This is a genomic window from Streptacidiphilus jeojiensis (genome assembly GCF_042510965.1).
GTDB classification, from domain to species: Bacteria; Actinomycetota; Actinomycetes; order Streptomycetales; family Streptomycetaceae; genus Streptacidiphilus; species Streptacidiphilus jeojiensis.
This window is the reverse complement of sequence record NZ_JBEUKS010000016.1, coordinates 113,395-169,850: the sequence shown is the minus strand read 5'-3', so window position 1 is coordinate 169,850 and position 56,456 is coordinate 113,395. Positions and strand designations below refer to the sequence as shown.

Below are 56,456 nucleotides of genomic sequence, written 5' to 3'. Positions count from 1 at the left end.
CTCATCCTCGACATCGGCCTCCGTGGCTTCCTGCCGGCCTCGCTGGTCGAGATGCGTCGGGTCCGCGACCTCCAGCCCTACGTGGGCAAGGAGCTCGAGGCGAAGATCATCGAGCTGGACAAGAACCGCAACAACGTGGTCCTGTCCCGCCGTGCCTGGCTGGAGCAGACCCAGAGCGAGGTCCGTCAGACCTTCCTCACCACCCTGCAGAAGGGTCAGGTGCGCTCCGGCGTCGTCTCCTCCATCGTCAACTTCGGTGCCTTCGTGGACCTGGGCGGCGTCGACGGCCTGGTGCACGTCTCCGAGCTGTCCTGGAAGCACATCGACCACCCGTCCGAGGTCGTCGAGGTCGGCCAGGAGGTCACCGTCGAGGTCCTCGACGTGGACATGGACCGCGAGCGCGTCTCCCTGTCGCTGAAGGCGACCCAGGAGGACCCGTGGCAGCAGTTCGCGCGGACCCACCAGATCGGCCAGGTCGTCCCGGGCAAGGTCACCAAGCTGGTTCCGTTCGGTGCGTTCGTCCGCGTGGACGAGGGGATCGAGGGCCTGGTCCACATCTCCGAGCTGGCCGAGCGCCACGTGGAGATCCCGGAGCAGGTCGTCCAGGTCGGCGACGAGATCTTCGTCAAGGTCATCGACATCGACCTCGAGCGTCGCCGCATCAGCCTCTCGCTGAAGCAGGCCAACGAGTCCCTCGGTGCCGACCCGGCCTCGGTCGAGTTCGACCCGACCCTGTACGGCATGGCTGCCTCGTACGACGACGCCGGCAACTACATCTACCCGGAGGGCTTCGACCCCGAGGCGAACGACTGGCTGCCGGGCTTCGAGAAGCAGCGTGAGGAGTGGGAGCGCCAGTACGCCGAGGCGCAGACCCGCTTCGAGCAGCACCAGGCCCAGGTCATCAAGAGCCGCGAGGCCGACGCCGAGGCCGCTGCCGCTGGTGAGGGCGCTGCCCCCGAGGCCGCTGCCGCCGGTGCCGGTGCGGTCTCCGGTGGCTCGTACTCCTCGAGCAGCGACGAGACCTCGGGCGCCCTGGCGACCGACGAGGCCCTCGCCGCCCTGCGCGAGAAGCTCGCGGGCGGCCAGAGCTGAGGCTCTGACCTGCTGCGGTAGGCAGTGAGCAGGACCTGAACAGTGGCCCCACCCGGTTCGTCCGGGTGGGGCCACTGTCGCGTTCATGGCCGCGTTACCCCATCGGTATGCCGTTGCAATATACAAACATCAACATCCTTGGAGCGCAGGCGAACTGATCTTCGCAGAGGCGAGTCCGAAGGGATGATGGATGACGCAGCAGTTGGAGGCAGGCGGGTTCAGCCGCAGGGGGTTCCTGCGGGCGGTGGGGGTCAGCGGCGGGGCCGGGACGATGTTCGCGGCCATGGGCGCCCTGGGCCTGGCGCCCACCGCGACGGCGGCGATGCCGGCGTTCTCGGCGCCGAGCGCCTCGGACTTCCACCTCACCGGCCGCAAGGCGGCCAAGGTCGTGATCCTCGGCGGCGGTGTGGCCGGCCTGGTGTCGGCGTACGAGCTGGGCAAGGCGGGGTACGACTGCACGATCCTCGAACCGCGCAGCCGCACCGGCGGCCGGAACTTCACCGCACGCGCCGGAACCGAGCAGACCGACCTGTTCGGCAACAGCCAGACCGCGCGGTTCGCCGAGGGCCAGTACATGAACTGCGGCCCGGCGCGGCTGGCCCAGTGGATGGTGACGCTGGACTACTGCCGTGAACTCGGGGTCCCCATCGAGGTGTTCACCAACACCAACGCCGACGCCTACATCTACAACGAGAGCTCCGGGATGACGCCCGGGAACCCGGTGCGCTACCGCACGGCCAAGGCCGACACCTACGGCTACGTCAGCGAACTGCTGGCCAAGGCCACCGACAAGGGAGCGCTCGACCAGCAGCTGACCGCGGCCGACCAGGAGCGGCTGCTGGCCTTCCTGGAGGACTGGGGCTCCATCGGCGCCAAGGCGGACGGCTTCGGCTACACCGGCAGCAGCAACCGCGGCTTCAGCACCTACCCCGGCGCGGCCGGGACGCCGGGCACCGAACTGGCGCCGGTGCCGGACGTCTCCTCGGTCTTCGCCTCCGGGGTGGGCCGCTACTTCTCCTTCGAGTTCGAGTTCGACCAGGCGATGCTGATGTTCCAGCCGGTCGGCGGGATGGATCAGATACCGAAGGCGCTGACCCGCGCCGTCGGCGCGCAGAAGGTCAAGCTCGGCTGCCAGGCCACCGGCATCACCGAGACTGGCAGCGGGGTCGAGGTCGCCTACACCGACGCGGCCGGGCGCAGCCGGGCGGTCACCGCGGACTACTGCATCGCGGCGATGCCCCCGCACCTGCTGGCCAAGCTGCCGCACAACCTGGGCAGCGCGGTCCAGGCCGGGCTGGCCTCGATCACCCCGGCCTCGGCCAGCAAGATCGGCCTGGAGTACCGCAGCCGCTGGTGGGAGACCGACCACCGGATCTACGGCGGCATCACCGAGACCGACCTGGACCTCACCCACATCTGGCACCCGTCCTACGGCTTCCACGGCGAACGCGGCGTCATGATCGGCTACTACAACTACGACACCGACGCCGACCGGTACGGCAGGATGACGCCGGCCCAGCGCGAGGCCCGGGCGGTGTCGCTGGGGGAGCGGATCTACGGCTCCAAGTACCGCACCGAACTGGCCTCCTCCTTCTCGCAGTCCTGGCGCTTCATCCCGCACCTCGAGGGCGCCTGGCACAACCTGCCCGACAACAGCCCCGACGCGGCGGTGCTCAAGCCGCTGGTGGAGCCGGCCGGGCGGGTGCTGTTCGCCGGGGACTGGCTCTCCTACATGGACGCCTGGCAGCACGGGGCGATCCTGTCCGCGCGCAAGGCGGTGACCGCGCTGCACAGCCGGGCGCTCAAGAGCTGAGCATGAGCGCGCACTGAGGATCGAGCTGCGCGGGGACTCCGTCCGGGCGGTCGGGCGAAGTCCCCGCGCAGCTCACGGCAGGTGGGGGCGGCGGGGGCAGATGAAGGGGATCAAAAGGGATATCAGGGTGTTCTCACCGTGATTCTGGCCATAGTCTGAGTTACTTCCTATTCAGCTGGATATGGGCGAAAGTTCCAGGAACCCCTCTTCCTGACGCAAGGCGCCCTCTCCATGCACGCACCCTTCTCCCGTGTCGGCGGACCCTTCGCCGCCGTGGGGCGCTTCAGTCATCGGCGCCGGCGCTGGGTGCTGCTCGCCTGGGCGCTGCTGATCGCGGTCGGTCTGCTGTTCGGCACCAAGGTCTTCGACACCGCCGCGCCGACCGCTGCCGCCGCCGGGTCCGAGTCCGCGACCGGGACCGCGCTGCTGGCCTCGGCCAGCTCGTCGGACCTCAGCATCACCGCCCTGGTGGACGGGAAGTCGGTGGACGACTCCGCGGTACGGGCGGCGGTGACCGCCGCGGCCGTCGACCTCTCGCACATCGCCGGGGTCACCGGGGTCACCGACGCCTACAACGGCGGCGGTACGGCGCTGAGGTCGAGCGACGGCACCGCGAGCCTGGTCGAGGTCCAGCTCGACACCGCCGGCAAGAGCACGGTGGCCGCGGTCTCCCAGCGCCTGGAGGCGATCGGGTCCGCCTCGGGGACCACGGTCGACCTCGGCGGCACCCAGGTCCTCAACGCGCAGGTGCAGCAGCAGACCCAGAAGGACACCGAACTGGGCGAGCTGGTGACCCTGCCGCTGACCCTGCTGGTGATGGTGCTGATCTTCGGCGGCTTCCTGGCCGCGGGGCTGCCGCTGATCGGGGCGGTCGGTTCGATAGCCGGGGCGTTCCTCGCCCTGCTGGGCTTCAGCCGGATCATGCCGATGGACACCAGCGTGCTACCCATCGCCACGGTGCTGGGGCTCGGACTGTCGATCGACTACGCGCTGCTCATGGTCAACCGCTTCCGGGAGGAGCGCGGCCACGGCGCCGACGTGGCGGCCGCGGTGGAGCGCAGCTGTGCGACCGCCGGACGCACCATCACCTTCTCGGCGGTGACCGTGGCCGCCGCCCTGTCCGGGCTGTTCGTCTTCGTCAGCCCGATCTTCCGCGCCGTTGCGGCGGCCGGGGTCAGCGTGGTGGTGATCACGGTCCTGTCCGGGCTGACCCTGGTCCCGGCCCTGCTGGGGTTCGTCGGCGGGCGGATCAAACCGCTGCCGGCCGGCCGGAACCCCGACGACGGGGTCTTCGCCCGGACCGTGCGCCGGGTGCAGCGCCGTCCGCTGCCGGTGGCGATCGGGGTCACCGTGCTGCTGCTGGCGCTGGCGGCGCCGTTCGCGACCGCGCATGCGCAGAGCGCCGGGGCGGACGTGCTGCCGAAGTCCTTCAGCAGCCGGGTGGTCGCGGACGCGCTGGAGAGCCGCTTCCCGGCGCAGCAGCAGGCGGCGGTCACCGTCGCGGTCCAGGGCTCGACGGCGCAGGTCGAGAGCTATGCGGCCGAGGTACGCACGCTGCCGGGCGTCACCGGTGCGACGGTGGCGTCCGTCGGCGACGGGCTGGTGAGCGTCGCGGTGAGCGTGGACGGCGGCACCCAGGGCAGCACGGCGCAGCGGGTGGTCGGCGAGCTGCGGGCCGACCGCGGCGGGCTGACCACCTGGGTGACCGGCGACGCCGCGACGGTGGTCGACTTCAAGCACGAGGTGTCGACCCGCGGGCCGTGGGCGCTGGGACTGGTGGTGGGCGCGACGTTCCTGCTGCTGTTCCTGATGACCGGCTCGCTGCTGGTGCCGCTGAAGGCGCTGCTGACCAACCTGCTGTCGCTGGGGGCCTCGCTCGGGGCGATGACCCTGGTCTTCCAGGACGGCTGGTTCAGCGGGCTGCTGGGGTTCACCCCGACCGGCGGGTTGGAGGCGTGGATCCCGGTCCTGGTGTTCGCGTTCGCCTTCGGCCTGTCCATGGACTACGAGGTGTTCCTGCTGGCACGGATCAAGGAACTGCACGAGGAGGGCCATCGCTGCCGCAAGGCGGTGGAGCTCGGGGTGCAGCGCAGCGGACGGATCATCACCTCGGCCGCGCTGCTGATGGTGGTGGTCTTCGCCGGGTTCTCCACCGGGAGCATGCTGGACATCAAGGAGATCGGCCTGGCGCTGGCGGTCGCTGTGCTGGTGGACGCCACGCTGGTGCGGATGCTGCTGGTGCCGGCCACGATGACGCTGCTGGGCCGGGCGAACTGGTGGGCGCCGGGCTGGCTGCAGCGGTTCCACGCCAGGATCGGGCTGCGCGAGGGACAGACCCTGCCGCCGCTGCGGGCCGGCTGGGGGACGCTGGGCAAGGCACTGCTGCCGCCGCAGAGACCGCCGCAGCGGGTGTCCGAGCCGATGCGGGGCGGCTCGGTCTAAGCTGCCCGCATGCTGAAGGTGGGACTGACGGGCGGGATCGGTGCGGGCAAGAGCGAGGTGTCGCGGCTGCTGGCCTCCTACGGGGCGGTGCTGGTCGACGCCGATCTGATCGCCCGTGAGGTGGTGGCGCCGGGGACGCCCGGGCTGGCGCGTGTCGTCGCCGAGTTCGGGCCGGAGGTGCTGCTGCCGGACGGCGGGCTGGACCGGCCGAAGCTGGGGTCGATCGTGTTCGCGGACCCGGCGCGGCTGGCGGCGCTGAACGCCATCGTGCATCCGCTGGTGCGGGACCGCTCCGCAGAGCTGGAGCGGCGGGCCGGGCCCGGCGACGTGCTGGTGAACGACGTTCCGCTGCTCGCGGAGAACGGGCTGGCTAAGGTGTTCGACCTGGTGGTGGTGGTCGACGCGGCGGAGGGGACCCGGCTGGACCGGCTGGTGCGGCTGCGCGGGATGCCCGAGAAGGAGGCGCGGGCCAGGATGGCGGCGCAGTCCTCGCGCGAGGACCGGCTGGCGATCGCCGACCTGGTGATCGACAACGACGGCCCGCTGGAGGCGCTGGAGCCGCAGGTCCGCGAGGTGTGGGCAGAGCTGCGGCGTCGGGCGCAGCGGTCGTAGGAAGGTCCAAAAGGGTAAACAATCTGTTGACGCTGCATGTGGATGGTTCTACGTTTCGTTGAAACGCCGTCACGGATCGCCGTTCGGACGACCGTTCGACCCATCCTGCCCGCAGGCCGTCCCCTGCCTCAGGTCCTCCCTTTCTGTGGACTCACCTACCTGGAGGCATCAACGTGGATACCTCGCGCCCGGACGCGGCACCTGCACCAGCCGTCCATCCCGTGGACGAACTCCTGCCCGCACCCAAGCTGATCGCCTATGCGCTGCAGCACATCGCCGCGATGTACGCCGGGGTGGTCGCGCCGCCGCTGATCGTGGGGGCCGCGGTGGGGCTGTCGGCCACCGAGCTGACCGTGCTGATCGGCGCCGCACTGCTCACCTCGGGGCTGGCCACCCTGCTGCAGACGCTGGGGGTGTGGAAGGTCGGCTCGCGGATGCCGTTCGTCAACGGCATCAGCTTCGCCGGGGTCGCCCCGATGCTGGCGATCGCCAGGACGACCGACCACGGGCATGCGCTGCCGGTGATCTACGGCTCGATCCTGGTCGGGGGTGCGGCGATCTTCGTGGCCGCGCCGTTCTTCGGCAAGCTGGGCCGGTTCTTCCCGCCGGTGGTGAGCGGGACGGTGATCTGTCTGATCGGTCTCTCGCTCTTCCCGGTCGCCTTCGGCTGGGTGACCGGCAGCGACCCGGCGGCCAAGGACTACGCCTCGGTGTCGCGGGTGCTGCTGGGCGGCACCACGCTGGTGGTGGTGCTGGTGCTGAACCGGTTCCTGACCGGGTTCCTGCGCAGCATCGCGGTCCTGCTGGGGCTGGTCGTCGGCACGCTGCTGGCCATCCCGTTCGGGCTCTTCGACGCCTCGGCGCTGAGCGGCACGCCGGTGTTCGCGGTGCCTTCGCCGTTCCACTTCGGGGCGCCGGAGTTCCAGGCCGGCGCGATCGTCTCGATGCTGATCGTGATGGTGGTCTCGATGACCGAGAGCACGGCGGACATGCTGGCGCTGGGCGAGGTCGTCGAGATGCCGGTCACCGAGGACACCATCGCGGCCGGGCTCCGCGCGGACGGGGCGGCGACGTTCGTCGCTTCGGTGCTGAACGGGTTCGCGGTGTCGGCGTTCGCCCAGAACATCGGGCTGATCGCGCTCACCCGGGTGCGGAGCCGGTACGTGGTCGCGGTGGGCGGGGTCGTGCTGATCCTGCTGGGACTGTTCCCGGTCGCCGGGGCGATCGTCTCGATCGTGCCGCAGCCGGTGCTGGGGGGCGCGGGGTTCGCGCTGTTCGGGACGGTGGCGGCCAGCGGGATCAAGACGCTGGCGCGGGCCGGGCTGGGGGACAGCAACAATCTGCTGATCGTGGCGGTGGCGCTGGGGTTCGGGGTGCTGCCGATCGCGTCGCCGAACTTCTGGGTGCGGTTTCCGGAGGTGGTGCAGACGGTGATGGGGTCGGGGATCAGTGCAGGATGCCTGGCCGCTATCGCTCTGAATCTGTTCTTCAACCATCTGGGGCGGCGGGACGTTGAGGTTGTGCCGGAGGAGCGGGAGATGGGGGCGGAGCCGACGTTGGTGCACTGACGGTTTGGTGGCGGGTGCGGGTTGTTGCATGGTTGGTCGCGCAGTTCCCCGCGCCCCTGACGGGGCTGCAACTGATCCACAGCGGTTCAGTTGCAGCACCCCAGGGGCGCGGCCAGCCTGCTACGGCCTGTGGTCGATCGCCCTGCCGATCCACGCCGAGTGCGGTGGCAGGGTGATTGACGGTCCATCAGGGATGCTGGCGGGGAAGGCGGCCAGGGTCTCCACCGACGGGGTGTCCAGCGGGACGGTACGGGGTTCGTGGGAGAGGTTCACCGCTGTGCGGTAGCGGCCGCGGTGGAGGACCAGCCAGCGGTCGGTCTCGTCGAAGGTGACCTGGACCGTCGAGAGGTCGGGGTCGGTGAACTCCGGGTGGGCCCGGCGCAGGGCCAGCAGGGTGCGGTACCAGGCCAGTAGTTCGGCGTGGGGCTTGCGGTGCGGTTCGGTCCAGTCGAGCTTGGAGCCGAGGAAGGTCGCCGCGGCCTGCGGGTCGGGGACCTCCTCGGGGCGCCATCCGTGCCCGGCGAACTCGCGGCGGCGGCCGTTGCGTACCGCCTCGGCCAGGTCCGGGTCCTGATGGTCGGTGAAGAACTGCCAGGGGGTGCGCGCGCCCCACTCCTCGCCCATGAAGAGCATCGGGGTGTAGGGGGAGGTGAGCACCAGGGCCGCACCCGCCGCCAGCAGGCCGGGATCGAGCTCGGCGGAGAGGCGGTCGCCGAGGGCGCGGTTGCCGATCTGGTCGTGGGTCTGCAGGTAACCCAGCAGCCGGTGCGCCGGGATGCGGTGCACCGGCAGCGGCCGGCCGTGGCTGCGCTCCCGGAACGAGGACCAGGTGCCGTCGTGGAACCAGCCCCGGGTCAGGGTCTTGGCGAGACCGGCGATCGGACGGGCGGCGAAGTCGGCGTAGTAGCCCCGGGCCTCGCCGGTGAGTGCGGCGTGCAGGCTGTGGTGGAAGTCGTCGCTCCACTGGGCGGCCAGGCCCAGGCCGCCGGCCTCGCGGGCGGTGATCAGGCGCGGATCGTTGAGGTCCGACTCGCCGATCAGGAACAGCGGCCGTCCGGTCGCGGCGGCCAGCGCGTCCACCGCGGTGGACAGTTGCTCCAGGAAGTGCACGGCCCGGCTGTCGACCAGGGCGTGCACGGCGTCCAGGCGCAGCCCGTCGATGCGGTAGTCGCGCAGCCAGGCCAGGGCGCTGTCGACGAGGTAGCGGCGGACCTCGTCCGAGCCGGGCGCGTCCAGGTTCACCGCCGAGCCCCAGGGCGTGTGGTGACGGTCCGTGAAGTACGGGCCGAAGCGCGGGAGGTAGTTCCCGGACGGCCCGAGGTGGTTGTGGACCACGTCCAGGACGACGCCGAGGCCGCGGCGGTGGGCGGCGTCGACGAAGCGCTTCAGGCCCTCCGGGCCGCCGTAGGGCTCGTGCACGGCCCACAGGGAGACGCCGTCGTAGCCCCAGCCGTGGTTCCCCGGGAAGGGGCACACCGGCATCAACTCGACCAGGTCGACGCCGAGTTCGACCAGGTGGTCCAGGCGGGCCGCGGCCGCGTCGAAGGTGCCCTCCGGGGTGAAGGTGCCGATGTGCAGCTCGTAGATGGTGCTGCCGGGCAGCGCGCGGCCCTGCCAGGGGGTGGCCGACCAGGAGAAGGCGGAGTGGTCGGTGAGCTGGGAGGGGCCGTCCGGGCCGTCCGGTTGGCGGGGCGAGCGCGGGTCGGGGAGCAGGGTGGCGTCGCCGTCCAGCCGGAAGCCGTAGCGGGAGCGGGACGGGTCGGCCGGGGCGGTGGCCTCCCACCAGCCGGGGCGGGCCCGGTTCCGGGCCATGGCGGTGGTGCTGCCGTCGACCTCTACCTCGACGCGGTGGGCTGTGGGGGCCCAGAGCTCAAAGCGGTGCGGCATGGGTCAGGGCTCCTGGGGGGTGCGGACCAGCAGGGCGACGGGCAGGTGTGCCAGCAGGGAGGCGAGGGGGACCTCGCCGGTGCGGGTGGGGCCTTCGGTCAGGGCGTCGGTCCATTCTCCCGGTGGGAGGGGGAGGGTGGCGCCGTTCCAGCCGGTCTGTTCCAGGCGGGAGGGCAGGCGGGTCGCCAGGGCCAGGACGTTGTCCCCGCGGAGGTAGGCGATGGCGTTGTCGTGGGTGGGGATGGGGGTGTAGGAGCTGGTGAAGGACTCGGGGTGGGTGCGGCGGAGGTGTAGGGCCGTGGTGGTGACGTGGAGTTTTTCTGGTGCGGGGGGTGCTTGGTTGCTGTTCGCGCAGTTCCCCGCGCCCCTGGAGGAAAAAGCGACCGGGTGGCGGTTGTCGGGGTCCACCAGGGTGTGCAGGGGGTGTTCGCTGCCCTGGTAGAGGTCGGGGACGCCGGGCATGGTGAGGTGCAGCAGTGTGGCGGAGAGGGTGTTGCTGCGTTCGTAGGGGGCCAGGCGGGCGGTGAAGGCGGCGATGCGGGCGGCGAGTTCCGGAGTGCCGGGGACGGCTCGGGCGAAGTCCTCGACGGCGCGCTCGTAGTCAGCGTCCTGGGTGGTCCAGCTGGTGCGCAGCTTGGCCTCGCGGACGGACTTGAGGGCGGTGGCGGCCAGCCGGTCGGCGTCGATCGGCCAGGCGGCCAGGGCGGTCTGCAGGATCAGGTAGGCGGCGTTGGCGTCGCCGTCGGGGGGCGGCAGCAGCTTGGTCCAGGCTGCCAGTTCGGTGCGCCACTCGTCGGGCAGCTCGGCCAGTACGGCCAGGCGGGCCCGGGCGTCGGCGCTGCGCTTGGTGTCATGGGTGGAGAGCACCGTCATCGCGGCCGGGCGGTCGCGCTGCATCCGGGCGCAGTAGGCGTGGAACTCGGTGGGCGTGAGGCCGGGACTGCCGGGGTCGCCGCCGACCTCGTTGAGCGAGAGCAGCGGGTAGCGGCGGTAGAAGGCGGTGTCCTCGACGCCCTTGGCAGCGACCACGGAGGCGGTCTGGGCCAGCCGGATCCGGAACTCGTCCTTGACCGGGCTGCGGCCGTAGCGGCCCAGGGCCAGGTCCCTGACCAGGTCGGCGGTGGCGGCGTGGTGGGCCGGCAGCAGGGTGCGGGCGGTGGCGGCGGCGCCGGTGAGCCGTTCGATGTCGGCGGGGGTGTCCGGCTCGCCGGGGACCGGGTAGGGCCGGTAGACCGGGTAGGCGGCCAGGGTCGCGGCTATCGCCTGGCGCAGCGCCCAGACCGGATGGTCCCGCAGTTCGGGGGCGTCGTCCGCGCATATCGCCGTGGCCAGCCGGGTGAGCCGGCTCACCTCGGCGGCCAGCGCGCCCTCCGGGGCCGTCATCTCGCTGCGGCCGCGCCGCGCGGCGGCGGTGGCGCTGTCGACCGGGGTGCCCAGGTGGTCGGCGTAGACGGCGGTGAGGGCCGCTGTGCCGGGGCCGTCGGTGAGCACGCCGTCGATGCGGCGCAGCGCGTCGTAGCCGGTGGTGCCGGCGCAGGGCCAGTCGTGCGGGAGCTCCTCGTCACCGGTGAGGATCTTCTCGACCGCGACGTACGCCCCGCCGGTGGCCTCGGCCAGCCTGGCCAGGTAGCCGCGCGGGTCGGCCAGGCCGTCCGGGTGGTCGATGCGGAAGCCCTCGACGACGCCCTCGGCGTGCAGCCGCAGCAGCACCTTGTGGGTGGCCCGGAACACCTCGGGGTGCTCGACCCGGACGCCGACCAGGTCCGAGACGGTGAAGAAGCGCCGGTAGTTCAGCTGGGTGCGGGCCATCCGCCACCAGGCCAGCCGGTAGAACTGCTGGTCGAGCAGGTCGGCGAGCGGGAGCTGCTCGGTGCCCGGTCGCAGCGGGAAGGCGTGGTCGTAGTAGCGCAGCACCGGCTCGCCGTTCCAGCTGTCGGTCTTGAGGTGCGGCAGTTCGGCGCCGAGGCGGTCGGCGAGGACGGGCAGCAGGATCCGGCCGGCCCCGGCCGCCCAGTCGACGTCGAACCAGGACGCGGTCGGGGACTGCGGGCCCTCGCGGAGCAGCTGCCACCAGGCCGGATTGCGGTGGGCCGGGACCGGGGCGGCCATGTGGTTCGGCACGGCGTCCACGATCAGGCCCAGTCCGTGGGCGCGGGCGGTGACGGACAGGGCACGCAGCCCCTGCTCGCCGCCGATCTCCTCGCGGACCCGGCTGTGGTCCACCACGTCGTAGCCGTGGGTGGAGCCCGTCACGGCCTCCAGGACCGGGGAGAGGTGCAGGTGGGACACGCCCAGCCGGGCCAGGTAGGGGACTGCCCGCCCGGCCTCGGCGAAGCCGAAGCCGGGTTGGAGCTGCAGTCGGTAGGTGGCCGTCGGGGGCGGCTGGGGGCTCGGGAGGTCGCCCCCCGGGAGGTGGGGCACCTGTGCGGCGGTCATGCCCCACGCTTACCCCGTTCGGGGCCGTCGCACGACCCCGAAGGGCCCACCCGGGGGAAAAGCGGCTGGTTCAGGCCGGTCGTTGGAGCACCATCATTGACCGGTCCGCCAGGTGCAGGCCGTCCCCGGCGCGGACCTTCTGGCCGGTGCCGGGGGCGATCACCCAGGGCAGCGCGGTGTCGACGACGACCTGCCACTCCCGGCCGTGGTTGATCGGGACGGTGAAGTCGATGCCCTTGTCGCCGGCGTTGAAGAGCAGCAGGAAGGAGTCGTCGGTGATCTTGCCGCCGCGCCGGTCCGGCTCGGAGATGGCGTAGCCGTTGAGGAAGACGGTCAGCGACTTGGCGTAGGAGGCGGACCAGTCCTTGTCGGTCATCTCCTCGCCGCCGGGGGTGAACCAGGCGATGTCGGTGAGGTCGTCGTGGGTGCCGGAGACCGGGCGGCCGTGGAAGAAGCGGCGCCGGCGGAAGACCGGGTGGTCCCGGCGCAGCCAGACCATGTGCCGGGTGAACTCCAGCAGCTGGGCCGAGGTGTCCTCAAAGGACGGGGTCTCCTCGCCCGGCGGCTCCTCCTCGGGGGAGGTCGGCATCCGGCTGGGGCCGATGGCGGCCTCGGGCCACTGCACCCAGGAGATCTCGCTGTCCTGGCAGTAGGCGTTGTTGTTGCCGCCCTGGGTGCGTCCGAACTCGTCGCCGTGCGAGAGCATCGGCACGCCCTGGGAGAGCATCAGGGTGGCGATGAAGTTGCGCTGCTGACGGCCTCTCAGCGCGAGCACCCCGGCGTCGTCGGTCTCGCCCTCGGCGCCGCAGTTCCAGGAGCGGTTGAAGCTCTCGCCGTCCCGGTTGTCCTCGTGGTTGGCCTCGTTGTGCTTGTTGTTGTAGGAGACCAGGTCGCGCAGGGTGAAGCCGTCGTGGCAGGTGACGAAGTTGATGGAGGCGATGGGGCGGCGGCCGTCGTCCTGGTAGAGGTCGGAGGAGCCGGTCAGCCGGGAGGCGAACTCGGCCAGCGCCGCGTTCTCCCCGCGCCACAGGTCCCGGACGGTGTCGCGGTACTGGCCGTTCCACTCGGTCCACAGCGGCGGGAAGTTGCCGACCTGGTAGCCGCCCTCGCCGATGTCCCAGGGCTCGGCGATCAGCTTGGCCTGGGAGACGATCGGGTCCTGCTGGACCAGGTCGAAGAACGAGGAAAGCCGGTCCACCTCGTGGAACTGTCGGGCCAGGGTCGCCGCGAGGTCGAAGCGGAAGCCGTCGACGTGCATCTCGGTGACCCAGTAGCGCAGCGAGTCCATGATCAGCTGGAGCACGTGCGGATGCCGCATCAGCAGGCTGTTGCCGGTGCCGGTGGTGTCCTCGTAGTAGCGGCGGTCCTCGGCGAGCCGGTAGTAGGCGGCGTTGTCCAGACCGCGGAAGGCCAGGGTCGGGCCCAGGTGGTTGCCCTCGGCGGTGTGGTTGTAGACCACGTCCAGGATGACCTCGATGCCGGCCGCGTGCAGGGCCTTCACCATGGACTTGAACTCCTGCACCTGCTGGCCGCGGTCCCCGAGCGAGGAGTAGGCGCCCTGCGGGGCGAAGAAGCCGATGGTGTTGTAGCCCCAGTAGTTGGCCAGCCCCAGGTCCACCAGCCGGTGGTCGTGGACGAACTGGTGCACCGGCATCAGTTCGATGGCGGTGATGCCCAGCTTCACCAGGTGCTCCACCACGGCCGGATGCGCTATTCCGGCGTAGGTGCCCCTGATCTCCTCGGGGATGCCGGGGTGCAGGAAGGTCAGGCCCTTGACGTGGGCCTCGTAGATGACGGTGCGGTGGTAGTCGGTGCGCGGCGGCCGGTCGTTGCCCCAGTCGAAGAACGGGTTCACCACCACCGAGGCCATGGTGTGCGGGGCGGAGTCCAGGTCGTTGCGCTGCTCCGGCGAGCCGAAGTGGTAGCCGTAGACCGACTCGTCCCAGTCGACCCGGCCGCTCATCGCCTTGGCGTAGGGGTCCAGCAACAGCTTGGAGCCGTTGCAGCGGTCCCCGTTGCGCGGTTCGTAGGGTCCGTGCACCCGGAAGCCGTAGCGCTGCCCTGGCTGGACGCCGGGGAGGTAGGCGTGCCGGACGAAGGCGTCGGTCTCCCGCAGCTCGACCGAGGTCTCCGAGCCGTCGTCCCCCAGCAGGCACAGCTCGACCCGCTCGGCGACCTCGGAGAACACGGCGAAGTTGGTCCCGGCGCCGTCGTAGGTGGCACCCAGGGGGTACGGATGTCCCGGCCAGACCTGCATCGTCGTCAACAACTCCCACTAGTGCCCGCGCCGACCCCGGCAGAGAAGATCGGCAACCGTCAGGTGCCCTATGCCCAGGGAAGGGCTCCGTCATGTCCACTCGCATCGTGTCGCAGCGCGTGCCCGCTCATGGCGGTTTCCCGGGTACTTCGCCCGAACGGGTGTCCCAGTGGCCCACGGTGACGGTGTGGCAGCAGTGTCGAAGTGGGCGCTGAATCCGGGTCGGCCACAGTACCCTTGATCGTCCGGAGTCACCCGGACGGGCTACTGCGGGCGCTCCGGCGCGGTACGTTGTCGGCGACGGTTCGGCGACTGCCCGGCAGCGCTGCGGTTGACGTCGTGTGCCCGCTGCGTTCAGCGGGGTCGAAAGGAACGGTGAGGTCCGGGATGGTCGTCCCCGACGGGGGTGCCGCAGGAGGCACGGCGCGGGGAGAGGCCCCGACCACGGTCGTCCGAGGCGGCCCGGGGCGGACCGTACCGCACCAGCCGGGGCCGATGGAGCCGTCGCTGGCCTGGCCCGCCGCCGCCTGGGACGAGGCCAGGCTGCGGGTCCGCAGGGCCGGCCGCGCCTACGTCTGGCTGAACCTGGTCGAGCAGCGGCTGCGCTCGGTGGTCGCCGAGGTGCTGCGCCCGGTCTACGAGCCGGTGCACGGCGAGGACTGGGTGATCGCCGCCGCCGGACCGGCCGGCGAGGAGTGGGTGCAGCGGGCCGGCGCGGTCCGCGAGGTCAGCCGGCGCAAGGGCTACCTGCTGGACCCGGACGACGACAACCTTGTGGTGTTTCTCACGCTGCCGCAGCTGCGCGAGCTGATGGTGCAGCACTGGCCGTGCTTCGAGCCGTTCCTGAGCGACCGTCGGGAGGTCGAGGTCGCGCTGGACGAGCTGGAGGTCGCCCGGCACGTGGTCTCCCGCAACCGGGCGCTGTCCGAGAACGTGCTGGCCCAGGCCGAGCGGGCGGCCGCCCGGCTGCTGCAGCTGCTGGACGGCCGGGTCGACGCCACCCGGCTGCGGGCCCCGGTGGACGTGGTCGAGGAGCTGGTGGGCGACCGCTACGCCGACGTCATCGGGGTGCACCCGGACCGGGTCAGGCTGCAGCGCGACCTGCCGGTGGAGGACCTGCTGGCCGGGGCCCGCCGGCTGGACGCGGTCGGGATCTCGCTCAACCTGCTGTGCCAGAACTTCACCGGGCGGCGGCTGGTCGGCCTGGCCGACAGCGGCTGCCGGATCCGGCTGCTCTTCCTCAACCCGGCCAGCAGCGCGCTGCGCCGCCGCGAGCGGGAGCTGGGCATCGGGCGCGGCGAGTTGGGCAAGGCCGTGGAGACCAACATCATGCACGTCCGCCGGGTCCGGGCCCGGCTGCGGGACGCCGGCTCCTTCGAGATCCGGGTCTACGACGAGATGCCGCGCTTCTCCGCCTACCTGGTCGACGGGGACGGCCCGGACGGGCTCGGCGTGGTCCAGGCCTACCTGCGGCGCTCGCGCGGGATAGAGTCCCCGGCGCTGGTGCTGCGCGGCGGGACGCCGGGCCCGATCCTCTCCGGACGGCCCCCGGAACCCGGCCTGTTCCAGGTCTACCAGGAGGAGTTCGAGGGCGCCTGGAGCGACTCCCGCTCGGTGTCCTGACCCCCCGTCCTGTTGTCAGTGGTGCGCGGGATGATGGTGACGCACGCGGACGAGAGGACGACACGCCATGAGCTGGCTGCACGACACCCTGGTCGGATTCGACCTGGAGACCACCGGGACCGACCCCGCCGAGTCGCGGATCGTCACCGCCGCGCTGGTGGAGGCCGAGGGCGGCGAGGTGGTGCGCGAGCGGGACTGGCTCGCCGACCCCGGCGTCGCCATCCCGGACGAGGCCGCGGCGATCCACGGGATCGTCACCGACCGCGCCGTGGCCGAGGGCCGTCCGGCGGCCGAGGTCGCCGAGGAGGTCGCGGCCGCGCTGTGCGAGTACTGGCGGGCCGGGGTCCCGGTGGTGGTCTTCAACGCCTCGTTCGACCTCAGCCTGCTCTCCGCCGAGCTGCGCCGGTACGGACTGCCCTCGCTGGAGCAGCGGCTGGGCGGGCGGGCCCCGGGGCCGGTGCTGGACCCGCTGGCGGTGGACCGCGCGGTGGACCGCTACCGCAAGGGTTCGCGCACCCTGCAGAGCGCCTGCGCGGTCTACGGGGTGGAGCTGGCCGACGCGCACCGGGCCGGCAGCGACGCGCTGGCGGCGCTGCACGTGGCGCTGGCGCTGGGCCGGAAGTACCCGCAGGAGGTCGGCGGCCTGGACCCGGCGGAGCTGCACACCCGTCAGGTCGGCTGGTACGCGGCCTGGGCGACGGGGCTTCAGGAGTGGCTGCGGAAGAAGGACCCGCACGCGGTGGTGAACGTCGACTGGCCGACCCGCGCGGCGGTCGGCTGACCCTCTCCCCCCGTGTGGAGAGGGTCAGCCGACCGGGTAATCGGGGCGCTACCGGGGGTATACGCCCGGGCGGCGCGAACGGTTCGTCAGATCAGAAGCCGTCCTGGGTGCTGTAGACGGGAGCGGGGGCCGGTGCGGGGGCGGGGACCTCGCGGCGCGGTTCGGTCGGCTCCGCGGTCGGTTCGCCGTGGCCCAGCTCGGGCAGCCAGCCCAGCCAGCGGGGCAGCCACCAGTTGCGCTCGCCCAGCAGGCTCATCACCGAGGGCAGCAGCACCGCGCGGATCACCGTCGCGTCGATCAGGACGGCCACGGCCAGGCCGATGCCCATCTGCTTCATGGACTGCATGTCCAGGGTGCCGAAGACCGCGAACACCGCCACCATGATCGTCGCCGCGCTGGTGACCACTCCGGCCGTGGTGGTGATGCCGTGGGCGACGGCCGCCCGGGTGGACAGGCCCCGGTCGTGCGCCTCCTTGATCCTGGAGACCACGAACACGTGGTAGTCCATGCTCAGCCCGAACAGGATGACGAAGAGGAACAGCGGGACCCAGGTCTCGATCGCGCCCACGCCCGAGGTGCCCAGCAGCGAGGCGCCCACTCCGTGCTGGAAGACCAGCGTCAGCGCCCCGTAGGAGGCGGCGACCGAGAGCAGGTTGAGCGCCAGCGCGGTCAGCGCCACGGTGACCGAGCGGAAGGAGAGCAGCATCAGCAGGAAGGCGAAGCCCATCACGAAGGCGAACACGGGCAGCAGGCTGCCGGTCATCTGCGCGTTGAAGTCCTCGGAGCCGGCCGTCTGACCGGTGACCGCGGCCTCGGTGCCGGCGACCTTGCCGAAGGTGTCCGGGACCAGCGTGCCGCGCAGTGCGGCGAGGGCGTCGCTGCTGGTCCTGTCGTTGCCGCTGCCGGCCATCGGCACGTCGACGGTCTCGATCCCCTGGGCCGGGTGGCGGGTGACCGTGATCGGGTCGTGCAGCAGTCCGGTGGCCACGGCGCGGGACTTGAAGTCGGCCAGGGCGGTGGCCATCGCGGGCGAGTCCAGCCGGTCGGACTTGATCACCACGGTGGCCTGGTTGGGGTTGCCGGGGAAGGCGGCGGCGATCTTCTGCTGGGTGGCCACCAGCGGGTTGCCCTTGGGCAGTTGCTGGGCGAAGGTCAGGTTGGCGGTGTGCATGGTGAGCAGCGGCACGGCCAGGGCCAGCAGGAAGGCGGTGGCCAGGCCGGCCGAGACCAGCGGGCGGCGCAGCACCCGGCCGAGCACGGCCCGCCAGAAGGCGCTGCCAGCCTCGGCGCCGGCGCCGGCGGTGGAGCGCATCATCCGACGGCCCAGGAACGGCACCCGTCCCTTCATCACCCGGTCACCCAGCATCGACAGCAGCGCCGGGAGGACGGTGACCGAACCCAGCACCGCGGTGATCACGACCAGGATGGTGGCCATGCCCATGGCCTGGAAGTCGGCGATGCCGGTGAGGAACATCCCGGCCATGGCGACGACCACGGTGAGCCCGGAGACCATGACGGCCCGTCCGGAGGTGGCCGCGGCGATCTTCAGCGCGGCCTCGGGGGAGTGGCCCTTGGCCCGCTCCTCGCGCTCGCGGCGCAGGTAGAAGAGGCAGTAGTCGACGCCGACGGCCAGCCCCACCAGCAGCATCACCGAGGAGGCGTCGTCGCTGGTGTGCAGCAGATGGCTGCTCAGCGCGACCAGCCCGCCGGCCGCGATGAAGGCGGTGAGGGCGAGCAGCACCGGCAGTACGGCGGCGACCAGCGCGCCGAAGGCGATCAGCAGGATGCCCAGGGCCAGCGGCACGGCCGTCCACTCGGCGCGGCTGAAGTCGTGGCTGAAGGCGTCCTGGAACCACTTGTCGGCGCTGGCGTCGCCGAACTCCTGGACGGTCAGGTCGGTGTGGCGGGCCTGGACGCCGGCGACGGCGGCCAGCACCGGGGCGACCCGGTCGGCGGCGGTGTCCGGGTCGCCGGCCATGGTGACCACGACCAGCGCCGAGTGGCCGTCGGGGGCCACGGTGCCGTTGGTGTAGGGGGACTTCACGGCCGAGGTCGCGCCGGTGGCCTTGACGGCGGCCATGGTGTCGTCGACGACGGTGCGGAAGCGCGGGTCGGTGGCGGTGAAGGAACCGCTCTGGATCAGCACGGTCTCGGTGGCCGGCGAGTGCAGCCCGGCCGCGGCGATCATCTGGTCGGCCCGGCCGGACTGGCCCAGGGCGTTGTCCTTGTCGGTGGTCTGCAGACTGCCGGCCATTCCGCCGAGGACGGTGGCCAGGACGACGAACAGCAGCCAGCCGAGGACGGCGGTCCTGCGGTGCCGGGCACTCCAGCCGCCGACGGCGGCGGCCAGTCCCAGCCGTCGGGGCGTCTGCGCCCCCGGCTTCGAATTCGTGCGGGCATGCGATGTCACGGTGGTCCCCCAGGGCCGGATGCGGACGGTACGGGCGGGTGCGGAAGCTCATCAACGAAGCTAGTGAGCGGGCTTCCGGCGGGACATCCGGCCAGCGGGCGAGCCTTCCCTGGGTCTGGCACCAGGGTCTCCCGGGGGCTAGCCCTACCCCCGCCCCCCGGTCCCCCTCAGGGTCCGTCTCCGCCCTGAGGGGGAGGGGACTCCACCCGGGGGACGAGGAAACCGCCGGTGGCGGCGGGTGAAGATAGGTCCCGGACATCTAAGGCTTCTGTGAGCTCCGCAGGACCAAGGACCCGACTTGCCGCGCGGCTAGTCGGCTTCCTATGATGCCGACACCACACTTACTTGCCGACCGGCTAGCACTGCCGAACCGATCGCGCTGCCCGTGCACTGTCGCCGGGGCGGAGTGATCCACGCCTTGGAGGCGCACCCAGATGTTTCATCGGATAGGACGCACCGTCGTGCGTCACCCGGTCTGGACGATCGTGGCGTGGATCGTCGCGGCCGTCGTGATCGCCATGACGGCGCCGACGCTGGCGTCCAACAGTGACGAGAGCAGCTTCCTGCCGAAGAGCTACGAGTCCATCCAGGCGATGACGCTCCAGCAGAAGGCCTTCCCGGCGGCCTTCACCCCGGCCGCCGAGGCGCTGTTCCAGCGCACCGACGGCCAGCAGCTGACCGCGGCCGACAAGGCCGAGATCTCCTCGATCACCACGCAGCTGAACAAGGAGACCATCAAGGACGTCCAGGGGGTCTTCCCGGGCGCCTACTCCTCCGACGGCAAGTACGGCCTCAGCCTCGTCAAGATGGACGACAAGAGCAACGGCCAGCCCTCGCAGGCGGACGCGGCCAAGGCGTTGCGCGCCGACCTGGCGACGCTGACCAAGGGCACCGACATCAACGCCAAGCTCGGCGGCTCGGCGGCGCAGGTCCTCGACCAGCAGGACGCGTCCAAGCGCGGTCAGTCGCTGATCGGCATCGGCACCTTCGTGATCATCATCGTGGCGATGATCCTGATCTTCCGTGCGCCGCTGATGGCGATCCTGCCGCTGCTGCTCATCGGCGTGGTCGCGATGGCCGCCAACGGTCTGATCGCCGACATCACCAAGCTGCTCGGGCTGGAGTCCAACTCCTCGGTGTCCGGCATCCTGATCGTGGTGCTGTTCGGTGTGGGCACCGACTACATCCTGTTCCTGATGTTCCGTTACCGAGAGCGGCTGCGGGCGGGTGACGACTCCAAGGAGGCCATGATCACGGCTGTCGGCCGGGTCGGCGAGGCCATCGCCTCCGCCGCCGGCGCGGTCATCATCGCCTTCCTGGCGCTCTCGCTCTCCTCGGTCTCCTTCCTCAAGCAGATGGGCCCGGCGCTGGCCATCTCGGTCGGCGTCACCCTGATCGCCGGTCTGACCCTGGTCCCCGCCGTCTTCTCGCTGATCCCGCCGCGGGTGCTGTTCTGGCCGTCCAAGAAGTGGCAGGTCGAGCCGCAGGGCTCGGCCTTCGCCAAGGTCGGCCGCGGCGTGCAGCGCCGCCCCGCCCTGGTGGCCATCGTCTCCGGCCTGCTGATGGTCGTCCTGGCGCTCGTCGCCACCAGCTACAAGGCCAGCTTCGACTTCGCCTCGGGCTCGATGCCCAAGACCAAGGAGTCGATGGTCGTCCAGGACACCATGACCAAGGCGTACAGCGCCGGCGCCGCCCAGCCCACCCAGATCTACCTGACCTCGGAGAGCGGCGCGCCGCTGGACAAGACCGCGGTGGCCGCCTTCGACCAGAAGATCACCACGGTCCCCGGTGTGAGCACGGTGTCCCCGGCGACCTACAACAAGGACGCCAGCACCGCCAGCATCTCGGTGATCCTCAAGTACGACCCGCAGAGCTCGGCCGCCATGAACACGGTGGACAGCATCCGCTCGGTCGCCCACGCCAACGCACCCAACGGTGACAAGGCGCTGGTCGGCGGTGTCTCGGCGATCTACAAGGACATCAACAAGGCGATCAACCACGACTACCTGGTGGTCTTCCCGGTCGCCGGCATCCTGATCATGCTGATCCTGGGCCTGATGCTGCGCAGCGTGGTCGCGCCCTGGTACCTGATGGCCTCGGTCGGCCTAGGCTTCGCGGCCACCCTGGGCGCCACCGTGCTGATCTTCCAGCACATCCAGAACCAGTCGGGGCTGATGTTCATGCTCCCGGTGTTCATGTACCTGTTCGTGGTGGCCATCGGGACGGACTACAACATCCTGATGATCTCCCGACTGCGCGAGGAGGCCCGCGAGGGCCGCGAGCCGAGGGAGGCGGCCGCGCAGGCGCTGCGCCACGCCGGTCCCACCGTGGCGGCCGCCGGCGCGATCCTGGCCGGGACCTTCGCCAGCATGATGCTGGCCGGGAACACCCTCTTCGCCGAGATGGGCTTCTCGATCAGCTTCGGCATCGTGATCGCGGCCTTCGTCATGGCGATGTTCTTCACCCCGTCGCTGACCGCGCTGATCGGGCACGCCGCCTGGTGGCCCGGCCGCGCCGACCGTCGGACCGCCGGACCCGGCGAGAGCCTCGTGGTGGCGGGCAACGTCCCGGCGTCGCTGGACGAGAGCGACGACGTGGACTCCGCCTCGCGGAGGTAGCTCCCCGGTCGGGGCGTTGGACAGCACACGCAGGTGAGGGCCGTCGTACTTCGGTACGGCGGCCCTCACCTGTTGCGGTTCGGACCCGTCCGGACATGTAGAGGTGACGCCTTCTGAGAGGACACCCATGGCGATCCGCACCGAAGCCGAGTACGAGGCGATGTACCGGGAGCACTACCCCGATGTGCTGAGGTTCGTCGCCCGCAGGGCCGAGCCCGCGCAGGCCGACGACATCGTCGGGGAGACCTTCCTGACGGCCTGGCGCAAGCGCGGCGAACTGCCGGCCGAGGTGCGGCCCTGGCTCTTCGCGACGGCCCGGAACGCGATGCTCAACGCCGGACGCGGCCGCCGCCGGCGGCAGGCACTGGCGGTGCGGATAGCCGAACGGCCGGACCCCGGCCATGATCCGGCTCCGCACGTCGACGCCCGGCTGGATCTCGCCGACGCCTGGCGCCGGCTCTCTGCGGGCGATCAGGAGGCGCTGGCCCTGGTGGTCTGGGACGGGCTGAGCGATGTCCAGGCCGCCGACGTGCTCGGCTGCTCACCCTCGGCGTTCCGGATGCGGCTGTCCCGGGCCCGGGCGCGGCTGCGGGAACTGCTGCAACTCACGGCCCCGGCCGTCCCGTTCGTCCCGGCCCAGCGCGGTGCCCGATGAGGCGCCGCAAGGACCGCAGTGCTGCCGCCGTCTCCCCTGCCGCAGTCGCCCCTGCCACCGAGAACGGAAACCCGATGACCGAGAACCTCGACCTGGACCTGCTGCTCTCCGGACACGACCCGGCCCCGGCCCGGGAGCTCACCCTGGCGGAGGCCGCCCGCTGCGAGGCGCTGCTGCAGAGCATCCGGACCGAGGGGCACGACCCCCGGACCGTTCCGGCCCCGAGGCGTCGCCGGCGGACCGGTCGGATCCTGCTGGCCACCGGTCTGGTGACGGCGGCCGCGGCCTGCGCGGCCGTGGTGGTCGCCCCCACCGCGGTCCAGCGCGTCCGCGACCTGATCTCCTACGGCAGCCCGCACGCCCCCATGTTCACCTCGGCCGAGCTGGCCTCCTGGACCAGCGACGCCGCTCCCGCGACGGCGGACGGCTCGGGGGCGAAGTGGTGCGATCGCGCCCTCCAGGACGCCCCGGGCAACGGCAGCCCGCAGACCGTGACCGTCGCCGACCTGCGCGGATCGATCGCCAGCGAGATCGTCTCACGGGCCGGGAACGTGTTCCTGTGCATGGCCGGCTCCGGCGGCCAGGGCTTCTGGGACACCCTGGACCCGGTTCCGGCGAAGCTGGCCGACCGGGCCGTCCTGATCGACACCGGCGGCGCCCACGGCGTGGGCAAGGGTAAGGCGGGATTCGGCTACAGCACCGGATTCGCAGGCAACGGCGTCCGCAGCGTGACGGTGAACTCGGGCGGTCACCGGACCACGGCGCACATCCAGAACAACCGCTGGACCGCCTGGTGGCCGGTCGCGGACATGTGGGCCACCCCGGGAGGCGACACCGTCACCGTCAGCTACACCGACGGCTCGGTCCGGACCTTCCCCGACTCGGACCTCTACGTCACCCGGTAGTGCCCTGGCCGTCGTGCCGGTCGTCCAGGATGTCCGCCATCGCGTCGGACAGCGCCTCCAGCGCGGTGACCGCCTCGGCCAGCCGTTGCGGGCCGAGGCGGTCGACCAGTTGCCGGGCCAGCTTGCCGTGGGCCGGTCCGATGGCGTGCACGGCGGAGCGGCCCGCCTCGGTGGCCAGGATCAGCTTGGCCCGGCGGTGCGCCGGGTTGGGCCGGTACTCGGCCAGGCCCTGTTCCACCAGCAGGTCCGCCAGCCGCTGGACGCTCTGCCGGGTGATGCCCATCGCCCTGGCGATGCCGGCCACGGTCAGCGGTTCCACCAGGACGGCGCCCAGCACCTGCCAGCGGGCGGCGGTGAGCCCGATCGGGCGGGACAACTGCTCCGCGGCCTCCAGGAACAGGCCGTTGGCCCGGAACGAGCCCAGCGCGGCGGCCGAGAGCAGGGCGCCGGGGGTGGGCGGTGCGGCCGGGGGCGCGAGGGTGGGCGCGACGGCGGGCGCGGTGTCGGTCATGCGGCGGAGACCAGGCCCATCAGCTCGCCGTAGGCGGCCGATTCGGAGCGGCCGAAGAGCCGGAACCAGGCGTCCAGCACGGCCGGCCGCCAGATGCCCAGCTGTGCGATGACCTCGCGGGCGAAGGCCACCGAATCGGTCGGACCGGCGGTGATCAGGCCGCGGTCGTTGACGGCGTCGGCCTCCTGGTACCGCTTGCCGCCCTGGTAGCCGGTCATCGCCAGGTACTCGGCAGCGGCCCCGGTGTGGTCGCGGTCGTCCAGCAGCCCGGCCGCCGCGAAGCCGAAGACGGCACCGCAGATCGCCGCCACCGGCACACCGGCGTCCAGGAACTGACGTCCCTTCAGCGGGAACTCGGTGTGGTCGCCGGCCTCCCAGCCACCGCCGCCGGGAACGATCAGCATGGCGCTGTCGGCGGGGGCGAGCCCGTCCAGGCCCAGGTCCGGGACGACGGTCACCCCGCCCATGGTGCGGACCGGCTCCCGGTCGACGCCGACGGTGCGGATGTCGTGGGTGGCGCCACCGATCTGGAAGGTTCCGCTCCGGATCTGCGCGACCGCGAGCGCGGCCTCCCAGTCGGCGAGGCCGTCGTAGACGGCGAGATGGACGATCGGTGCGACTGCGCGGGTCTGCTCCGCCTGATTCGTCATGACAGCATTCTGTCACTTCGACAGCATGCTGTCGATAGCTAGTGGGCCGGATGCCCCAGGTACTCCGGCGGCACGGCGTCGGTGAGCCAGACGCCGTTGGCGCTGACCCGGAATCGGTGGCCGTCGGCCGCCATCCGGGCGGCGTCGACGGTGAGGACGACCGGGCGGCCCCGGCGGGCCCCGACCCGGGTGGCGGTCTCCGCGTCGGCGGACAGGTGCACGGCGTGCCGGTTCATCGGACGCAGGCCCTCGCGCCGGATCGCGTCCAGCACCTGCGGATGGGTGCCGTGGAAGAGCCGCGCCGGCGGCTCGGCGTCCTCGTAGCCGAGGTCGACCGGGACGGAGTGGCCCTGGCTGGCCCTGATCCGGGTGCCGGTCGGGTCGAAGGCGAAGCGGCGCTTGTCGTTCTGCTCGACGACGAGGTCGAGCTGCTCCCGGGTCAGCCGGTGGTTGTGCGCCGCGAGAGCACTCAGCAGGACGTCGACCTCGACCCAGCCGGCCGGGTCCAGGGTCAGGCCGATGCGGTCGGGGTCGTGCCGCAGCACCAGCGAGAGGAACTTGGAGGTTCTCACCATTCGCTTGTCGGAAGTGGATTCGGACATGCGGCGAAGGTAGCGGGCGGCTGCGGCCCGGGTCACCTGATTATGGGTCAGGCGGCGAGCGAGGCGCGCCGGGTGGCAGTCCGCAGTGCCTCGTCGTGGCGGCGCAGCAGCAGCCGGGCCAGCTCCGGGGTCGCACCCAGCGGTGCGGCGACGGTGTCGACGCCCGCAGCCGACGCCTCGGCGGCGATGCGGTCCGGGAGCAGGCCGGGGGCCAGCAGGTAGGGGGCGACGGCGATGTCCGTCAGACCGCGGGCGCGCAGCGCGGCGACCGCGTCGGCGACCCGGGGCGGGGCGGCGGAGGCGTGCGCGACCTCGACCGCGCCCCAGCCGCGGGTCCGCTGCCAGTCGGCGGCGACCTCGCGGGTCACCGCGTTGGCGGCCGGGTCGGAGGAGCCTGCGGCGGCCAGGACGACCCCGGTCCGCGCCGAAGGACGTACCCCCGTCTCGGCCAGACGCCGGTCCAGGGCGTCCAGCAGCAGCGGCGAGGGGCCCAGCACCGCGCCCTGACGGACGGTCAGCCCGTGCTGCCGCGACGCGGCCTCGGCCAGCACGGCCGGGATGTCGCTGCGGGCGTGGAAGGCGTGGTTCAGCAGCAGCGGGATCGCGACGACCTGGTCCCGGAACCAGGCGGGTGCCGCGGGTTCACGCGGGGGTGCGACGGGTCGCCCGCCGAGCGACTCCAGCACCTGCGGGATCCGGGGCGCGCAGTGGTCGAGGTAGCCCACCTCGACCGACAGGTCGGGCCGCTGCGCCCGCACCAGCGCCGCCAGGTCGGTGACCGTGGCTGCGTGGCGCGGGTCGCGGCTGCCGTGCGCGACCAGGAGCAGGGTGGAACCGGTGGTCATCGACGGGCCACCAGCAGCCCGCGCGAACGCAGCACCCGACGCTCCATCGGGGCGAAGATCAGCAGCTCGATGCCGATGCCGACGATCAGGATCAGGAGGATGGTGGAGAGCACCCCCGGCATGTCCTGGACCTCGCGGGCGTTCTCCAGCGACTGCCCCAGGCCCAGGCCCAGCGCCGGCGAGCTGGCGATCAGCTCGGCGGCCATCAGCGAGCGCCAGGCGAACGCCCAGCCCTGCTTCAGCCCGGCCAGGTAGCCCGGCAGCGAGGCCGGGAGCAGCACGAACCAGATGCCGCGCAGCCCGGTGGCGCCCAGGGTGCGTCCGGCCCGCAGGTACAGCGGTTGGACCTGGTCCACGCCGGCGACCAGGCCGTTGGCGATGGAGGGGACGGCGCCGAGCAGCACCACGGCGTAGATGGTGGCGTTGCTGAGTCCGAACCAGATGACGGCGGCCGGGACCCAGGCGACCGACGGGATGGACTGCAGCCCGGACAGGATCGGCCCGATGGCCGCCCGGACCGGCTTCACCTTGGCGACCAGCAGGCCCAGCGGCGTGCCGATGACGACCGAGGCCAGGAAGCCCAGGGCGCCGCGGGACAGCGAGGTCCAGATGGTGCCGAGGATGGTGCCCTGCAGCCACTGGTCGTAGAGGCTGTTCCAGACGTCCAGCGGGCTGGGCAGCAGGTCGGGCCGCTTGATGTGGGCCGCGTAGGCGAGCTGCCAGACCAGCAGCACCAGGGCTATCGCGACCAGCGGCGGGACCACCTTGCTGATCAGGATGGAGCGCAGCGGGGTGCGTTCGACGGTCTGGGTCTCCAGGGCGTCGAGGCCGGCGCCCAGCGCGGCGTCGTCGGCGGCCTTGTCGGTGACGTTTCCGGTGACGTTCCCGGCGGCCTCGGGGGCCGCCTCGGTCAGCTGCTCAGTGCTGGACATGGCGGCGGATCTCCCCTCGGAGCTGGTCGGTGATCTCGACGGAGAGGTCCGCGACCGCGGCATCCTCGATACGGCGCGGCTGCGGCAGGTCGATCCGCCACTCGCGGGCGATCCGTCCGGGCCGCGAGGACAGCAGGACCACCCGCTGGGCCAGCCGGACGGCCTCGCGGACGTTGTGGGTGACGAAGACGACCGAGACGGCCGTCTCGGCCCAGATCCGGGTGAGCTCCTCGTGCAGCACGTCGCGGGTGATGGCGTCGAGGGCGGCGAAGGGCTCGTCCATCAGCAGCACCTTGGCGTCCTGGGCGAGCGCGCGGGCCAGGGCGACGCGCTGGCGCATGCCGCCGGAGAGCTCGTGCACCCGCTTGCGGTGGGCGCCGCCGAGGCGGACCAGCTCCAGCAGCCGCTCGGCCTCGGGGCGGCGCTCGGCGCGCGGCAGGCCGCGCAGCCGCAGCGCCAGCTCGATGTTCTGCCCGGCGGTCAGCCAGGGGAACAGCGCGTGCTCCTGGAACATCAGCGCGGCGCGGCCGCCGGGGACCTCGATGGTGCCGCTGCTGGGCCGGTCCAGCCCGGCGACCAGGTTGAGCAGGGTCGACTTGCCGCAGCCGGAGGCGCCCAGGAGGCAGACGAACTCGCCGGGGGCGACGCTGAGGGTGATGTCGTCGAGCACGGGGTGTTCTGCGCCGGGACGGCCGAACGACTTGCTGACGTGGTCGAGCGTCACGGCGGGCGGTTCCGTGGCGAGGGCGGGGCCGGGCAGTTGGTCGGTGACTACCGAAGCCATTCGGTCACCTCCTGGAACGGTGCGGGAAAAGGGACGTGGTGCGGACGGGGTGGGGCCGGGGCCCGTCCCGCAGGCATCGACATGGATGCGGGACGGGCCCCGGAGCGTGTCACTGCGTGCCGGTCACTGGGTGCCGAGCCCTGCCGCGGAGACGGTCGGCTGCCCCGCTGCGGTGAGGACCTTGTTGAGCAGCGTCAGGTCGTAGATGCCGGTCAGGTCGGGCTTGGCCAGCAGACCCGCGGTGACCGCGTGCTGGGCCTCGGTCTGCAGCGAGGAGGCCAGCGGGTCGTTGGTGACCGCCAGTTCGGACCAGGCGGCGTCCAGCACCGAGGTCGACAGGGCCTTCTTGGTGAGCGTCTTCAGCGCGGCGTTGGCGTCGGTCTTGGCCTCGGCCGGGTTGGCGGTGATCCAGGCGTTGGTGTCCACGGACGCCTTGAGCACGGCCTGGACCACGTCGGGGTGCGCCTTCAGGAAGGTCTGCGAGACGATCACGTTGGTGGACACGAACTTGCCGTCCGGCCACAGGCTCTTCTCGTCGACCAGGATCTTCGCGCCCTCGGCCACCAGCTTGGAGGCGGTGGGCTCGGGCACCCAGGCGCCGTCGATGGCACCGGTCTGGTAGGCGGTCGGGGTGAGCGAGTTGTCGGTGCGGACCACCGAGACGTCGCCCTTGCCGGACTTGGCGTCCACCTTGAAGCCCTTGGTGGAGAGGAAGTTGAGCAGCGCCACGTCCTGGGTGTTGGCCAGCTGCGGGGTGGCGATCTTCTTGCCCTTGAGGTCCGCGATGCTCTTGATCTTCGCGGGGTTGACCACCAGCTCCGCACCACCGGTGGTGGCACCGGAGATGATCTTCAGCGCCGCGCCGTTGGACTTCACATAGCCGTTGATGGACGGGGAGGGGCCGATCCAGGCGATGTCGATGGCGCCGGAGTTCAGTGCCTCGATCTCGGAGGGGCCGGCGTTGAAGATCTGGGTCTTGATGGTGGTCGAGCCCAGGTCCTTCTGGAACTGCCCGTTCTGGATCCCGATCAGCGGCGTCGCGTGGGTCAGGTTGGCGAAGTAGCCGATGTGGACGGTGTCCGCCGAGAGCTTGGCGCCGGTGGCGGAACCGGAGGCGGCGGCCGAGGTGGCTCCGGACGTGGAGTCCGACTTGGAACCGTAGCCGCAGGCGCTGAGCAGACCGACGACGGCCAGACCGGCGCCGGCCGCGGCGAGTGAACGTCTGGTGCGGGTGCGGGAGAGAGCAGACATGGAGGGGTCCTTAACGATGGTCGGCAGGAAGGAACAGGAGGTGTGACGGAGCGTCAACAGCCCGTGCCGCGACAGTCGGCTATGCCGCCCTGTCCCGCACCGAGCGCGCCGCTGCCGACCCGCCCGCCTTCCTTCGCCATGCGGGAGAAAGCCTCGCCGCCCATCGTGTGCTTCCCTTCCTCGGTTGTGCCGGTCAGAACGCTTCGCCGACCATGCCGGCGGTCAGCGTGGTGCCGTCGGCCTGGTCGATCAGCAGGAACGATCCGGTGTGCCGGTTCACCGCGTAGCGGTCCAGCGCCAGGGGTTCGGCGGTGCGCAGCACCACCTGGCCGATGTCGTTGACCTGGAGGCTCTCCGGCTGGGGGACCCGGTCCAGGGTGTCGATGTCGATCCGGTAGGGCAGCTCCTTGACGATCGCGCGGACCGTGCGGGTGGTGTGTTTGAGCAGCACCCGGTCGCCGACCCGCAGCGGCCGCTCGTGCAGGTGCGAGACGGTCGCCAGCACGTCCTGGGTCGGCTCGGGGGCCGCCCCGGCCGCGATCAGGTCGCCCCGGGAGACGTCGATGTCGTCGGCCAGACGGACCGTCACCGACTGCGGGGCCCAGGCGATGTCGGTCTGCTTGCCGAGCACGTCGATCCCGGCCACGGTGGTGGTCAGCCCGGACGGCAGCACCGTCACCGGGTCGCCGGCCCGGAGCACCCCGGAGGCCAGCTGGCCGGCGTAGCCGCGGTAGTCCAGGTGCTCGGCGCTCTGCGGGCGGATGACGTACTGGACCGGGAAGCGGGCCGGCTCGTCCGAGGGGTCGGAGCCGACCGGCACCGTCTCCAGGTGCTCCAGCAGGGTCGGGCCGCCGTACCAGTCCATGTGCGCGGAGGGCTCGACCACGTTGTCCCCGGCCAGCGCCGAGATCGGGATCGCGGTCACGTCCGGGACGCCGAGCGAGGCGGCGTAGGCGTTGAACTCCTCGGCGATGGCCGCGAAGACCGGCTCCGCGTAGTCGACCAGGTCCATCTTGTTGACGGCCAGCACGACGTGCGGGACCCGCAGCAGCGCGGCGACCGCGGCGTGCCGGCGGGTCTGCTGGACCACGCCGTTGCGGGCGTCGACCAGGACCACGGCCAGCTCGGCGGTGGAGGCGCCGGTGACCATGTTGCGGGTGTACTGAACGTGGCCCGGGGTGTCGGCCAGGATGAAGCGGCGCCGGGCGGTGGCGAAGTAGCGGTAGGCCACGTCGATGGTGATGCCCTGCTCGCGCTCGGCGCGCAGCCCGTCGGTCAGCAGCGCCAGGTCAGGAGCCTCCTGGCCGCGGTTCTGGGAGGCGGTGGTGACCGCCTCCAACTGGTCGGTGAGGATCGACTTGGAGTCGTGGAGCAGCCGGCCGACCAGGGTCGACTTGCCGTCGTCGACGGAGCCCGCGGTGGCGAAGCGCAGCAACGCGGTCGCCGTCCCGGACTCCAACGCGGGGGTGGGCTGGTGCAGTTCGGTGCTCATGCTTAGAAGTACCCCTCGCGCTTGCGGTCTTCCATGGCGGCCTCGGACACCTTGTCGTCGGCCCGGGTGGCCCCGCGTTCGGTCAGGCGGCTGGCGGCGACCTCGGTGACCACGTCGGCGACGGTCGTCGCGTCGGAGTCGACGGCGCCGGTGCAGGACATGTCGCCGACGGTGCGGTACCGCACCAGGCGCCGCTCGACGATCTCGCCGGCCTTGGGGCCGCCCCACTCGCCGGCGGTCAGCCACATGCCGCTGCGCTGGAAGACCTCGCGCTCGTGCGCGTAGTAGATGGCCGGGAGTTCGATGTTCTCCCGCTCGATGTACTGCCAGACGTCCAGCTCGGTCCAGTTGGAGAGCGGGAAGACCCGGACGTGCTCGCCGGGGGAGTGCCGGCCGTTGTAGAGCGACCACAGCTCGGGGCGCTGGCGGCGCGGGTCCCAGGCGCCGAACTCGTCGCGGAGCGAGAACACCCGCTCCTTGGCGCGGGCCTTCTCCTCGTCGCGGCGGCCACCGCCGAAGACCGCGTCGAAGCGGCCCTTCTCGATGCCGTCCAGCAGCGGCACGGTCTGCAGCGGGTTGCGCAGCCCGTCCGGGCGCTCGCGCAGCCGGCCGTCGTCGATGAAGTCCTGGACCCTGGCGACGTGCAGCCGCAGGCCGTGCTCGGCCACCGTGCGGTCGCGGTACTCCAGCACCTCGGGGAAGTTGTGGCCGGTGTCCACGTGCAGCAGCGCGAAGGGGACCTGGGCCGGCCAGAAGGCCTTGAGCGCCAGGTGCAGCATGACGATGGAGTCCTTGCCGCCGGAGAAGAGGATCACCGGGCGCTCGAACTCGCCGGCCACCTCGCGGAAGATGTGGACGGCCTCGGCCTCCAGCGCGTCCAGGTGCGACAGCGCGTAGGGCCGGCGTTGATTGTTATGGCCGTAGGACTCGGAGGTCAGGATGTCGGCAGCGGTCGTCACGCCAGTCCCCTCTCGGTGAGCAGTGCGTGCAGGGCGGCGGCCGAGTCGGCCACCGGCTGGGTGTGCGCCTGGATGCGCAGGTCGGGTGCGGTGGGGGCCTCGTAGGGGTCGTCCACCCCGGTGAGGCCGGAGATCTCGCCCGCCGCCTGCTTGGCGTACAGGCCCTTGACGTCGCGCTCGGAGCAGACCTCGACCGGCGTGGCGACGTGCACCTCCAGGTACGGCGTCCCCTGCTCGGCGTGGCGGGCGGCGACGGCGGCGCGGGAGGCGGCGTAGGGGGCGATCACCGGCGCCAGCACCTTGACGCCGTTGGAGGCCAGCAGTTCGGCGACGAAGCCGATCCGCTGGATGTTGGTGTCGCGGTCCTCGGGGCTGAAGCCGAGTCCGGCCGAGAGGAAGGTGCGGATCTCGTCGCCGTCCAGGATCTCCACCCGGTGGCCCTCGGCGCGCAACCGGTCCGCGAGCGCCAGCGCGATGGTGGTCTTCCCGGCGCTGGGCAGGCCGGTCAGCCACACGGTGGCGCCGGCTGCGGCCACGGCGGCCGCCGGGGCGGTCGCTGCGTCGACGGTGGTGGTCATCGGTTTCTGCTCCAAGCTGGTTCGGGTGGTGCTGTGGGGGCGTCAAGGGCGCACGGGGTAAGAGTGCTACAGGAGTCTGAGAGCTTCCTGACCTACAGGTGAATGCCGCACTCGGTCTTGCCGGCTCCGGACCAGCGGCCCGAACGAGCGTCCTCACCTGCGAGGATGCGCCGGGTGCAGGACTCCGGGGAGCAGCCGATGGACGCGTAGCCGTCGCTGAGCAACAGGTTCAGCAGGATGCCGTGCTCGGCGACGTAGGCGTCCACGTCGTCCTGGGTCCAGCGGGCGATCGGGGCGATCTTGACCTTCTGCCGCTTGGCGTCGTAGCCGACGATCGGGGTGTTCGCCCGGGTCGGCGACTCGTCGCGGCGCAGCCCGGTCGCCCAGGCGTCGTAGCCGGCCAGGCCGCGGTTGAGCGGCTCGACCTTGCGCAGCGAGCAGCAGAGGTCCGGGTCGCGGTCGTGCAGCCGCGGCCCGTACTCGGCGTCCTGCTCGGCCACGGTCTGACGGGGGGTGAGGGTGATCACATTGACCGGGTAGACCTCCGCGACGGCGTCGCGGGTGCCCAGGGTCTCCGGGAAGTGGTAGCCGGTGTCCAGGAAGATCACGTCCACCCCGGGCAGGGCGGTCGAGGCCAGGTGGGCGACGACCGCGTCCTCCATGGACGAGGTGACGGCGAAGCGGCGGCCGAAGGTCTCGGCGGCCCAGCGCATGATCTCCTGGGCGGAGGCGTTCTCCAGGTCCTGGTTCGCCTGCTCGGCGAGGGCCTGCAACTGCTCGGGCGTCCTGGTCGGTATGTCAGTCTCTGTTGCCATCTGACGGTCCCCCAGATGTGGATGAATGCGGTGAAAGCAGGCCAAGGAACTTCAGCGAGAACGCCCGACAACAGCTCGCGCATTCCCAACTCCCGTGCCCCCCTTCCTCGCTGGGGCGCAGGTCCTCGTCCCCGCAGTACGGGCAGTAGAACGGTGCGGCTCGCTCACTCATGTGCCCTCCTCGCTGCGCTCGTCCGTCACTTCGTGAGCCTGCACGCCGAACATTTGTGATCTCGCTGCGCGCTCGATCACTTGAGGGCCCCTTCGTCGGCGCGCAGCGCCCACTCGGCGAAGCGCTCGTCGTCGGTGCGCTCCTCCTCGAAGCGGCGCAGGACGCGCTCGATGTAGTCGGGGAGTTCGGCGGCGGTGACCTTCAGGCCGCGCAGCTTGCGGCCGAAGCCGGCCTCGAAGCCCAGGCTGCCGCCCAGGTGCACCTGGAAGCCCTCGACCTGCTCGCCCTCGGCGTTGAGGACCAGCTGGCCCTTGAGCCCGAAGTCGCCGGTCTGGATCCGGGCGCAGGCGTTGGGGCAGCCGTTGATGTTGATGCTGATCGGCTGGTCGAAGTCGGGCAGGCGCTTCTCCAGGTCGGAGATCAGGTCGTGGCCGCGGCCCTTGGTCTCGACGATCGCCAGTTTGCAGAACTCGATGCCGGTGCAGGCGATGGTGCCGCGCCGGAAGGAGGACGGACGGACCTGGAAGTCCAGCGCGTCCAGGGCCGCGACCAGCGGCTCGACCTGGTCCGGCGCCACGTCCAGGATGATCATCTTCTGCTCGACCGTGGTCCGCAGCCGGTCCGAGCCGTGGGCGGCGGCGACGTCGGCGATCTTCGCCAGGGTCGGGCCGTCGATGCGGCCGACCCTGGGGGCGAAGCCGACGTAGAAGTTGCCGTCCTGCTGCGGGTGGACGCCGACGTGGTCGCGCCAGCGGGTGCTGGGCTCGGCCGGGGCCGGGCCGTCGATCAGCTTGGTCTTGAGGTAGTCGTCCTCGAGGATCTGCCGGAACTTCTCCGGGCCCCAGTCGGCCATCAGGAACTTCAGCCGGGCGCGGGTGCGCAGCCGGCGGTAGCCGTAGTCGCGGAAGATGCCGACCACGCCGGCCCAGACGTCCGGGACCTGCTCCAGCGGGACCCAGGCGCCCAGGCGCTCGGCCAGCCGGGGGTTGGTGGACAGTCCGCCGCCGACCCAGACGTCGAACCCGGGTCCGTGCTCGGGGTGGACCACGCCGACGAAGGCGATGTCGTTGATCTCGTGCACCACGTCCTGGACCGGCGATCCGGAGATCGCGGTCTTGAACTTGCGCGGGAGGTTGGAGAACTCCTTGTCGCCGATGTAGCGCTCATGGATCTCGTCCACGGCCCAGCTGCCGTCGATGATCTCGTCCTCGGCGATGCCGGCCACCGGCGAGCCGATGATCACGCGCGGGCAGTCGCCGCAGGCCTCGGTGGTGGACAGGCCCACGGCCTCCAGCTTCTGCCAGATCGCCGGGACGTCCTCGATCCGGATCCAGTGCAGCTGGATGTTCTGCCGGTCGGTGATGTCGGCGGTGCCGCGGGCGTAGGTCTCGGAGACCTCGCCGATGGCGCGCAGCTGAGCGGTGGTCAGCCGGCCGCCGTCGATGCGGACCCGCAGCATGAAGTGCTCGTCGTCCAGCTCGTGCGGCTCCAGGATGGCGGTCTTGCCGCCGTCGATGCCGGCCTTGCGCTGGGTGTAGAGGCCCCACCAGCGCATCCGGCCGCGCAGGTCGGCAGGGTCGATGGAGTCGAAGCCGCGCTGGGAGTAGATCGTCTCAATGCGTGTCCGCACATTGAGACCGTCGTCGTCCTTCTTGAACTGCTCGTTGGCGTTCAGCGGAGTGAAGTGACCCATGGCCCACTGGCCCTCACCGCGGTGGCGGGTCACCTTGCGGGTGGCCGCCGGGCGGCGCGCGGCGGCGTCGTCGGGGGTGGGGGTGGAGGCCATGGTGCAGTCCTTCGGCAGAGTGGCGGGGGCCTGGCGGAGCGGTCTCGGATCCCGGTCTGCACGGCGCCGTTGAGCTGCACGGATGTACTCACTCGTGCGGGTGGCGGATGCGGTGGAACCTGACCGGACCGACTGGCGGCGGGCAACGGCGGCGGCGTGGGCGGCTCAGGTCACCGGACAGATGGCGCTGGACATGCGGCCGAGGTCGACGTGAAGTCGACCTACCAAGGCGGTTCCGGCACCAGACATGGCAGAAGCGTCGCATGCCGAGCTTTCTCGCGTCCACCACCGTCCGGAATATGAACAATTGTGTCTCATCTGATGAGACAATCAGACCGCCGGGCGGGTCCGGTCCACGATCGCGGCGAGAGCCAGGCCGGTCGGCAGCGTACCGAAGGTGGAACCCCGGTCGCCGCCCAGGCGGGAGAGGCAGAACGCGTCGGCGACGGCCGCCGGGGCGTGCCGCAGCAGCAGCGACGCCTGCAGCAGCAGGGCCAGCCGCTCCACCACCCGGCGGGCCCTGGTCTCCAGCTCGGCGGGGTCGGCCAGCTCGGTGAGCAGTTCCTTCAGCGCGGCGTCGAAGTGCCGGTCGGAGCCCTCGGCCAGCCGCAGCTCGGCCAGGAAGACCTCCACCACCTGCGGCTCCCGGGCCAGCACCCGCAGCACGTCCAGGGCGTTCACATTGCCCGAGCCCTCCCAGACCGAGTTCAGCGGGGACTCGCGGAACAGCCGGGGCATCCCCGACTCCTCGACGTAGCCGTTGCCGCCCAGGCACTCCAGCGCCTCGGCGGCGACCACCGGACAGCGCTTGGTAATCCAGTATTTGGACACCGCGACCGCCAGGCGGCGGAACTCCCGCTCCGGCGCGGTGTCCGCGTCGAAGGCGGAGGCCAGCCGCAGCGCGGTGGCGGTGGCCGCCTCGGACTCCAGCGCCAGATCGGCGAGGACGTTGCGCATCAGCGGCTTGTCGACCAGCGGGCCGCCGAAGGCGCTGCGGTGCGCGGCATGGTGCGCCGCCTGGGCCAGGGCCTGCCGCATCAGCGAGGTGGAGCCCAGTACGCAGTCCATCCGGGTGGCCGCCACCATCTCGATGATGGTCGGCACCCCGCGCCCCTCGGGGCCGAGCCGCTGCGCCCAGGTGCTGCCGTCGAACTCGATCTCGGAGGAGGCGTTGGAGCGGTTGCCCAGCTTGTCCTTGAGCCGCTGGATCCGGAAGGTGTTGCGGCTGCCGTCCGGGAGCACCCGGGGCAGCACGAAGCAGGTCAGCCCGCCCGGGGCCTGCGCCAGCACCAGGAAGACGTCCGACATGGGGGCGGAGCAGAACCACTTGTGGCCGGTCAGCGCGTACTCGCCGTCCGCCGCCAGCGGCTCGGCCCGGGTGGTGTTGGCGCGGACGTCCGAGCCGCCCTGCTTCTCGGTCATCCCCATCCCGGCCAGCACGCCGCGCTTGCGCTGCGGAGCCCGCAGCCCGAAGTCGTACGAGCGCGAGGTCAGCAGCGGCACCCACTGCTCGGCCAGCGCCGGGTCGGTGCGCAGCGCGGGGACGGCGGCGTGGGTCATCGAGACCGGGCAGCCGTGCCCGTACTCGGCCTGCGACCACACCATGAATCCGGCCGCCCGGCGCAGATGCCCGTCCGGACGGGTCCAGGCGTCGCCGGTCAGCCCGGCGGAGACGGCACGGTCCATCAGCGAGTGCCACGCAGGATGAAACTCGACCTCGTCGATCCGGTTGCCGTAGCGGTCGTGGGTGCGCAGCACCGGCTCATGGGTGTTGGCCAGCTCGCCCCAGTGCTGCGCCTCGGCCGAACCGGCCGCCCGCCCCAGCTCCCCGAGCTCGCCGTCGATCTCCGCAAGCCGCTCCGGCGCCGCGTACCGGGCCACGCCCTCGCGCAGCGCGGCGTCGGCCCCGTAGACGTCGTAGTCGACCAGTGGCGGGGCCTGGTTGGTGACCTCGTGGGTGCTCATGTCAGCCACCGTAGTTCGCTCCTCGTTGCTAGCCCAGTCTGAACCGGGCTGCTGTCCGGATCAGGCCGGGGGAGAGCCGGCCCAGCACCCGGGCGGCCTTGGCCTCCACCGTCACCGGGACGAAGGGGCGGTCGTCGGCGACGGCCTTGACGATCGCGGCGGCGACCTTCTCGGGCGGGAAGTTGCGGCGGGCGTAGAGCCCGCTGACCCGGCGGCGCTGGGCGGTCTGCTCGGCGTCGTCCAGTCCGGAGAAGGTGGTGCTGCGGGTGATGTTGGTGTTGACGATGCCCGGGTAGATCGCCGACACCTTGATGCCCTGTCCGGCCAGCTCGGCGCGCAGGCAGTCGGAGAGCATGGAGACCCCGGCCTTGCTGGTGGCGTAGGCGGCCAGCATCCGGGACGGCAGGTAGGCGGCGGCCGAGGCCAGGTTGACGATGTGTCCGCCCTCGCCGCGGGCGGCCATCAGCGCGCCGAAGGCACGGCAGCCGTGGATGACGCCCCAGAGGTTGACGTCCAGCACCCGCTTCCACTCCGCCTCGGTGGTCTCCAGGAAGCTGCCCGAGTGCCCCACGCCGGCGTTGTTGACCAGCACGTCGGGCACCCCGTGCTCGGCCGCGACCTTGGCGGCCAGGGCGTCCATGGCGGCGCCGTCGGAGACGTCCACCTGGTAGGCGTGGGCGGTCGCGCCCAGCAGCCGGGCCAGCTCGACGGTGCGCTCGGCGGACTCCAGGTCCCGGTCCAGCAGCACCACCTCGGCGCCGCGCTCGGCGAAGGCCAGCGCGGTGGCCCGGCCGATGCCGCTGCCGGCGCCGGTCAGCACCACCAGCCGGCGCGGGGCCCTGGGCAGCGCCGGCCCGCCCTCGTGGTGGGCGGTGAACTCGCGGACCATCCGTGCCACGGTGGTTCCCTTCTCCAGCAGCGCTCCCCAGTGGCCGACCGGGATGGTGCGCTGCCACAGCTGCGGCGCCCATCGCTCCAGGCCCTCGGTCAGCGCCGGACTGACGTAGTTGTCCTCGGTGAGGGTGATCGTCTGCACCGGTACCAGGGTCGGCCGCTGCCCGGGGTTCAGCAGCCGGGGCAGCATGTTGGCGCGGTAGAGCCCGATGCCCCGCACCGCGTCTCCGGCCAGCTCCCGGGCGGACCGGGGGTCGCCGGCTCTCGGGGTGACCCCCTCGACCAGGCGCAGCACCGAGTCCCAGCGGGCGGCCAGCCCGTGCTGCCAGGCGAGTGGTGCCAGCCCGGGCAGGTGGAATGCGACGATGTACCAGGAGTGCGCAGCCTGCCCGGCCAGCTGGGCGAGGTGACGGGGCGTCGGCCTGGCGAAGCGGTGCCGGGCCCAGTGGCCGATGTGGTCCAGGCAGGGCCCGGAGATGGAGGTGTAGGAGGCGATCCTGGCCTCCGCGCCGGGGCGGGTGACCGCCTCCCAGGACTGGATCGAGCCCCAGTCGTGCGCCACCACGTGCACCGGCCGGTCCGGGCTGACGGCGTCCGCGACGGCCGTCAGATCGTCGGCGAGGTGCTCCAGACGGTAGTCGCGGACCCGCTCGGGCCGGCCCGAGCCGCCCGCCCCGCGCACGTCGTAGCGGACCACGTGGTGGTCGGCGGACAGGTCGGCGGCGACGTCGTCCCAGACCCGGTGGGTGTCGGGGTAGCCGTGCACCAGGACCACGGTGGGGTGGGCCGGGTCACCCTCGGCGTGGACCGAGAGCGGCAGCCCGGAAGGTCCGGTGACGGTGAGGTGACGGGCGGCGGCGGTCATCGGCTCTGCTCCCAGCGCCGCACGTGCGGCAGGTCGTCGTCCAGCCAGTAGGCGTCGTCCTCGGTGACCACCAGCAGCTCCTCGAACTTCAGCCCCACGTCCCGGAAGCCCACGTGCGGCTCCACCGCCCACAGCCCCGGCGTCGGCGGGTGCTGCGAGGAGCGGCCGTCGGCCCAGAGCGGGCTGCGGCCCTGGACCCGCTCGCTGACCAGTTCGCGGCCCAGCGTCTGCAGGGTGCGCACGCCGAAGCCGAACAGGTTCACCCCGGCCGGGCCGCGCTGGACCGTCCTGGTCACCTGGTGGCCGATCACCCGGCCCGGGTAGACCCGGTGCCGGTTGTCGTAGCCGTGCTTGGCGATCAGCGCGTCCACCGAGGCGTACACCTCGTTCAGCGGCCGCCGGGCCCGCACCTCACGGAGGATCAGCTCGCGGTACTCGCGCAGGTCCTGGGCGATCATGTCCCAGATCGGGTTGTCGCCGACCTTCCCGGAGTAGCCGATGTCGGCCGTGTAGCCGTCCACCACCGGGGCGCAGTCCAGGACGAAGCACATGCCCTCCTCCAGCCGCCGGCCGCTGGCGAAGAACTGCAGCGGGGTGCGGAAGCGCCGGAAGGCGGTGCGGTCGCCGAACCAGGCGAAGGGGATGTGGAAGAAGTCCTGGACCCCGGCCGCGACCAGTTCGCGCCGCAGCCGGTCGGCGGCCTCCCGCTCGGTGACCCCGGGGGCCAGCCAGGCGGCGACGCTCTCGGCGCAGCCGTAGGCGAGCTGCTGCAACTCGCGGAACCGGTCCAGGTCCTGGTCGTCGTAGGGGAAACGGGGCGGGCTCTTCACCGCTGTGGTCATCGAGGTCATCGGGGTCATCGGGTCATCCGTCCAGTTCGAGGCATTCGCCCTCGGGGGCGCGGGACACGCAGACGAGCATCTGGCCCTCGGCCCGCTCCTGGTCGCTGAGCCTGCGGTCGCGGTGCTCGACCGTACCGGCCGTGACGCTGCGCCGGCAGACGCCGCAGAAGCCCTGGCGGCAGGAGTACGGCGTGGCCGGGTCGTGGTCGCGGAGCACGTCCAGGGCGGAGCGGTCGGCGGGGACGGCCAGGGTCACCCCGCTGCGGCGCAGCCGCAGGGTGAACGGCCGGCCGTCCTTGACCGGGGCGGCGCTGAAGCGTTCGAAGTGCAGGGCTCGGGCGGGGGAGTCGTCGAACGCGGCGCGGACCGCGTCCAGCATCGGTGCCGGGCCGCAGACGTAGACCGCGGCGCCGGGGGCGGGGGCGTGGCCGAGCAGTTCGGCGGCGTCGGCCGGTCCGCCGTGCTCGTCGTCGGAGCGGAACACCACACGGCTGCCGTCCGGGTCGAGCGCGGCGAGTTCGGCGGCGAAGGGCATGGAGGCGCGGGAGCGCCCGGTGTGGACCAGCCGCCAGTCCAGTCCGCGCCGGGCCGCCTCGCGGGCCATCGGCAGCAGCGGGGTGATACCGATGCCGCCGGCGATCAGCAGTACGGCCGGGTCGGCGGCGAAGGGGAAGGCGTTGCGCGGGTGACTGACCGTCAGTCCGCTGCCGACGGCGAGGTCCTGGTGGACCTCCAGGGAACCGCCGGCGCCGCCGTCGATCCGGCGTACCGCGATCCGGTAGCTGCCGCGGTCGGCCGGGTCGCCGTTGAGCGAGTACTGCCGGCGCAGCCCCGAGGGCAGGTCGACGTCCAGGTGGGCGCCGGGCTGCCAGCCGGGCAGCGGGCCGCCGCCGGGAGCGGCGGGGCGCAGTTCCAGCGAGACCACGCCCTCGGCCTCGACGGTGCGGGCGGCCACCACGACCTGGAGCAGCGCCGGCGTCAGCGGTAGCGGGCCGCGGCGGCCGTAGCGGTTCCTGCGGGTGCTGACGGGCAGGTACAGGCGGGTGGCCCGGTCCAGGAAGCGCATGAAGCGGTCGTCGCGTCCGCGTCCGTACAGGTCGGGCGGGGGCGGCAGCGGGGTGGGTTCGGGGCTCATGGGATGGCGTGGTCCTCGGGGTCGGTCCGCGGGGGTCGGTGCGCGGTTCGGTGCGCGATCAGTGCGCGGCGGCGCGGGCGGCCGGGGAGCTGCCGAGGTAGGCGACGGCCTGCCGGGTGGAGCCCTCCTGGGTCGGGTGGTAGTCGCGGCGCAGGTAGCGGGCGGCCGAACGGGCGGCCCTGCCCAGGTGCGGCAGCAGCCCGCGTCCGGACGCCGCGGTGTACGCCCGCCAGCTGGGCCGCGCCGCGCCGGGCCGCAGCGTCGGATCGTTGGCCATCAGGAACCGGACGCCGCGGACCCACAGCTGCACCAGCACCGGGCCGGTGATCGCCATGGCCCGGATGCGTCGGGCGTATCCCGGGTCGAGGTGCCGGAGCAGGTCGAAGGCGACGCTGCGGTGCTCCACCTCCTCGGCGCCGTGCCAGCGGAGCAGGTCCAGCATCACCGGGTCGACCCCGGCCCGGTCCAGCCCGTCCGCGTTCAGCACCCAGTCGCCGAGGAAGGCGGTGAAATGCTCGATGGCGGCGATCACGGCGACCCGTTCGATCAGGTTCTCCCAGGCCGCCGTGCCGGTGAGCTCCGGGTGCTCGCCCAGCACCCGCTGGAACAGGTACTCGGCCTGCCGGGTGTAGGGGCGCGGGTCCAGCCCCTTGGCGAGCAGGTGGTCCAGCACGCCCTGGTGCGCCTCGGCGTGGATCGCCTCCTGGCCGACGAAGCCCAGCACCTCCTCGCGCAGCCGGTCGTCGCGGATCAGCGGCAGCGCCTCCTTGAAGGTCCGGACGAACCAGCGCTCGCCCTCGGGGAGCAGCAGGTGCAGCACATTGACGACATGGGTGGCCATCGGCTCGCCGGGGATCCAGTGCATCGGCAGCGCGTTCCAGTCGAACTGCACGTTCCTGGGCTGCAGGACCAGGTCGTGGTGCTCGCCGTCCCCGGCCGGGCTGTGGGGCATGGGTCCTCCCTGACCGATGTCTTATTGATGCTTACTCAACAGTAGGGTCTATTGAGGACAAGTCAATAGACTGTGCACATGGTTCGTTCCGCCGGCTCCCGGCTGTCTCCCGCCGATCGCAAGACGCAGATCCTCGCCGCCGCCCGCGGTCTGCTCGAACGCCGCAGCATCGAGGACCTGTCGGTGGAGGCGGTGGCCGACGAGGTGGGGGTCTCGCCCGGGCTGCTGTTCCACTACTTCGGCTCGCAGCGCAGGCTGCGGCACGCGGTGCTGCGTGCGGTGGCCTCGGAACTGCTCGACCACGTCCGCCCCGACCCCGCGCTCACCCCCTCCGCGCAGCTGCGTTCCGGTATCGACACCTTCGTCGAGCAGGTCTCCCGGCACCCCTCGGTCTACCTCGCCGTGGTCCGGCTGACCACCACCGGCGACAACCCGGAGATGAAGGCGCTGCACCGGGCCATGCGGACCACCTTCACCGAGTGGATCACCGAGGGGCTGGTGGCGGCCGGGATGCCGCCGAACCCGTCGGTGGCGATGGCGGTGCACGGGTGGCAGGCCTTCATGGAGGAGGTGGTGCTGGCCTGGCTGGACCAGCCGACGGCGGAGCGGATGGACCGCGCCGAGCTGGTGGAGCTCTGCCACCGGGCCTGCTACCAGCTGGTGATGGTGGCCCTGGACGACCCCGAGGCCTGGGAGCGGATGCTGCCGGCGCTGCGGGCCTGAGCGGGGCCGGGTGCATCCCGTTCCTGTTCTTGGAGGGGTCATAACTTCGGCTTATGCACTCATAGACCGGGGCCGGGTACTGTTCCTCGATCACTCTTAGGCATGCTTACCCTTACCGGAGTCTCGTCTGCCGTCCAGATCGAAGGAAACGCCACATGCCTCGCCCTCTGCGGGTCGCCATCGTCGGAGCCGGCCCCGCCGGCATCTACGCCGCCGACGCCCTGATGAAGTCCGACGTCGCGGCCGACCCCGGTGTCTCCATCGACCTGTTCGAGCGGATGCCGGCCCCCTTCGGACTGATCCGCTACGGCGTCGCCCCGGACCACCCGCGGATCAAGGGCATCATCACCGCGCTGCACCAGGTGCTCGACAAGCCGCAGATACGTCTCTTCGGCAACATCGACTACCCCGGTGACCTCAACCTGGACGACCTGCGCCAGTTCTACGACGCCGTCGTCTTCTCCACCGGCGCCAGCGCCGACCGGGCGCTGAACATTCCCGGCATCGAGCTGGACGGCTCCTACGGCGCCGCGGACTTCGTCTCCTGGTTCGACGGCCACCCGGACGTCCCGCGCACCTGGCCGCTGGAGGCCGAGAAGGTCGCCGTGCTCGGCGTCGGCAACGTCGCCCTGGACGTGGCCCGGATCCTCGCCAAGACCGGGGACGAGCTGCTCCCCACCGAGATCCCGGCCAACGTGCACGAGGGGCTGGTCGCCAACAAGGCGCTGGAGGTGCACGTCTTCGGGCGCCGCGGGCCGGCCCAGGCCAAGTTCAGCCCGATGGAGCTGCGCGAGCTGGACCACTCGCCGAACATCGAGGTCATCGTCAACCCCGAGGACATCGACTACGACGAGGGCAGCATCGCCACCCGCCGCTCCAACAAGCAGGCCGACATGGTCGCCTCCACGCTGGAGAACTGGGCCATCCGGGACGTCGGCGACCGCCCGCACAAGCTCTTCCTGCACTTCTTCGAGTCCCCGACCGAGGTGCTCGGCGAGGACGGCCGGGTGGTCGGGCTGCGCACCGAGCGCACCGAGCTGGACGGCACCGGCAATGTGAAGGGGACCGGCAGGTTCACCGACTGGGACATCCAGTCCGTCTACCGTGCCGTCGGCTACCTCTCCTCCGAACTGCCCAAGCTGCCCTGGGACGAGGAGACCGGCACGGTGCCGCACGAGGCCGGACGGGTCGTCGAGAACGGCGAGCACCTGGCCTCCACGTACGTGACCGGCTGGATCAAGCGCGGTCCGGTGGGCCTGATCGGCCACACCAAGGGCGACGCCAACGAGACCGTCGCCAACCTGCTGGCCGACTTCCAGGCCGGGAGGCTGGCGGAGCCGGCTGCGCCGGAGGAGGACGCGGTGACGGAGTTCCTGGCGTCGTCGGGGGTGCGGTACACGACCTGGGACGGGTGGTACCGGCTGGACGCGGCCGAACGGGCGCTCGGAGAGGCGCAGGGGCGGGAGCGGGTGAAGATCGTTCCTCGTGAGGGGATGTTGGACGCTTCGGGGGCGTAGCGGGGTGGGGGCGGGGCTGTGACGCCTGTGCACGGAGGTGCGTGGTTTGTCGCGCAGTTCCCCGCGCCCCTTGGTGTGTGCCTGGTCGGGGTCTGCTGGTTGGATACTCTCTGAGGGTGCAACCAGCAGGCGAAACGCCACCCCCCAAGGCCCGGCACAGAGCCAGGCCGTCCCGGCGCGCCGGTGGGCGGCGGGCGGGTGCGCCGTACCGGACGATCGCCTGGCAGCTGGTCAAGGACACCACCAACACCTGCATGGAGTACCGGGTGACCGGGCTCGCCGCCGAGGTCGCCTTCTTCACGCTGATGTCGGTGCCGCCGCTGCTGCTCTGCGTCGCCGGGACGCTGGGCTACCTCAGCGCCGGCACCATCAAGGTGCTGGAACAGGACATCCTCAACGCGGCGGCGACCGTGCTGTCCCCCTCCTCCATCGATCAGACCGTCAAACCCCTGCTGAACAGCGTCTTCAGCTCCGGCCGGCCCGACCTGATCTCGATCGGCTTCATGCTGGCGCTCTGGTCCGGCTCCCGGGCGCTCTACGTCTTCGTCGAGACCGTGACCATCATGTACGGGCTGGAGGGCAAGCGCGGGATCATCCACACCCGGATGCTGTCGCTGGGCCTCTACATCGTCGCGCTGATCGTCGGCACCATCGTGCTGCCGCTGGTGGTGGCCGGCCCCGGGCAGGTGGTCGACGCCTTCCCGGAGTCGGCGGGGCTGGTGCACGCGCTGTACTGGCCCGGGGCGATGGTGCTGTCGGTGGTCTTCCTCACCACCCTCTACCACGTGGCCGTCCCGGTGCGGACGCCGTGGAAGGAGGACCTGCCCGGGGCCCTGGTCGCGCTGCTGGTGCTGGTGATCGGCAGCGGGGTGCTGCGGTTCTACCTGGTGCACGCCGTCGAGGGGCCGACCGTGTACGGGTCGCTGGCCGCGCCGGTCGCGGTGCTGCTGTGGATCGGCGTGACCGCGATGGCGGTGCTGGTCGGCGCGGCGATGAACGCCGCCATCGACCGGATGTGGCCCAGCCGCGAGACCGCGATGGCCAGGGCCGAGAACGAGCGGGCCCGCGAGGAGGCCGCTGCGGAGTTGATACGCCGCGCCGAGGCGCGCCGGGCGGCGGTGCGCAACAAGGCCGCCAACCCGGCGCCGGAGGGCGAGGAGGCGGAGGGCGAGGCCCCGTCCGAGTACCCGGAGCGCTGGGCCGACTTCCTGGCGCCGACCAACCTCCGCGACCGGATCCAGTCCAGGAAGATCCGCCGCCGCAACCCCTACCCGCCGCCCGAGGACCCGAAGGACCAGCGCAGGCGCGGCGGCTGGGAGCGCGGCCGCCGCAGCCGCGGGCTCTGACCCCGGGTCAGGCCCGGATGTCCGGATCCTGCTGCGTCACCCGGCCGGAGATGGAAAGAATGTACGCATGGGTGACGGGTGGATCGCGCTGATCGCGGCCGGCGCAGCAGTCGCGGGCGGCCTGGTGACCGGGGGGTTCACCCATGTCGCCGGCGCCCGGCGGGCGGACGCGGTGCTGGAGGCGGTGCTGACGGCCTTTCGGGACCAGCGGACCGCCCGTGAGCTGGAGCTCAGGCGTGGCGCTTACGCGGACTTCCTGGCCGCCGCCGAGGTACTGGTGCTGACCCGCAGGACCCGGGTCGGCGACGCCTCCGACCTGCCGGCGCTGCGCCGCGCCTTCGCCGCGGTGCTGCTGGCGGGACCTCCGGAGGCGTGCGGCGCCGCACGTGAACTGGTCGACCTGCTCGGCACCGGGCACGGCTCGCTGGACCAGGTCGAGGCCCGCAGGGAGGCCTTCGTCGAGGCGGCCCGGCAGGCACTGCGCCCGGGTGAGGTCGTCCGCGCTTAGACCGCCGTCCGCCTGCTCGGTCACACCGGGAGCCGCTACTCTCAGCGTCCGTACAGGCTGACCAGACGACGGGGGAGCTGACCGAGTGAGCAGTGTGAGTACGGGGTCCGTGGGGACGGGCCGGAAGAACCTGGTGCTGACCGCGATGATCTTCGCGGTGGCGATGACCTTCATCGACCAGACGATCGTCTCGATCGCGGCACCGAAGATCCAGAGCGAGCTCGGGTTGTCGAGCACCGGGATGCAGTGGGCGGTCAACTCCTATCTGCTCACCATGGCGGCGCTCTTCGCCTACGGCGGCCGGCTGGCCGACACCGTGGGCCACCGGAAGATGGTCACCATCGGGGTGATCGTCTTCGCCGGCGCCTCAGCGCTGTGCGGGCTGACGCCCAAGGGCAGCCTGGCCGAGACCTGGATCGTGGCCTTCCGCGCGCTGCAGGGCGTGGGCGGCGCGATCATGTACCCGGCGGCGCTGGCCATCGTGGTGAACACCTACGAACTGCGCGAGCGCGGCCGGGCGCTGGCCCTCTTCTTCGGCATCGCCGGCGGTCTGACCGCGGTGGGGCCGCTGCTCGGCGGCTACCTCAGCGCCTGGACCTGGCGGGCCATCTTCTGGGTCAACATCCCGATCGCGCTGATCGCGCTGGTGCTGATCGTGCTGTCCAAGCCGGAGACCCGGCACCGTCCGGCGCCGATGGACTACCGCGGCCTGGTGCTGATCGCCGCCGGGGTCGCGCTCAGCGTCTTCGGCTTCCAGCAGTCGAACATCTGGGGCTGGAGCAACCCCGGCATCGGCCTGAGCATCGGCCTGGGACTGCTGCTGCTGGTGGTGTTCTTCCGCTACGAGAAGACCGTCGCCTCGCCGCTGATGAACGTCTCGATCTTCAACAACCGGGCGTTCGTGGTCCAGAACGTCATCCTGGGCGTCGCCATGATGGTGTTCGTCCCGATGTTCTTCTTCGCCAGCGAGTACGCCGCCGTCGGCCTGGACGAGAAGCCGTCCCAGGCCGGGGAGAGCCTGCTGTACTTCTTCCTCGGCTTCGTCGTCGCCGCGCAGATCGGCGGGCGGATGCTGGACCGGGTCGGCGCCAAGCGCCCGGTCGTCATCGGCTGCGCCGTCGCGGCGGTCGGCTTCTACCTCTGGGCCCAGCGGTTGACCACACTCGACTTCAACAAGGAGATGTGGATGATCGTCATCGCCGGTGCCGGGATGGGCCTGATGATGGGCCCGGCCAACACCGACGCGGTCAACCGGGCCTCCAGCCTCTCCTACGGCGAGGCCACCGGGATCACCCAGACCGTGCGCAACTACGGCTCCAGCCTCAGCCTGGCCATCCTGGGCACGGTGATGGTCACCGAGACCCGCTCGCACCTGGTCTCCTCGCTCACCGCCCAGGGCCTGACCCACGCCGAGGCGGTCAAGGCGGCCGACGCCAACTCGGGCACCGGCTCCGGCGGCAGCACGGCGGGCATCCCGCACTTCGTCCGGCTGGACTTCGCCCGGGCCACCCAGACCGTCTTCTACATCATGGCCGGGGTGATGGCGGTGGCCTGCCTGGTGGCGCTGTTCGGCCTGCGCCGCGGACTCCAGGAGCAGCCGGAGCCCCAGGAGTCCGACGAATCGGCCGTCACCGCTGCCTGACGGACACTCAGAACTACTGCGGCTACGCGCCGGTGGCGCCCTTGAGGGCGCTGCCGGCCAGCCACTGGGTCCAGCTCAGGTTCCAGTCGCCGTAGCCGTTGCCGGCGGCGACGGTGTCCTTGGAGTGGATCACCTTGACCACGTCGCCGGGGATCACCTCGTTGTAGAAGCTCTTCGCGGTGCCGTCGTCGGCGAGGCCGACACAGCCGTGGGTGACGTTCTCCTTGCCCCCGTAGGTGTCGGCCCTGGGGTTCTGGTGGACGTAGGTCCCGGACGTGGTGATGTGCACCGCCCAGTAGTAGTAGCCCAGATAGGCGTCGCCGAGGCCGACGGTGCGCGAGTCCATCAGCACCTTCTGCGCCTTGTCGAGCACGACCATGACGCCGTTCCAGGTGTCCAGACCGGGCTGGCCCGCGGTGATGGGGATGCGGGTGGTCCTCCCGGCGTTCACCACGGTCATCTGGTGGGTGCGCACGTCCACGGTGGCTATCAGCGAGCGGCCGACGGTGAAGTGCCGCACCGTCTGCGAACCCAGATGCACCGTCACCTCGGTGCCGGGCTTCCAGTAGCTCTGCGGGCGGAAGTCCACCCGCTCGCCGTCCAGCAGGTTGCGGTCCTTGATCCAGCTCCAGGCCCCGGTCACGCCGCCAGCCTGGACCGTCAGCCACTGCTCCACCGCGGCCCGCTGCGAGGTCGGGACCGGGTGCGCGAAGGTGACCGAGACGGGCATGCCGACACCGACGGTCTGGCCCTCGCCGACATTGATCTGCGCGTCCGCCAGCACGGCGGGCTCGGGCACGGTGGGTCCGGTGGGGGAGGGCGAGGCCGAGGGCGTGCTCGGGGCGGCCGAGGGTGAGGCGCTCGCAGCGGGCGCGCTGCTCGCCGAGCTGCCGGCGCCGGCCTGCGGAGCCCCGCCCAGCCCGGCGGCGGCGTTCGAACCGCCTCCTGCTCCGCCCCCCGCCGAACAGCCGGCCAGCGCCAGCGCGACGAGGGTCGCCGCCCCCGAGCCGATCAGGCCGTTTCTCCGACGGACGGTGCTGCGCTGCGCGTTCATGGTCCCCCCACAAGCGTTTCCGAGTTCTCGAATAGCCTCACGCAACCCCGTTCGAGTTGGTTGCACCCGTACCGGCCGGAAAAACTGATGGCAGCCGGCGCCGGCGCCCGGTTACGCTGGCCGCCGCATCCGGGAGCAGACACAGCGGGGACAGGAGGTGAGGACGTTGATGGCGATCACGGTGCAGCACATCGTTCCCACTCCTGCGGTCCCCGCCTGACGCCACGTCAACCGGGGCCGCCCTTCGAAGGGTCTCCCTTGTCCGACGCTGTCATCAGCACACCTTCCGACACCGCGCATCCGCTCGCCCGCTACGGCTGGGACGAGTTGTGCGCCGAACAGTTCCGTGGGCACGCCGAGGCGGGCCTGCTGCCCGGACGGGTCGTCCGGGTCGACCGCGGCCTGTGCGAGGTCGTGGTCGCGGACGGCGGCGAAGCCGTCCCGCTCCGGGCCGACATCGCGCCGGTGGCGGTGCACGACCCGCTGCACTACGTCTGCACCGGCGACTGGGCGGCCGTCGGCCCCGCCGCGTCCGGCCCGGCCGTCCGCGCGCTGCTGCCGCGGCGCACCTCGGTGGTGCGGTCCACCTCCTCCAAGCGGTCCGAGGGGCAGGTGCTGGCGGCCAATGTGGACACCGTGGTCATCGCCGTCTCGCTGTCCGTCGAGCCCGACCTCGGCCGGGTCGAGCGCTTCCTGGCCCTGGCCTGGGAGAGCGGGGCACAGCCGCTGGTGGTGCTCACCAAGGCGGACGCGGCCCCCGACGGCGACCACATCAGGGCCGACGTCGAACGGGTCAGCCCCGGCGTCGGCGTCCTCGTGGTCAGCGCCCTGACCGGGCAGGGGATGCCGGAACTCGCCGGCCGCCTGCCCGGCACCAGCGCCCTGGTCGGACTGTCCGGCGCGGGCAAGTCCACCCTGGCCAACTCGCTGACCGGGCGCGCCGGTTCGACCGCCGGAGCGGTCCGCCCGGTCGGCGGCTCCGGCAAGGGCCGGCACACCACCACCGCCCGGGAACTGCTGCCGCTGCCCGGCGGGGGTGTCCTGATCGACACCCCCGGGCTGCGCGGAGTCGGCATGTTCGACGCCGCGCAGGGGCTGCAGCAGGCCTTCGCCGAGATCGAGGCGTTGGCGCGGGACTGCCGCTTCGGCGACTGCGGCCATGTCGCCGAGCCCGGCTGCGGGGTGCTGGCGGCCCTGCGGGACGGCCGGCTGGACGAGCGGCGGCTGGACAGCTACCGCAAGCTGCGCCGGGAGAACGAGCGGATCGCGGCGCGGACCGACGCCCGGCTGCGCGCCGAGCAGTTGAGGCGCTGGAAGGCCGCCGACCGGGAGCGGGGTGCGGCGCTGCGGGCGAAGGGAAGGCGCTGACTCAGTCGTCCGACGGCCCGCCGTCCGGGGGCCTGCGCCGCCCGCTCCGGTCCCTGGAGCGGCCGCGGGGCAGGCCCTGCCCGTCGTTCCACAGCGTGAAGCCGATCGCGGCGACCGCCAGCAGGGCGATCACGATGCCGACCAGCACCACGCCGACCATGGTGACCTCCCGGAATCCGCCTACCTGTGTGGTGCCCGGTCGGTCCGGCTCCCACACCGGCGGCGACCGGGATCACCCGGTGACAATCCTGTTGCCCGACCGTCGAACTGACGGGTCCTTGGGTCGGCGGGTACGGGGTAGGAGGTGGTCGAGGGCGTCGGAGCGACGCCCCCGGAACCCCTGGCAGAGGAGACAACCATGAGGTCCCTGCGTGGAGACGCGACGGAGACCGAGCGGCCCGTCGTCGAGGAGCGGCGGTACGCCCGGCGCCGCGTCCCCTGGTACATCAGCATCCCGATCACCTTCGTGGTGATCGTCGCGCTCTTCCTCGCCGCCGGGAAGTTCAACTGGCTTCCCTCGCTGCCCAACCCGTTCGGCACCACCACCGTCGACCGCAGCCAGCCGGCGGTGCTCCAGTCGATCGAGAACATGAGCCACTACGAGGCGGCGGACGGCAACTTCCAGCTGGTCGTCGACATCGACAAGGAGGCCAAGTTCCTGCCCTCGGCGCTGCTCGGCAAGCGCACCCTCTACGTCGCGGCCGGCACCGTCGGCTCCTACGTGGACATGGGCAAGGCCGGGGTGACGGTGAGCAAGGACCGCAGGAGCGCGACCATCGTGCTGCCGCACGCCGCGCTGGACAAGACCGCGCTGGACCCGAAGAACTCCTACACCTACGCGGAGCAGCGGGGGCTGTTCAACCGGATCGGCGACTTCTTCTCCAGCAACCCCAACAACCAGCAGCAGCTGGACGTCCTGGCCGCACAGAAGATCGAGGCCGCGGCCGCCGCCAGCGGGCTGACCACCCGCGCGGAGCAGAACACCAGCGCCATGCTCAAGGGACTGCTGGGCTCGCTCGGCTTCACGTCGGTGACGGTCACCTACAAGTGAGCTGAGGCACACGCCAAGGGCACCAGGTCATCAGGGCCTCAGGGCATCAGGGCATCAGGGGAGGTCCGCCGGACGGCGGGCCTCCCTCCCGTTTTCCTGGGAGTATTCCGTCAAATTCTGCGCTCATCCGTTCCTAAGAATTCATTAGGAAAGTTACGTGAGTGTTGCAGCCATGGAGCAGACGCAGCGCAGCAGGGCAGTGGGACGGGCGGTCCGTCGAAGGTCGGAATTCCTCATCGAGGCCTTCCGGCCGCCGGGCGTCAAGCCCAGGCGCAGGGTCCATCTGCCCGACCGGGTGCCCAGTACCCGGCTGGTCGACTCCCCGGTCTTTGTGATCTCCACCCAGCGCTCCGGATCCACCCTGCTGCGGGTGCTCCTCAACAGCCACTCGCGCATCCGCGCCCCGCACGAGCTGCACCTGGACTCGCTCCGGGTCGACCTGGGCGCCGACTACGTCGACGGGATCATGGACGAGCTGGGCCTGGCCCGGCAGACGCTGGAGCACCTGCTCTGGGACCGGGTGCTGGACCACGAGCTGCAGCGCAGCGGCAAGGGCGTCATCGTCGACAAGACCCCGTCCAACGCGCTGATCTGGCGCCGCATCTCCACGGCCTGGCCGAACGCCCGCTACCTCTTCCTGCTCCGGCACCCCGGTTCGGTGGTGGAGTCGATGCTGGCCAGGCACAACGACTTCACCCGCGAGCGGGCGATCGGCGACGTGGCGACCCAGATCGCCGCCGTGGACGAGGCGCGCCGATGTCTCGACGGCCTGACCCTCACCTATGAGGAACTCACCGCCGAGCCCGAGCGCGAGACCCGCCGCATCTGCGACTACCTGGGCGTCGACTGGGAGCCGCAGATGCTCGACTACGGCAAGCAGGAGCACGGCCCCTTCAAGCCCTATTTCGGCGACTGGAGCGAGAACATCGCCTCCGGCCGGGTCCAGCAGGCCAGGCCGCTACCGTCGGCGGCCGAGGTCCCCGCGGTGCTCCGCGGCATCACCCGGACCTGGGGCTACCCCGGCTGAGCGGTTGGGCCTGCGGTCGGTCAGCAGGCGCAGGCGATGCCCGAGCGGGGGGCGGTGAGGTCGTCGACCGGGCGCTGCTCGCCGCCTTGGGCGGTGTCGAAGGCGAAACCCTCGCGGACCCAGTACTCGAAGCCGCCGAGCATCTCCTTGACCGGGTGGCCGAGCCGGGCGAAGGCGAGGGCGGCCCGGGTGGCGCCGTTGCAGCCCGGGCCCCAGCAGTAGGTCACCACGGTGGCGCCCGGGGCGACCAGGGCCGGGGCCAGCTCGGCGATCCGGGCGGTGGGGATGTGGACCGCGCCGGGGATGCGTCCCTGCGCCCAGGCGGCGTCGCTGCGGGTGTCCACCACGACGATCCCGTCCACCCCGGCCTGCAGGTCGGCGTGGACGTCGGAGACGTCGGCCTCGAAGGCGAGCCGCTCGGCGAAGTGCGCGGCGGCGACGGCCGGCTCGGCCGGGGCGACGGAGAGAACGGCGCTGGTGGGGACGGCGCTGGTGGGGACGGCGGTCGTCATGCTGACTCCTCGGGGCGGCGGTATCGCGTCGCACCGATCATGTCGCCGCAGCCGGGGTGCCCACGAGTGGCGTGAACGCCGGTGCTCGTGAAGATTCCGCCAGCGGGCGGGCCGTACGCCCATGTCCGATTCCCGCTAGTCCTTGGCTCCCGGATGCCGCAGACTGGGAGCTGTGATCGACGAGGAGAGCAGCTACCGAGCGGTGAGCAGCCGCGACGCACGCTTCGACGGCGTGTTCTTCACCGCCGTCCGGACCACCGGCATCTACTGCCGCCCCAGCTGTCCGGCGGTGACGCCCAAGCGGCAGAACGTGCACTTCTACCCCAGCGCCGCCGCAGCGCAGGCCGGCGGCTACCGGGCCTGCCGCCGCTGCCGTCCGGACGCGGTTCCCGGCTCGCCGGACTGGAATCTGCGCGCCGACCTGGTCGGCCGCGCCATGCGCATGATCGGCGACGGGGTGGTCGACCGCGAGGGCGTCTCCGGCCTGGCCGCGCGCCTCGGCTACAGCGAGCGGCACCTGACCCGCGAACTGGTCGCCGAACTGGGCGCGGGACCGCTGGCGCTGGCCCGCTCCCAACGCGCCCACACGGCGCGGCTGCTGCTGCAGACCACCGACGTCAGCGCCACCGACACGGCCTTCGCTGCCGGGTTCGCCAGCGTCCGCCAGTTCAACGACACCATGCGCGAGGTGTACGGGCTCACGCCGACCGAGCTGCGGCACAAGGCCGCCCGCTCGTCCCAGCCGGCCCAGGTGCCGGGGACGATCCCGCTGCGGCTGGCCCACCGGCAGCCGCTGGACGCCGCGCACCTCTTCGACTTCCTGGCGGTCCGTGCGGTGCCCGGCGTCGAGGAGGTCACCGCGGCGGGCGGCAGGGGCGCGGTGCGCACCTACCGCCGCACGCTGGCACTGCCGGGCGGCCCCGGCGTCGCCGAGGTCGACCAGCCGCGCAGGTCGCAGGGCTGGCTGGACTGCCGGCTGCGGCTGACCTCGCTGCGCGACCTCACCACCGCGGTCCAGCGGATCCGGGCCCTGTTCGACCTGGACGCCGACCCCGACGCGGTCGACCGGGTGCTGGGCGCGGACCCGTGGCTGGCCCCGCTGGTCGCGGCCCGTCCCGGGCTGCGGTCGCCCGGCCACGTGGACCCGCAGGAGCTCGCCGTCCGCGCGGTGCTCGGCCAGCAGGTCACGGTCGCGGCGGCGCGGACGCTGGCCGCGCGGCTCGCCGAGCGCTACGGCCGCCGGCTGGCCGCCGCCGACGGGGGCCTGACCTCGCTGTTCCCGTCGGCCGCGGCCCTCGCCGAGGCCGACTCGGCGGACCTGGCGATGCCGGCCGCGAGGCAGCGGGCGCTGCGGGGGCTGTGCGCGGCGCTGGCCTCCGGCGAGCTGGACCTCAGCCCGGGCGTGGACCGGGAGCAGACCTCGGCGGCGCTGCTGGCGCTGCCCGGGATCGGCCCGTGGACCGTCTCCTACGTCCGGATGCGGGCCCTCGGCGACCCGGACGCCCATCTCCCGACCGACATCGGCGTCCGGCACGGGCTGGCCGCGGCCGGCGCCGCCGAGGCGGTCGACGCCTCGGGGTGGCGGCCCTGGCGCTCCTACGCGGTGCACCACCTGTGGGTGGCCGCCACCGAAGCAGGCAAAGAGAAGCAGAAGCAGAAGCAGAAGCAGGACTGACGAGGGAGCATCTGATGACCAGTTACTCGACCATGGACTCACCGCTGGGCGTGCTGCTGCTGGTGGCGGACGGGCAGGGGCGACTCTCGCATGTGCTCGCGCCCAACACGAAGGGCCAGGTGAGCAGCCCCGACCCGGACTGGATCGAGGACCCGGCGCCGTTCACCGAGGCCGTCGCCCAGCTCACTGCGTACTTCGAGGGCGAGCTCAAGGAGTTCGACCTGCCGCTGGCCCCGGTCGGCAGTGAGTTCCGGCAGCGGGTGTGGGACGCCCTGGACACCATCCCCTACGGCGCCACCGTCACCTACGGCGAACTCACCTCGGCGGCGGGCCGACCGGCCACGTCGGTACGGGCGGTCGCGGGCGCGGTGGGGGCCAACCCGCTGCTCATCGTCCGCCCCTGCCACCGCGTCCTCGGCGCCAACGACGCGCTCACCGGCTTCGCCGCAGGCCTTGATGCCAAGAAGCTCCTCCTGGGCCTGGAGTCCAGGGACCAGTCACTTTTCAACTGACCGTCACCACAACAGGGGCGCGGGGCTCTGCTCGATGAAAAGCAGGCGCTGCCAACCATGCACCTCCGTAGAGGGCTGGTCGCGCAGTTCCCCGCGCCCCTTAGGCTGTGGGTGGTTCCTCGCCGAGGGCGATGGCGAGGTGTTCCAGGCCGCCGAGGGCGCCCATCACCGCGGCGCTGTCCTCCGCCGAGATCAACGACAACGCCGCGGCCATCCGCCGCTCGTGCGCCTGCTGCCAGTCGGCCAGCTGGCGGTACCCCGCCTCGGTCACCGCGATCCTCGCGGTCCTGCGGTCGCCCGGGTCGGCCTGCCGGTCCACGAAACCGGACTCCAGCAGCTTCCCGATGAGCCCGCTGACGGTGTTCGGCGCCAGCCGCTGACGCGCCGCCAACTCGCCGACCCGCAGGGGCCCCGTGGCCAGCGTCTGCAGCAGTTCGACCTGCGCCATCGGCAGCGACTCCCACGGGTAGTCCGTACGGATGCTGCTGCGCAGGGCGCGACGCAGTCGGGTCACCACGTCGGTGAGTCGCTGCACCTGCGCGGGATCGACGGTGTGGGGAGCTGCGGCGGTCGCCGCGGTCGCTGAGCGGGGGGCAGGATCGGACATGGAGCACAGACTAGTGCGGCGCGCTGTCAGCGCTGCTAGCGGGACACCCAGCCGCGCTCGTACGCGTGCCAGCCGAGCTGCATCCTGGTGGTGACCTCGGCGAGGTCCATCAGCCGCTTGACCCTCCGCTGCACCGTGCGCAGACCCAGGTCGAGCTGCTTGGCGACGCTCACATCGGTCATCCCCACCAGCAGCAGCGAGAGGATCTGCAGGTCCACGTCCTCCGGTTGCTCGCCGGCGTCCCGCACCAGCGCACGCTTCCCCGAGGCCTCGGACACCCGCAGCGGCAGGGCGGACTCCCAGACCGAGTCGAACAGCCCGGTCAGGGCCTCCAGCATGCCGCCCGCGCGCACGATCAGCGCGGAGGGTTCGCCTGGGGCGTTCAGCGGGCGCAGCGGCAGCATCGCCAGCGAGCGGTCCGCCATGATCAGCTTGGTGGGCACCCGGTCGGCGACCCGGATCTCCTCGTCCCGGTCCAGGGCGGTGAACAGGGCGACGGCGTTGCCGGGGTCGTCCAGTGCGGCGCGCTCCAGGACCACCCGGTAGTCGACGCCGCGGGCCACGGCGATGGGCTCGGCCCCGTTCTCGTCGCCGCTGACGGCGATCGGCGAACTCGTCACCAGGGCCAGTACCTCGTGCTCCGCGCCCAGCTGCAGCTGCTCGAAGCGGTGGCGCACCGCGGCGGCCCCGGTGACCACCTCGATGAGGTCGCCCAGCGAGAGGCCGACGGCGTTGCGGCGGTACTCCTGCGCCAGGATCTCCACCGACCGCTCGGCCTGGGTGAGTTCGTGCCTGCGCTGGGACAGGAGCGCTCCCAGCGCCACCGCGGGCGGCGCGGCCACGTACCGGCCGGGCTCCAGCGAGGACTGCGCGACCAGGCCCAGCTCCTCCAGGACGTCGAGGGAGCCGGCCACCAGGTCGCCGTGGTGCAGGCCGAGCTTGCCGGAGAGCTCGTCGACCGAGGCGGAGCCCAGCCCGACCAGCAGCCGGTAGACCTCCTCGCTCACGTCGTCCAGTCCGACGAAGCCCAGCACCTGACCCGCCTCGCTTTCGCGCCGCCGTCCCGCCCGGGAAGCTGGAGTAATAGGAGTAGTTGAAGGTCATCATGCCTGGCCAGGAGCTTTCCGGGTAGTCGGGACCCTGTGGAGGAAGTGTGGTTGCGCGCCACGGGGTGATCCGATTCGCCCGTTCCGCCCGGTGAGCGGGGTCGGGACGTGGACAATGGCGTCCGTCCGGGGTGCGGAATTGTCGCTGAGGAGACGAATCGATGAGCAGCCAGGGTGGACCCGCGTCGGGTGGGGCGGACGGTTCCTGGTGGGACGCCGTGTACGAGGGGCCGGGGGACGAGGTCCCCGACGCACCGCGGGCCGAGGCCGGGCCCGGGTCGGTGGACGACTGGTTCGACTCGGCCAGCGGCATGCTGAGCGGTGCGGTGCCGTCGCCCCCGGTGCCGCCGTCGCCCCCGGCGTCGCGGAGCGAGGAGGGCGCTGCCCCGGGCGGTCCGCCCACCCTGGTCGACGGTCCGCCGAGGGACGCCGAGCCCCCGAGGGACGCCGAACCGCCGCTGCCGCCGCTGCCGGTGCGTCCGCCCCGGATACCGGCGCTGAAGCCCGACCCCAGGGCCGTCCCCGCGCAGCGGGCCTCGGAGGAATCTGACGACCTGTTCGATCCCTACGACCCCTACGACCCCTACGACGACATCCCGGACATCCCGGTCCCCCCGCTGCCGAGCACCGCACCGAGCACCCCCACGGCACCGAGTAACCCCTCAGCACCGAGCACCCC

The 56,456-nt window shown here is 71.8% G+C and carries 49 protein-coding genes (2 of these 49 only partly in view); 21 read left to right on the top strand and 28 right to left on the bottom strand.

The window, feature by feature from the left end:
- The 5 genes from rpsA to ABUW04_RS34300 form a co-directional block, all read left to right on the top strand.
- A protein-coding gene (gene rpsA, locus ABUW04_RS34320; RefSeq protein WP_030248229.1) for a 30S ribosomal protein S1 crosses the window boundary here: on the top strand, window positions 1-1,092 show its 3' portion. It extends 420 nt beyond the left edge of the window; the window shows 1,092 of its 1,512 coding nt (coding positions 421-1,512); the start codon falls outside the window, past its left edge; its stop codon occupies window positions 1,090-1,092.
- A 271-nt stretch (window positions 1,093-1,363) separates the two neighbouring features.
- Window positions 1,364-2,905 (top strand): flavin monoamine oxidase family protein, encoded by a 1,542-nt coding sequence (locus ABUW04_RS34315; protein ID WP_380568373.1) that lies wholly within the window; start codon window positions 1,364-1,366, stop codon window positions 2,903-2,905.
- Window positions 2,906-3,136: 231 nt separating this feature from the next.
- A complete protein-coding gene (locus ABUW04_RS34310) occupies window positions 3,137-5,347 on the top strand; it encodes an MMPL family transporter (RefSeq protein ID WP_380568338.1) in 2,211 nt (736 codons plus the stop codon).
- Window positions 5,348-5,356: 9 nt separating this feature from the next.
- Window positions 5,357-5,959, top strand: a complete 603-nt coding sequence (gene coaE / locus ABUW04_RS34305) for a dephospho-CoA kinase (RefSeq protein ID WP_380568337.1) — start codon at window positions 5,357-5,359, stop codon at window positions 5,957-5,959.
- A gap of 221 nt (window positions 5,960-6,180) precedes the next feature.
- Window positions 6,181-7,527: a nucleobase:cation symporter-2 family protein gene (locus ABUW04_RS34300; protein ID WP_380568336.1), complete on the top strand. Its 1,347-nt coding sequence runs from the start codon at window positions 6,181-6,183 to the stop codon at window positions 7,525-7,527.
- Window positions 7,528-7,647: 120 nt separating this feature from the next.
- Here ABUW04_RS34300 and treZ read toward each other — a convergent pair whose 3' ends face one another.
- The 3 genes from treZ to glgX form a co-directional block, all read right to left on the bottom strand.
- Complete coding sequence (gene treZ, locus ABUW04_RS34295) at window positions 7,648-9,414, bottom strand: malto-oligosyltrehalose trehalohydrolase (protein WP_380568334.1); 1,767 nt, start codon at window positions 9,412-9,414, stop codon at window positions 7,648-7,650.
- A 3-nt stretch (window positions 9,415-9,417) separates the two neighbouring features.
- Window positions 9,418-11,850: a malto-oligosyltrehalose synthase gene (gene treY, locus ABUW04_RS34290; protein WP_380568333.1), complete on the bottom strand. Its 2,433-nt coding sequence runs from the start codon at window positions 11,848-11,850 to the stop codon at window positions 9,418-9,420.
- 70 nt (window positions 11,851-11,920) lie between these two features.
- On the bottom strand, window positions 11,921-14,107 hold the full coding sequence (glgX, locus tag ABUW04_RS34285; RefSeq protein ID WP_030248214.1) for a glycogen debranching protein GlgX: 2,187 nt from the start codon (window positions 14,105-14,107) through the stop codon (window positions 11,921-11,923).
- A gap of 387 nt (window positions 14,108-14,494) precedes the next feature.
- Here glgX and ABUW04_RS34280 point away from each other — a divergent pair, with 387 nt between their 5' ends.
- Window positions 14,495-15,730 (top strand): SAV2148 family HEPN domain-containing protein, encoded by a 1,236-nt coding sequence (locus tag ABUW04_RS34280; RefSeq protein WP_157623499.1) that lies wholly within the window; start codon window positions 14,495-14,497, stop codon window positions 15,728-15,730.
- A gap of 67 nt (window positions 15,731-15,797) precedes the next feature.
- Window positions 15,798-16,511: an exonuclease domain-containing protein gene (locus tag ABUW04_RS34275; RefSeq protein WP_380568332.1), complete on the top strand. Its 714-nt coding sequence runs from the start codon at window positions 15,798-15,800 to the stop codon at window positions 16,509-16,511.
- A gap of 91 nt (window positions 16,512-16,602) precedes the next feature.
- Here the strand turns inward: ABUW04_RS34275 and ABUW04_RS34270 are convergent, their stop codons facing one another.
- A complete protein-coding gene (locus ABUW04_RS34270) occupies window positions 16,603-18,921 on the bottom strand; it encodes an MMPL family transporter (RefSeq protein ID WP_380568331.1) in 2,319 nt (772 codons plus the stop codon).
- A 434-nt stretch (window positions 18,922-19,355) separates the two neighbouring features.
- Between ABUW04_RS34270 and ABUW04_RS34265 the strand changes: the two genes are divergently transcribed.
- The 3 genes from ABUW04_RS34265 (at window position 19,356) to ABUW04_RS34255 (ending at window position 23,099) form a co-directional block, all read left to right on the top strand.
- Window positions 19,356-21,539 (top strand): MMPL family transporter, encoded by a 2,184-nt coding sequence (locus ABUW04_RS34265; protein WP_380568329.1) that lies wholly within the window; start codon window positions 19,356-19,358, stop codon window positions 21,537-21,539.
- Window positions 21,540-21,666: 127 nt separating this feature from the next.
- The gene (locus ABUW04_RS34260) at window positions 21,667-22,194 is read left to right on the top strand and encodes an RNA polymerase sigma factor (protein WP_030248207.1); all 528 of its coding nucleotides are present in this window, start codon (window positions 21,667-21,669) and stop codon (window positions 22,192-22,194) included.
- Window positions 22,195-22,268: 74 nt separating this feature from the next.
- Complete coding sequence (locus ABUW04_RS34255; RefSeq protein ID WP_380568328.1) at window positions 22,269-23,099, top strand: hypothetical protein; 831 nt, start codon at window positions 22,269-22,271, stop codon at window positions 23,097-23,099.
- On the opposite strand, the gene ABUW04_RS34250 is transcribed toward ABUW04_RS34255, so the two are convergent.
- The 19 genes from ABUW04_RS34250 to ABUW04_RS34160 form a co-directional block, all read right to left on the bottom strand.
- Window positions 23,089-23,610, bottom strand: coding sequence for a MarR family winged helix-turn-helix transcriptional regulator (locus tag ABUW04_RS34250; protein WP_380568327.1), 522 nt, complete (start codon window positions 23,608-23,610; stop codon window positions 23,089-23,091). The two genes, ABUW04_RS34255 and ABUW04_RS34250, sit on opposite strands and share 11 nt — an antisense overlap.
- Window positions 23,607-24,260 carry a DJ-1/PfpI family protein gene (locus ABUW04_RS34245; protein WP_380568326.1) on the bottom strand — a complete coding sequence of 218 codons (654 nt, stop codon included), beginning with the start codon at window positions 24,258-24,260 and terminating at the stop codon, window positions 23,607-23,609. Before ABUW04_RS34245 ends, ABUW04_RS34250 begins: the two co-directional genes overlap by 4 nt.
- A 38-nt stretch (window positions 24,261-24,298) precedes the next feature.
- Entirely contained in the window at window positions 24,299-24,862 is a 564-nt protein-coding gene (locus tag ABUW04_RS34240; RefSeq protein ID WP_380568325.1) for an RNA 2'-phosphotransferase, read from the bottom strand.
- Window positions 24,863-24,909: 47 nt separating this feature from the next.
- Window positions 24,910-25,707, bottom strand: a complete 798-nt coding sequence (locus ABUW04_RS34235; protein WP_380568324.1) for a sirohydrochlorin chelatase — start codon at window positions 25,705-25,707, stop codon at window positions 24,910-24,912.
- Entirely contained in the window at window positions 25,704-26,639 is a 936-nt protein-coding gene (locus ABUW04_RS34230; RefSeq protein ID WP_380568323.1) for an ABC transporter permease, read from the bottom strand. Before ABUW04_RS34230 ends, ABUW04_RS34235 begins: the two co-directional genes overlap by 4 nt.
- Window positions 26,626-27,423, bottom strand: coding sequence for an ABC transporter ATP-binding protein (locus ABUW04_RS34225; RefSeq protein ID WP_030248194.1), 798 nt, complete (start codon window positions 27,421-27,423; stop codon window positions 26,626-26,628). Before ABUW04_RS34225 ends, ABUW04_RS34230 begins: the two co-directional genes overlap by 14 nt.
- Window positions 27,424-27,546: 123 nt before the next feature.
- The gene (locus ABUW04_RS34220) at window positions 27,547-28,674 is read right to left on the bottom strand and encodes an aliphatic sulfonate ABC transporter substrate-binding protein (RefSeq protein ID WP_030248186.1); all 1,128 of its coding nucleotides are present in this window, start codon (window positions 28,672-28,674) and stop codon (window positions 27,547-27,549) included.
- Window positions 28,675-28,867: 193 nt separating this feature from the next.
- Window positions 28,868-30,166 (bottom strand): sulfate adenylyltransferase subunit 1, encoded by a 1,299-nt coding sequence (locus tag ABUW04_RS34215; protein ID WP_051724730.1) that lies wholly within the window; start codon window positions 30,164-30,166, stop codon window positions 28,868-28,870.
- A 2-nt stretch (window positions 30,167-30,168) separates the two neighbouring features.
- Window positions 30,169-31,104: a sulfate adenylyltransferase subunit CysD gene (gene cysD, locus ABUW04_RS34210; RefSeq protein WP_380568372.1), complete on the bottom strand. Its 936-nt coding sequence runs from the start codon at window positions 31,102-31,104 to the stop codon at window positions 30,169-30,171.
- A gap of 17 nt (window positions 31,105-31,121) precedes the next feature.
- Entirely contained in the window at window positions 31,122-31,703 is a 582-nt protein-coding gene (cysC, locus tag ABUW04_RS34205; protein WP_051724729.1) for an adenylyl-sulfate kinase, read from the bottom strand.
- A 92-nt stretch (window positions 31,704-31,795) separates the two neighbouring features.
- The gene (locus ABUW04_RS34200; protein WP_030248178.1) at window positions 31,796-32,518 is read right to left on the bottom strand and encodes a phosphoadenylyl-sulfate reductase; all 723 of its coding nucleotides are present in this window, start codon (window positions 32,516-32,518) and stop codon (window positions 31,796-31,798) included.
- Window positions 32,502-32,690, bottom strand: a complete 189-nt coding sequence (locus ABUW04_RS34195; protein WP_380568322.1) for a hypothetical protein — start codon at window positions 32,688-32,690, stop codon at window positions 32,502-32,504. The genes ABUW04_RS34200 and ABUW04_RS34195 overlap by 17 nt, the downstream gene beginning before the upstream one ends.
- 76 nt (window positions 32,691-32,766) lie before the next feature.
- Window positions 32,767-34,476 (bottom strand): nitrite/sulfite reductase, encoded by a 1,710-nt coding sequence (locus ABUW04_RS34190; RefSeq protein WP_030248176.1) that lies wholly within the window; start codon window positions 34,474-34,476, stop codon window positions 32,767-32,769.
- Window positions 34,477-34,641: 165 nt separating this feature from the next.
- Window positions 34,642-34,725: a putative leader peptide gene (locus ABUW04_RS34185; RefSeq protein ID WP_332262522.1), complete on the bottom strand. Its 84-nt coding sequence runs from the start codon at window positions 34,723-34,725 to the stop codon at window positions 34,642-34,644.
- A gap of 81 nt (window positions 34,726-34,806) precedes the next feature.
- Window positions 34,807-36,441: an acyl-CoA dehydrogenase family protein gene (locus ABUW04_RS34180; RefSeq protein ID WP_380568321.1), complete on the bottom strand. Its 1,635-nt coding sequence runs from the start codon at window positions 36,439-36,441 to the stop codon at window positions 34,807-34,809.
- 28 nt (window positions 36,442-36,469) lie between these two features.
- Window positions 36,470-38,200, bottom strand: a complete 1,731-nt coding sequence (locus tag ABUW04_RS34175) for an SDR family oxidoreductase (RefSeq protein ID WP_380568320.1) — start codon at window positions 38,198-38,200, stop codon at window positions 36,470-36,472.
- The gene (locus tag ABUW04_RS34170) at window positions 38,197-39,051 is read right to left on the bottom strand and encodes a M24 family metallopeptidase (RefSeq protein WP_380568371.1); all 855 of its coding nucleotides are present in this window, start codon (window positions 39,049-39,051) and stop codon (window positions 38,197-38,199) included. Before ABUW04_RS34170 ends, ABUW04_RS34175 begins: the two co-directional genes overlap by 4 nt.
- A 13-nt stretch (window positions 39,052-39,064) precedes the next feature.
- Window positions 39,065-40,177, bottom strand: a complete 1,113-nt coding sequence (locus ABUW04_RS34165; protein ID WP_380568319.1) for a PDR/VanB family oxidoreductase — start codon at window positions 40,175-40,177, stop codon at window positions 39,065-39,067.
- Window positions 40,178-40,235: 58 nt separating this feature from the next.
- Complete coding sequence (locus ABUW04_RS34160; protein ID WP_380568318.1) at window positions 40,236-41,129, bottom strand: metal-dependent hydrolase; 894 nt, start codon at window positions 41,127-41,129, stop codon at window positions 40,236-40,238.
- Window positions 41,130-41,207: 78 nt separating this feature from the next.
- Here ABUW04_RS34160 and ABUW04_RS34155 point away from each other — a divergent pair, with 78 nt between their 5' ends.
- From ABUW04_RS34155 to ABUW04_RS34135, 5 genes are all read left to right on the top strand, one after another.
- On the top strand, window positions 41,208-41,852 hold the full coding sequence (locus ABUW04_RS34155) for a TetR/AcrR family transcriptional regulator (protein WP_380568317.1): 645 nt from the start codon (window positions 41,208-41,210) through the stop codon (window positions 41,850-41,852).
- A gap of 155 nt (window positions 41,853-42,007) precedes the next feature.
- Window positions 42,008-43,369 (top strand): FAD-dependent oxidoreductase, encoded by a 1,362-nt coding sequence (locus ABUW04_RS34150; protein ID WP_380568316.1) that lies wholly within the window; start codon window positions 42,008-42,010, stop codon window positions 43,367-43,369.
- 116 nt (window positions 43,370-43,485) lie between these two features.
- Window positions 43,486-44,715, top strand: coding sequence for a YihY/virulence factor BrkB family protein (locus ABUW04_RS34145; protein ID WP_380568315.1), 1,230 nt, complete (start codon window positions 43,486-43,488; stop codon window positions 44,713-44,715).
- A 67-nt stretch (window positions 44,716-44,782) separates the two neighbouring features.
- Complete coding sequence (locus tag ABUW04_RS34140; RefSeq protein WP_380568314.1) at window positions 44,783-45,223, top strand: hypothetical protein; 441 nt, start codon at window positions 44,783-44,785, stop codon at window positions 45,221-45,223.
- Between the two features lie 85 nt (window positions 45,224-45,308).
- On the top strand, window positions 45,309-46,865 hold the full coding sequence (locus ABUW04_RS34135; protein WP_380568313.1) for an MFS transporter: 1,557 nt from the start codon (window positions 45,309-45,311) through the stop codon (window positions 46,863-46,865).
- A 22-nt stretch (window positions 46,866-46,887) separates the two neighbouring features.
- Here the strand turns inward: ABUW04_RS34135 and ABUW04_RS34130 are convergent, their stop codons facing one another.
- Entirely contained in the window at window positions 46,888-47,919 is a 1,032-nt protein-coding gene (locus ABUW04_RS34130; protein ID WP_380568312.1) for a L,D-transpeptidase, read from the bottom strand.
- 258 nt (window positions 47,920-48,177) lie between these two features.
- Here ABUW04_RS34130 and rsgA point away from each other — a divergent pair, with 258 nt between their 5' ends.
- A complete protein-coding gene (rsgA, locus tag ABUW04_RS34125) occupies window positions 48,178-49,287 on the top strand; it encodes a ribosome small subunit-dependent GTPase A (protein WP_380568311.1) in 1,110 nt (369 codons plus the stop codon).
- 1 nt (window position 49,288) lies between these two features.
- Here rsgA and ABUW04_RS34120 read toward each other — a convergent pair whose 3' ends face one another.
- On the bottom strand, window positions 49,289-49,447 hold the full coding sequence (locus ABUW04_RS34120) for a hypothetical protein (protein ID WP_157623497.1): 159 nt from the start codon (window positions 49,445-49,447) through the stop codon (window positions 49,289-49,291).
- Between the two features lie 198 nt (window positions 49,448-49,645).
- Here ABUW04_RS34120 and ABUW04_RS34115 point away from each other — a divergent pair, with 198 nt between their 5' ends.
- Both ABUW04_RS34115 and ABUW04_RS34110 read left to right on the top strand, forming a co-directional pair.
- A complete protein-coding gene (locus ABUW04_RS34115; protein ID WP_084713307.1) occupies window positions 49,646-50,338 on the top strand; it encodes a DUF4230 domain-containing protein in 693 nt (230 codons plus the stop codon).
- Window positions 50,339-50,510: 172 nt separating this feature from the next.
- Window positions 50,511-51,365 carry a sulfotransferase family protein gene (locus ABUW04_RS34110; RefSeq protein WP_380568310.1) on the top strand — a complete coding sequence of 285 codons (855 nt, stop codon included), beginning with the start codon at window positions 50,511-50,513 and terminating at the stop codon, window positions 51,363-51,365.
- A gap of 20 nt (window positions 51,366-51,385) precedes the next feature.
- On the opposite strand, the gene ABUW04_RS34105 is transcribed toward ABUW04_RS34110, so the two are convergent.
- Window positions 51,386-51,877, bottom strand: coding sequence for a rhodanese-like domain-containing protein (locus ABUW04_RS34105; protein WP_380568309.1), 492 nt, complete (start codon window positions 51,875-51,877; stop codon window positions 51,386-51,388).
- Window positions 51,878-52,049: 172 nt separating this feature from the next.
- Between ABUW04_RS34105 and ABUW04_RS34100 the strand changes: the two genes are divergently transcribed.
- Together ABUW04_RS34100 and ABUW04_RS34095 are read left to right on the top strand one after the other, a co-directional pair.
- Window positions 52,050-53,552, top strand: a complete 1,503-nt coding sequence (locus tag ABUW04_RS34100) for an AlkA N-terminal domain-containing protein (protein ID WP_380568308.1) — start codon at window positions 52,050-52,052, stop codon at window positions 53,550-53,552.
- Between the two features lie 14 nt (window positions 53,553-53,566).
- The gene (locus ABUW04_RS34095) at window positions 53,567-54,064 is read left to right on the top strand and encodes a methylated-DNA--[protein]-cysteine S-methyltransferase (protein ID WP_380568307.1); all 498 of its coding nucleotides are present in this window, start codon (window positions 53,567-53,569) and stop codon (window positions 54,062-54,064) included.
- Between the two features lie 100 nt (window positions 54,065-54,164).
- Here the strand turns inward: ABUW04_RS34095 and ABUW04_RS34090 are convergent, their stop codons facing one another.
- Together ABUW04_RS34090 and ABUW04_RS34085 are read right to left on the bottom strand one after the other, a co-directional pair.
- Window positions 54,165-54,671 (bottom strand): MarR family winged helix-turn-helix transcriptional regulator, encoded by a 507-nt coding sequence (locus tag ABUW04_RS34090; protein WP_380568306.1) that lies wholly within the window; start codon window positions 54,669-54,671, stop codon window positions 54,165-54,167.
- 35 nt (window positions 54,672-54,706) lie between these two features.
- Window positions 54,707-55,705, bottom strand: coding sequence for a hypothetical protein (locus ABUW04_RS34085; protein ID WP_030248139.1), 999 nt, complete (start codon window positions 55,703-55,705; stop codon window positions 54,707-54,709).
- Window positions 55,706-55,938: 233 nt separating this feature from the next.
- On the opposite strand from ABUW04_RS34085, the gene ABUW04_RS34080 reads away from it, so the two are divergent.
- Window positions 55,939-56,456 carry the 5' portion of a hypothetical protein gene (locus tag ABUW04_RS34080; protein WP_380568305.1) on the top strand. 985 nt of this gene lie beyond the right edge of the window, so only the first 518 of its 1,503 coding nucleotides appear in the window; the start codon lies at window positions 55,939-55,941; its stop codon lies off the right edge, out of view.

Bases quoted from the DNA above. Each gene is read 5' to 3' on its own strand.
- ABUW04_RS34315 (WP_380568373.1), top strand. From the start codon at position 1,364: ATGTTCGCGGCCATGGGCGCCCTGGGCCTGGCGCCCACCGCGACGGCG.
- ABUW04_RS34310 (WP_380568338.1), top strand. From the start codon at position 3,137: ATGCACGCACCCTTCTCCCGTGTCGGCGGACCCTTCGCCGCCGTGGGG.
- coaE (WP_380568337.1), top strand. From the start codon at position 5,357: ATGCTGAAGGTGGGACTGACGGGCGGGATCGGTGCGGGCAAGAGCGAG.
- treZ (WP_380568334.1), bottom strand. From the start codon at position 9,414: ATGCCGCACCGCTTTGAGCTCTGGGCCCCCACAGCCCACCGCGTCGAG.
- treY (WP_380568333.1), bottom strand. From the start codon at position 11,850: ATGACCGCCGCACAGGTGCCCCACCTCCCGGGGGGCGACCTCCCGAGC.
- glgX (WP_030248214.1), bottom strand. From the start codon at position 14,107: ATGCAGGTCTGGCCGGGACATCCGTACCCCCTGGGTGCCACCTACGAC.
- ABUW04_RS34280 (WP_157623499.1), top strand. From the start codon at position 14,495: ATGGTCGTCCCCGACGGGGGTGCCGCAGGAGGCACGGCGCGGGGAGAG.
- ABUW04_RS34275 (WP_380568332.1), top strand. From the start codon at position 15,798: ATGAGCTGGCTGCACGACACCCTGGTCGGATTCGACCTGGAGACCACC.
- ABUW04_RS34265 (WP_380568329.1), top strand. From the start codon at position 19,356: ATGTTTCATCGGATAGGACGCACCGTCGTGCGTCACCCGGTCTGGACG.
- ABUW04_RS34260 (WP_030248207.1), top strand. From the start codon at position 21,667: ATGGCGATCCGCACCGAAGCCGAGTACGAGGCGATGTACCGGGAGCAC.
- ABUW04_RS34255 (WP_380568328.1), top strand. From the start codon at position 22,269: ATGACCGAGAACCTCGACCTGGACCTGCTGCTCTCCGGACACGACCCG.
- ABUW04_RS34250 (WP_380568327.1), bottom strand. From the start codon at position 23,610: ATGACCGACACCGCGCCCGCCGTCGCGCCCACCCTCGCGCCCCCGGCC.
- ABUW04_RS34245 (WP_380568326.1), bottom strand. From the start codon at position 24,260: ATGACGAATCAGGCGGAGCAGACCCGCGCAGTCGCACCGATCGTCCAT.
- ABUW04_RS34240 (WP_380568325.1), bottom strand. From the start codon at position 24,862: ATGTCCGAATCCACTTCCGACAAGCGAATGGTGAGAACCTCCAAGTTC.
- ABUW04_RS34235 (WP_380568324.1), bottom strand. From the start codon at position 25,707: ATGACCACCGGTTCCACCCTGCTCCTGGTCGCGCACGGCAGCCGCGAC.
- ABUW04_RS34230 (WP_380568323.1), bottom strand. From the start codon at position 26,639: ATGTCCAGCACTGAGCAGCTGACCGAGGCGGCCCCCGAGGCCGCCGGG.
- ABUW04_RS34225 (WP_030248194.1), bottom strand. From the start codon at position 27,423: ATGGCTTCGGTAGTCACCGACCAACTGCCCGGCCCCGCCCTCGCCACG.
- ABUW04_RS34220 (WP_030248186.1), bottom strand. From the start codon at position 28,674: ATGTCTGCTCTCTCCCGCACCCGCACCAGACGTTCACTCGCCGCGGCC.
- ABUW04_RS34215 (WP_051724730.1), bottom strand. From the start codon at position 30,166: ATGAGCACCGAACTGCACCAGCCCACCCCCGCGTTGGAGTCCGGGACG.
- cysC (WP_051724729.1), bottom strand. From the start codon at position 31,703: ATGACCACCACCGTCGACGCAGCGACCGCCCCGGCGGCCGCCGTGGCC.
- ABUW04_RS34200 (WP_030248178.1), bottom strand. From the start codon at position 32,518: ATGGCAACAGAGACTGACATACCGACCAGGACGCCCGAGCAGTTGCAG.
- ABUW04_RS34195 (WP_380568322.1), bottom strand. From the start codon at position 32,690: ATGAGTGAGCGAGCCGCACCGTTCTACTGCCCGTACTGCGGGGACGAG.
- ABUW04_RS34190 (WP_030248176.1), bottom strand. From the start codon at position 34,476: ATGGCCTCCACCCCCACCCCCGACGACGCCGCCGCGCGCCGCCCGGCG.
- ABUW04_RS34185 (WP_332262522.1), bottom strand. From the start codon at position 34,725: ATGTCTGGTGCCGGAACCGCCTTGGTAGGTCGACTTCACGTCGACCTC.
- ABUW04_RS34180 (WP_380568321.1), bottom strand. From the start codon at position 36,441: ATGAGCACCCACGAGGTCACCAACCAGGCCCCGCCACTGGTCGACTAC.
- ABUW04_RS34175 (WP_380568320.1), bottom strand. From the start codon at position 38,200: ATGACCGCCGCCGCCCGTCACCTCACCGTCACCGGACCTTCCGGGCTG.
- ABUW04_RS34170 (WP_380568371.1), bottom strand. From the start codon at position 39,051: ATGACCTCGATGACCACAGCGGTGAAGAGCCCGCCCCGTTTCCCCTAC.
- ABUW04_RS34165 (WP_380568319.1), bottom strand. From the start codon at position 40,177: ATGAGCCCCGAACCCACCCCGCTGCCGCCCCCGCCCGACCTGTACGGA.
- ABUW04_RS34160 (WP_380568318.1), bottom strand. From the start codon at position 41,129: ATGCCCCACAGCCCGGCCGGGGACGGCGAGCACCACGACCTGGTCCTG.
- ABUW04_RS34155 (WP_380568317.1), top strand. From the start codon at position 41,208: ATGGTTCGTTCCGCCGGCTCCCGGCTGTCTCCCGCCGATCGCAAGACG.
- ABUW04_RS34150 (WP_380568316.1), top strand. From the start codon at position 42,008: ATGCCTCGCCCTCTGCGGGTCGCCATCGTCGGAGCCGGCCCCGCCGGC.
- ABUW04_RS34140 (WP_380568314.1), top strand. From the start codon at position 44,783: ATGGGTGACGGGTGGATCGCGCTGATCGCGGCCGGCGCAGCAGTCGCG.
- ABUW04_RS34130 (WP_380568312.1), bottom strand. From the start codon at position 47,919: ATGAACGCGCAGCGCAGCACCGTCCGTCGGAGAAACGGCCTGATCGGC.
- ABUW04_RS34120 (WP_157623497.1), bottom strand. From the start codon at position 49,447: ATGGTCGGCGTGGTGCTGGTCGGCATCGTGATCGCCCTGCTGGCGGTC.
- ABUW04_RS34115 (WP_084713307.1), top strand. From the start codon at position 49,646: ATGAGGTCCCTGCGTGGAGACGCGACGGAGACCGAGCGGCCCGTCGTC.
- ABUW04_RS34110 (WP_380568310.1), top strand. From the start codon at position 50,511: ATGGAGCAGACGCAGCGCAGCAGGGCAGTGGGACGGGCGGTCCGTCGA.
- ABUW04_RS34105 (WP_380568309.1), bottom strand. From the start codon at position 51,877: ATGACGACCGCCGTCCCCACCAGCGCCGTCCCCACCAGCGCCGTTCTC.
- ABUW04_RS34095 (WP_380568307.1), top strand. From the start codon at position 53,567: ATGACCAGTTACTCGACCATGGACTCACCGCTGGGCGTGCTGCTGCTG.
- ABUW04_RS34090 (WP_380568306.1), bottom strand. From the start codon at position 54,671: ATGTCCGATCCTGCCCCCCGCTCAGCGACCGCGGCGACCGCCGCAGCT.